Origin of the sequence: Halomonas aquatica, assembly GCF_040196335.1 — a bacterium.
Classification (GTDB): Bacteria; Pseudomonadota; Gammaproteobacteria; order Pseudomonadales; family Halomonadaceae; genus Halomonas; species Halomonas aquatica.
The window spans coordinates 1-57,159 of sequence record NZ_JBEGCJ010000006.1 but is presented as its reverse complement, the minus strand read 5'-3'; the positions used below and the strand labels follow the sequence as shown (position 1 = coordinate 57,159).

General features: G+C 65.7%; 49 protein-coding genes and 3 tRNA genes (1 of these 52 only partly in view). 33 read left to right on the top strand and 19 right to left on the bottom strand.

What is annotated here, in order from left to right; translation table 11 throughout:
* The 7 genes from ubiD to ABE960_RS13545 form a co-directional block, all read left to right on the top strand.
* Window positions 1–146 carry the final stretch of a 4-hydroxy-3-polyprenylbenzoate decarboxylase gene (ubiD, locus tag ABE960_RS13575; protein ID WP_349762834.1) on the top strand. Its footprint begins 1,351 nt before the window's first position, so the window shows 146 of its 1,497 coding nt (coding positions 1,352–1,497); its start codon lies beyond the left edge, outside the window; the stop codon is at window positions 144–146.
* Window positions 143–922 (top strand): NAD(P)H-flavin reductase, encoded by a 780-nt coding sequence (locus tag ABE960_RS13570; protein ID WP_349762833.1) that lies wholly within the window; start codon window positions 143–145, stop codon window positions 920–922. The genes ubiD and ABE960_RS13570 overlap by 4 nt, the downstream gene beginning before the upstream one ends.
* Entirely contained in the window at window positions 919–1,632 is a 714-nt protein-coding gene (gene folM, locus ABE960_RS13565; protein WP_349762832.1) for a dihydromonapterin reductase, read from the top strand. Before ABE960_RS13570 ends, folM begins: the two co-directional genes overlap by 4 nt.
* A gap of 42 nt (window positions 1,633–1,674) precedes the next feature.
* Entirely contained in the window at window positions 1,675–1,803 is a 129-nt protein-coding gene (locus ABE960_RS13560) for a hypothetical protein (RefSeq protein ID WP_349762831.1), read from the top strand.
* A 75-nt stretch (window positions 1,804–1,878) separates the two neighbouring features.
* Complete coding sequence (locus tag ABE960_RS13555) at window positions 1,879–2,025, top strand: hypothetical protein (RefSeq protein WP_349762829.1); 147 nt, start codon at window positions 1,879–1,881, stop codon at window positions 2,023–2,025.
* Window positions 2,026–2,321: 296 nt separating this feature from the next.
* On the top strand, window positions 2,322–3,374 hold the full coding sequence (locus ABE960_RS13550) for a 3-deoxy-7-phosphoheptulonate synthase (protein WP_349762828.1): 1,053 nt from the start codon (window positions 2,322–2,324) through the stop codon (window positions 3,372–3,374).
* Window positions 3,375–3,384: 10 nt separating this feature from the next.
* On the top strand, window positions 3,385–3,897 hold the full coding sequence (locus tag ABE960_RS13545; protein ID WP_349762827.1) for a DUF3087 family protein: 513 nt from the start codon (window positions 3,385–3,387) through the stop codon (window positions 3,895–3,897).
* A gap of 73 nt (window positions 3,898–3,970) precedes the next feature.
* On the opposite strand, the gene ppk1 is transcribed toward ABE960_RS13545, so the two are convergent.
* Window positions 3,971–6,175, bottom strand: a complete 2,205-nt coding sequence (ppk1, locus tag ABE960_RS13540; RefSeq protein WP_349762826.1) for a polyphosphate kinase 1 — start codon at window positions 6,173–6,175, stop codon at window positions 3,971–3,973.
* Window positions 6,176–6,224: 49 nt separating this feature from the next.
* Entirely contained in the window at window positions 6,225–7,229 is a 1,005-nt protein-coding gene (gene hemB, locus ABE960_RS13535; protein WP_349762824.1) for a porphobilinogen synthase, read from the bottom strand.
* Window positions 7,230–7,446: 217 nt separating this feature from the next.
* On the opposite strand from hemB, the gene elbB reads away from it, so the two are divergent.
* The gene (elbB, locus tag ABE960_RS13530) at window positions 7,447–8,109 is read left to right on the top strand and encodes an isoprenoid biosynthesis glyoxalase ElbB (protein WP_349762823.1); all 663 of its coding nucleotides are present in this window, start codon (window positions 7,447–7,449) and stop codon (window positions 8,107–8,109) included.
* A 98-nt stretch (window positions 8,110–8,207) separates the two neighbouring features.
* Here elbB and tatC read toward each other — a convergent pair whose 3' ends face one another.
* From tatC to ABE960_RS13465, 13 genes are all read right to left on the bottom strand, one after another.
* Complete coding sequence (tatC, locus tag ABE960_RS13525) at window positions 8,208–8,975, bottom strand: twin-arginine translocase subunit TatC (protein ID WP_349762822.1); 768 nt, start codon at window positions 8,973–8,975, stop codon at window positions 8,208–8,210.
* A complete protein-coding gene (gene tatB, locus ABE960_RS13520; RefSeq protein ID WP_349762821.1) occupies window positions 8,972–9,409 on the bottom strand; it encodes a Sec-independent protein translocase protein TatB in 438 nt (145 codons plus the stop codon). Before tatB ends, tatC begins: the two co-directional genes overlap by 4 nt.
* Before the next feature lie 6 nt (window positions 9,410–9,415).
* Entirely contained in the window at window positions 9,416–9,679 is a 264-nt protein-coding gene (tatA, locus tag ABE960_RS13515) for a Sec-independent protein translocase subunit TatA (RefSeq protein WP_349762820.1), read from the bottom strand.
* 52 nt (window positions 9,680–9,731) lie between these two features.
* Window positions 9,732–10,070 (bottom strand): phosphoribosyl-ATP diphosphatase, encoded by a 339-nt coding sequence (locus ABE960_RS13510; protein WP_349762819.1) that lies wholly within the window; start codon window positions 10,068–10,070, stop codon window positions 9,732–9,734.
* A gap of 44 nt (window positions 10,071–10,114) precedes the next feature.
* Window positions 10,115–11,737: a ubiquinone biosynthesis regulatory protein kinase UbiB gene (gene ubiB, locus ABE960_RS13505; protein WP_349762818.1), complete on the bottom strand. Its 1,623-nt coding sequence runs from the start codon at window positions 11,735–11,737 to the stop codon at window positions 10,115–10,117.
* Window positions 11,734–12,375 (bottom strand): ubiquinone biosynthesis accessory factor UbiJ, encoded by a 642-nt coding sequence (locus ABE960_RS13500; RefSeq protein ID WP_349762817.1) that lies wholly within the window; start codon window positions 12,373–12,375, stop codon window positions 11,734–11,736. The genes ubiB and ABE960_RS13500 overlap by 4 nt, the downstream gene beginning before the upstream one ends.
* Before the next feature lie 7 nt (window positions 12,376–12,382).
* Complete coding sequence (ubiE, locus tag ABE960_RS13495; RefSeq protein WP_349762816.1) at window positions 12,383–13,138, bottom strand: bifunctional demethylmenaquinone methyltransferase/2-methoxy-6-polyprenyl-1,4-benzoquinol methylase UbiE; 756 nt, start codon at window positions 13,136–13,138, stop codon at window positions 12,383–12,385.
* Between the two features lie 258 nt (window positions 13,139–13,396).
* Window positions 13,397–13,780 (bottom strand): gamma-butyrobetaine hydroxylase family protein, encoded by a 384-nt coding sequence (locus ABE960_RS13490; protein WP_349762815.1) that lies wholly within the window; start codon window positions 13,778–13,780, stop codon window positions 13,397–13,399.
* A gap of 186 nt (window positions 13,781–13,966) precedes the next feature.
* Window positions 13,967–15,289: an ATP-dependent protease ATPase subunit HslU gene (gene hslU / locus ABE960_RS13485; protein WP_349762814.1), complete on the bottom strand. Its 1,323-nt coding sequence runs from the start codon at window positions 15,287–15,289 to the stop codon at window positions 13,967–13,969.
* Between the two features lie 2 nt (window positions 15,290–15,291).
* The gene (gene hslV, locus ABE960_RS13480) at window positions 15,292–15,810 is read right to left on the bottom strand and encodes an ATP-dependent protease subunit HslV (protein WP_349762813.1); all 519 of its coding nucleotides are present in this window, start codon (window positions 15,808–15,810) and stop codon (window positions 15,292–15,294) included.
* Window positions 15,811–15,952: 142 nt separating this feature from the next.
* A complete protein-coding gene (locus ABE960_RS13475; protein ID WP_349762812.1) occupies window positions 15,953–16,681 on the bottom strand; it encodes an SPOR domain-containing protein in 729 nt (242 codons plus the stop codon).
* Between the two features lie 3 nt (window positions 16,682–16,684).
* Window positions 16,685–18,370, bottom strand: a complete 1,686-nt coding sequence (gene argS, locus ABE960_RS13470; protein ID WP_349762811.1) for an arginine--tRNA ligase — start codon at window positions 18,368–18,370, stop codon at window positions 16,685–16,687.
* Window positions 18,371–18,471: 101 nt separating this feature from the next.
* The gene (locus ABE960_RS13465; protein WP_349762810.1) at window positions 18,472–20,715 is read right to left on the bottom strand and encodes a primosomal protein N'; all 2,244 of its coding nucleotides are present in this window, start codon (window positions 20,713–20,715) and stop codon (window positions 18,472–18,474) included.
* A 147-nt stretch (window positions 20,716–20,862) separates the two neighbouring features.
* On the opposite strand from ABE960_RS13465, the gene rpmE reads away from it, so the two are divergent.
* Together rpmE and ABE960_RS13455 are read left to right on the top strand one after the other, a co-directional pair.
* Window positions 20,863–21,075, top strand: a complete 213-nt coding sequence (gene rpmE, locus ABE960_RS13460) for a 50S ribosomal protein L31 (RefSeq protein ID WP_349762809.1) — start codon at window positions 20,863–20,865, stop codon at window positions 21,073–21,075.
* Between the two features lie 265 nt (window positions 21,076–21,340).
* Window positions 21,341–22,612 carry a malic enzyme-like NAD(P)-binding protein gene (locus ABE960_RS13455; protein WP_349762808.1) on the top strand — a complete coding sequence of 424 codons (1,272 nt, stop codon included), beginning with the start codon at window positions 21,341–21,343 and terminating at the stop codon, window positions 22,610–22,612.
* A 156-nt stretch (window positions 22,613–22,768) separates the two neighbouring features.
* Here the strand turns inward: ABE960_RS13455 and ABE960_RS13450 are convergent, their stop codons facing one another.
* The gene (locus ABE960_RS13450) at window positions 22,769–25,297 is read right to left on the bottom strand and encodes a penicillin-binding protein 1A (protein ID WP_349762807.1); all 2,529 of its coding nucleotides are present in this window, start codon (window positions 25,295–25,297) and stop codon (window positions 22,769–22,771) included.
* A 278-nt stretch (window positions 25,298–25,575) separates the two neighbouring features.
* Here ABE960_RS13450 and pilM point away from each other — a divergent pair, with 278 nt between their 5' ends.
* The 12 genes from pilM (at window position 25,576) to eno (ending at window position 42,769) form a co-directional block, all read left to right on the top strand.
* Window positions 25,576–26,643, top strand: a complete 1,068-nt coding sequence (pilM, locus tag ABE960_RS13445) for a type IV pilus assembly protein PilM (RefSeq protein WP_349762806.1) — start codon at window positions 25,576–25,578, stop codon at window positions 26,641–26,643.
* On the top strand, window positions 26,640–27,221 hold the full coding sequence (locus tag ABE960_RS13440; protein WP_349762805.1) for a PilN domain-containing protein: 582 nt from the start codon (window positions 26,640–26,642) through the stop codon (window positions 27,219–27,221). The genes pilM and ABE960_RS13440 overlap by 4 nt, the downstream gene beginning before the upstream one ends.
* Window positions 27,218–27,844 carry a type IV pilus inner membrane component PilO gene (locus tag ABE960_RS13435; RefSeq protein ID WP_349762804.1) on the top strand — a complete coding sequence of 209 codons (627 nt, stop codon included), beginning with the start codon at window positions 27,218–27,220 and terminating at the stop codon, window positions 27,842–27,844. Before ABE960_RS13440 ends, ABE960_RS13435 begins: the two co-directional genes overlap by 4 nt.
* Entirely contained in the window at window positions 27,841–28,374 is a 534-nt protein-coding gene (locus ABE960_RS13430) for a pilus assembly protein PilP (protein WP_349762803.1), read from the top strand. Before ABE960_RS13435 ends, ABE960_RS13430 begins: the two co-directional genes overlap by 4 nt.
* Before the next feature lie 60 nt (window positions 28,375–28,434).
* Window positions 28,435–30,492: a type IV pilus secretin PilQ gene (locus ABE960_RS13425; protein WP_349762802.1), complete on the top strand. Its 2,058-nt coding sequence runs from the start codon at window positions 28,435–28,437 to the stop codon at window positions 30,490–30,492.
* Window positions 30,492–31,034, top strand: coding sequence for a shikimate kinase AroK (gene aroK, locus ABE960_RS13420; protein ID WP_349762801.1), 543 nt, complete (start codon window positions 30,492–30,494; stop codon window positions 31,032–31,034). The genes ABE960_RS13425 and aroK overlap by 1 nt, the downstream gene beginning before the upstream one ends.
* 4 nt (window positions 31,035–31,038) lie before the next feature.
* Window positions 31,039–32,145, top strand: a complete 1,107-nt coding sequence (gene aroB / locus ABE960_RS13415) for a 3-dehydroquinate synthase (RefSeq protein ID WP_349762800.1) — start codon at window positions 31,039–31,041, stop codon at window positions 32,143–32,145.
* 465 nt (window positions 32,146–32,610) lie between these two features.
* Entirely contained in the window at window positions 32,611–37,059 is a 4,449-nt protein-coding gene (gene gltB, locus ABE960_RS13410) for a glutamate synthase large subunit (protein ID WP_349762799.1), read from the top strand.
* A 47-nt stretch (window positions 37,060–37,106) separates the two neighbouring features.
* On the top strand, window positions 37,107–38,528 hold the full coding sequence (locus ABE960_RS13405) for an FAD-dependent oxidoreductase (RefSeq protein ID WP_349762798.1): 1,422 nt from the start codon (window positions 37,107–37,109) through the stop codon (window positions 38,526–38,528).
* A gap of 385 nt (window positions 38,529–38,913) precedes the next feature.
* A complete protein-coding gene (gene pyrG / locus ABE960_RS13400) occupies window positions 38,914–40,569 on the top strand; it encodes a CTP synthase (protein WP_349762797.1) in 1,656 nt (551 codons plus the stop codon).
* Window positions 40,570–40,574: 5 nt separating this feature from the next.
* Window positions 40,575–41,441 carry a 3-deoxy-8-phosphooctulonate synthase gene (gene kdsA / locus ABE960_RS13395; RefSeq protein WP_349762796.1) on the top strand — a complete coding sequence of 289 codons (867 nt, stop codon included), beginning with the start codon at window positions 40,575–40,577 and terminating at the stop codon, window positions 41,439–41,441.
* Between the two features lie 35 nt (window positions 41,442–41,476).
* A complete protein-coding gene (gene eno / locus ABE960_RS13390; protein ID WP_349762795.1) occupies window positions 41,477–42,769 on the top strand; it encodes a phosphopyruvate hydratase in 1,293 nt (430 codons plus the stop codon).
* Between the two features lie 526 nt (window positions 42,770–43,295).
* Here the strand turns inward: eno and fdxA are convergent.
* Together fdxA and mutS are read right to left on the bottom strand one after the other, a co-directional pair.
* The gene (gene fdxA, locus ABE960_RS13385; protein WP_349762794.1) at window positions 43,296–43,619 is read right to left on the bottom strand and encodes a ferredoxin FdxA; all 324 of its coding nucleotides are present in this window, start codon (window positions 43,617–43,619) and stop codon (window positions 43,296–43,298) included.
* A gap of 161 nt (window positions 43,620–43,780) precedes the next feature.
* Window positions 43,781–46,369 carry a DNA mismatch repair protein MutS gene (gene mutS / locus ABE960_RS13380; protein ID WP_349762793.1) on the bottom strand — a complete coding sequence of 863 codons (2,589 nt, stop codon included), beginning with the start codon at window positions 46,367–46,369 and terminating at the stop codon, window positions 43,781–43,783.
* 145 nt (window positions 46,370–46,514) lie between these two features.
* Between mutS and ABE960_RS13375 the strand changes: the two genes are divergently transcribed.
* From ABE960_RS13375 to ABE960_RS13335, 9 genes are all read left to right on the top strand, one after another.
* On the top strand, window positions 46,515–47,027 hold the full coding sequence (locus ABE960_RS13375; protein ID WP_349762791.1) for a CinA family protein: 513 nt from the start codon (window positions 46,515–46,517) through the stop codon (window positions 47,025–47,027).
* Window positions 47,028–47,157: 130 nt separating this feature from the next.
* Complete coding sequence (gene recA / locus ABE960_RS13370; protein WP_349762790.1) at window positions 47,158–48,225, top strand: recombinase RecA; 1,068 nt, start codon at window positions 47,158–47,160, stop codon at window positions 48,223–48,225.
* 3 nt (window positions 48,226–48,228) lie between these two features.
* A complete protein-coding gene (locus tag ABE960_RS13365; protein WP_349762789.1) occupies window positions 48,229–48,723 on the top strand; it encodes a regulatory protein RecX in 495 nt (164 codons plus the stop codon).
* Window positions 48,724–48,998: 275 nt separating this feature from the next.
* On the top strand, window positions 48,999–51,608 hold the full coding sequence (gene alaS / locus ABE960_RS13360; RefSeq protein WP_349762788.1) for an alanine--tRNA ligase: 2,610 nt from the start codon (window positions 48,999–49,001) through the stop codon (window positions 51,606–51,608).
* A gap of 105 nt (window positions 51,609–51,713) precedes the next feature.
* On the top strand, window positions 51,714–52,964 hold the full coding sequence (locus ABE960_RS13355) for an aspartate kinase (protein WP_349762787.1): 1,251 nt from the start codon (window positions 51,714–51,716) through the stop codon (window positions 52,962–52,964).
* Between the two features lie 201 nt (window positions 52,965–53,165).
* A complete protein-coding gene (gene csrA / locus ABE960_RS13350; protein ID WP_349762785.1) occupies window positions 53,166–53,366 on the top strand; it encodes a carbon storage regulator CsrA in 201 nt (66 codons plus the stop codon).
* A gap of 111 nt (window positions 53,367–53,477) precedes the next feature.
* Window positions 53,478–53,570, top strand: a tRNA-Ser gene (locus ABE960_RS13345).
* Window positions 53,571–53,591: 21 nt separating this feature from the next.
* Window positions 53,592–53,668: transfer RNA gene (locus ABE960_RS13340), tRNA-Arg, on the top strand.
* Window positions 53,669–53,736: 68 nt separating this feature from the next.
* A tRNA-Arg gene (locus ABE960_RS13335) sits at window positions 53,737–53,813 on the top strand.
* Between the two features lie 209 nt (window positions 53,814–54,022).
* On the opposite strand, the gene ABE960_RS13330 is transcribed toward ABE960_RS13335, so the two are convergent.
* On the bottom strand, window positions 54,023–54,991 hold the full coding sequence (locus ABE960_RS13330; protein ID WP_349762784.1) for a tRNA dihydrouridine synthase: 969 nt from the start codon (window positions 54,989–54,991) through the stop codon (window positions 54,023–54,025).
* 171 nt (window positions 54,992–55,162) lie between these two features.
* Here ABE960_RS13330 and ABE960_RS13325 point away from each other — a divergent pair, with 171 nt between their 5' ends.
* Window positions 55,163–55,402, top strand: a complete 240-nt coding sequence (locus tag ABE960_RS13325) for an OadG family protein (protein ID WP_349762783.1) — start codon at window positions 55,163–55,165, stop codon at window positions 55,400–55,402.
* Window positions 55,403–55,452: 50 nt separating this feature from the next.
* On the top strand, window positions 55,453–57,159 hold a 1,707-nt coding region (gene oadA / locus ABE960_RS13320), incomplete at its 3' end, for a sodium-extruding oxaloacetate decarboxylase subunit alpha (RefSeq protein ID WP_349762782.1).

Genomic DNA, 57,159 nt, shown 5'->3' with positions numbered 1-57,159 from the left:
ACGCGACCGGCAAGTGGCCCGGCGAGACCGACCGCGAGTGGGGCACGCCCATCGTCATGGACGAGGCCGTCAAGGCCCGCGTCAGCGAACGCTGGAACGAACTGGGCATCACGCTTTCCCCTGACAACGACACGAGGCATTCATGACGCCAAGGACCCTGACCTGCCAGGTCATCGAGGTCGAGGACCTCAACCCGGACGTCTTCCGCGTCCAGCTGGAGGGCCGCCCCGAGGCCGTGGCCCATGACCCCGGCCAGTACCTGGAGCTCAAGCTCGCCGAGGACATCTGGGTACCGTTCTCCATTGCCAACGCCCACGGCGGCGATGGCATGATCGAGCTGCACATCCAGCACTGGCCGGAGCGGGACAACTCCGCGCGGCTGCGCGAACTGATGCAGGTGGCCGAGCGGCTGACCGTGCGTCTGCCCGGAGGCGACTGCATGCTAGATCCTTACAGCAGGCGCCCACTGCTGCTGATTGCCGCCGGTACGGGCTTCTCGCAGATGAAGGCAATCATCGAGGCGGCGTTGCATGACGACCCCGCCCGCGAGATCGACCTCTGGTGGGCGGCACGGGAGCGGCGCGACCTCTATCTGGAGCGCCTGCCTCGGGAGTGGGCCGATGATCATCCTGGAGTCCGTTTCCATGCCGTGACCGAGGTTGTGCCCGAGCAGCCCATCGAGGGTGAGCGTGTCTGCGGCCACCGCGGTCGCATCGACCAGGCCCTCGCGGCGTCCCTCGAGGATGTCTCCGGGCATGATGTCTATGTCTCCGGCTCCCCGGGCATGGTCTATGCCTGCGTGGACGTGCTGGCGTCGCTGGGTCTCGAGGCCACGCGGGTCTTCTCGGACGTCTTCGCCTACGCCCCCCGTGACCCCATCGTGCCCACCGCGGGTAGCCTGGTGAGGGAAGGCCGGTCATGAGCGCCTCGCCGATCCTGATCACCGGTGGTGCCCAGCGCCTGGGGCGTCACTGTGCCGAGCGCCTGCGTGACGATGGTCATCCGGTGATCATCAGCTATCGGCGCGAGCGCGAGGAGCTCGATGCGCTGCGGGCTCGGGGCATCGTCACCTTGCCGGCGGACTTCTCGACCGAGGCGGGCATCCTCGACTTCATCGAGCGGCTTCGGGCCGAGACGTCTTCGCTGCGGGCCATCGTGCACAACGCCAGCGACTGGGCGCCGGACAGCAGCGGCGACGAGGCCGGCGCCAACTTCGAGCGGCTGTTCCGGGTGCACATGCTGGCGCCCTACCTGATCAACCTGCACGCCCGCGAGCTGCTCGAGGCGTGCAGCGAACCCCAGCGCGACATCGTCCACATGACCGACTACGTGGTGCAGAAGGGTTCCAGGAAGCACGCCGCCTACGCCGCCACCAAGGCGGGTCTGGATAACCTGACGCTCTCCTTCGCGGCCATGTTTGCGCCCTCGATCCAGGTCAACGCCATCGCTCCGGCGATGATCATGCTTAACGAGGGCGACGACGCGGCCTATGCCGAGAAGGCCCGCGCCAAGTCGGCCATGGAGATGATCCCGGGGCCCGGGGTGATCTATCAGAGCCTGCGCTACCTGCTCGACAACCGCTTCGTGACGGGCATCACGCTGCCGGTCGATGGTGGGCGGCATCTCCGCTAGAATGAAGGCCACCCTGACGATCACTCCGAAGAGGAACACGAGATGGCGGGACACGACGAGAACTTCAAGGACGACAGCGGCCTGCTGGCCGTCTTCCTGGGCCTGGTGGTCCTGTTGGGCATGAGCGCCCTGCCGGCGACCATCGGCTGGATCCAGCTCGCCACCGGCTGATCGCCGTGGCCCTCGGCGCATCTTGCCGAGGCCGCCTCGATACGGCACGATGGAGTCACTGCTCAGGAGATGACCATGGCACCGACCGCTGACCGCCTCATTCGCACTCTCGACGACGCCCGGCGTCTCGGCGTGCCGTGGGCTGGCGGGCCGGATGCAAGGGGCCATGATGGTTGGCATGGCGGCTGGTTTAGCGACGGCGTGCCGGTGGCCATGTCCTGAGCGGCATAGAGGACAGCGCCAGGAGGCACGCCCCCTTGGTTGCCTCCCTCCCACAACCCCCGGACGGCAACCCCGCCCGGGGGTTGTGCATTTCACGGCACCCGACCACACAGATGACATCGAGGAGAGACCATGACCGCATCCATCGCCATTCGTCTGACCCGGGGTTTCACGGGCCATTACGACTATTGGCGATTTAGCGGGTTGCGGTCGGCTCACTCTGCCACGCCCGGCCGTAGCGAGGTCGGTGGCTCCCGACAGACACGATGCATGATCGCTACCCGGAGTCGATGCCCATGAATGCCCCCGTTTCCCTGGCTCCCGCCACCTATGATGCCGCCTCGTCGCTGCCCACCCCCGGCGAGCTTTGCCGTGACCTGCCCCTCTCGCCGGCCCTCGGCGAGCGAGTGGCGGCCCACCGCCGGGCGATCCGCGCCATTCTCGACGGCCAGGATCACCGCCTGCTCGTGGTGGTCGGGCCCTGTTCCGTCGACGATCCCGAGGCCGCCCTGGACTATGCCCGCCGCCTGGCCGAACTGGCCCCGAAGGTCGCCGATCGCCTGCTGATCGTGATGCGCGTCTACATCGAGAAGCCGCGGACCACCGTGGGGTGGAAGGGGCTCGCCTATGACCCGGATCTGGATGGCAGCGGGGACATGTCCCGAGGCCTTCATGCTTCTCGCTCGCTGATGCGCGAGATCGCCGCACTCGATCTGCCGGTGGCCACCGAGCTGCTGCAGCCGATGCTGGCACCCTATCTGGACGACCTGCTGAGTTGGGTCGCCATCGGTGCCCGGACCACCGAGTCCCAGTTGCACCGTGAGCTCGCCAGCGGCCTGGAGGCCGCTGTCGGCTTCAAGAATGCCACCAGCGGCGAGTGTCAGATCGCGCTGGAGGCCATGCAGTCCGCCGCGCATTCCCATCGCTACTTCGCGATGGCCGAGGACGGCCGACCCATGGCCCAAGAGACCCCCGGCAATCCCCACACTCACCTGGTACTGCGTGGCGGCCACGACGAGCCCAACTATTCGGCCGCCCATGTCCTGGCGGCCCGGCGGGCCCTCCAGGAGGCCGGCCTCGCCCCGCGCATGATGGTGGACTGCAGCCACGCCAATGCCCGCAAGGACCACCGTCGCCAGAGCGAGGTGCTGCTCGATGTCCTGGGCCAGCGCCAGGCCGGGGATGCCTCCCTGGTGGGCCTGATGATCGAGAGCCACCTGCACGAAGGAAAGCAGCCCCTCGTCCCGGGGCGCCTGCGTTACGGCGTCTCGGTGACCGACGCCTGTATCGGCTGGGAGACCACCGAGAACCTGTTGACGACCGCAGCGGAGCGCCTGCGGGCCACCTGAAAGGCTGACCATGACGTTTCACCTCGAACACCACGACCCCGCCACCTACCGTCGTCTCTCACGCCTGGTAGGCCTGGCCATGGCCGGCCAGCTGATCGTCTTCGGCCTGCTGTTCTCTCAGCTGCTCATCGCGGCCTTCGGTGCCAGTTTCTGGCTCAATGCCCTGGGCGTGCTGCTGGGCCTGGTCACGACCAGCCTGGTATTCGCGGCGCTGCGACAACGCCCCTGGATGTCCGGTATCCGCTATGTGTGGCGCCTCAAACATCACCTGGCCCGGGTGAGCGCCTACCTGCCGGCCCTGCGCCGGGGCATGGGGGAGGGCGACGCCGCAGCGCTGGCGGTGCTGGCCTTCTATCACCAGGGCATGGACCAGCTGTCCAAGCTCGAGGGCCGCACCCTCGACGACAATGCCGAGCTGCTCGCCGAGCGTGAGGTGGTGCGGCACGCCCGGCGGGAGAAGGGGCTTCCCGAACGCGTCGAGGGTCTCGACCCGGAGGACCTGGGGGACTTTCGCAAGGGCTGATACGAGACGTCCACGCGGCCGTCACCCTTGACGGCCTCGCCGTGGCCGAGGCGCTGGGGCTGGCCGCCAATGATCAGGCCTTGGCGGCATAGGCAAAGAGCAGGGTCTCCTGGGCGCTGATCGGCGCGGCATTGACGGGCTGCTGCTTCACGTAGAGGCCATCGCTGCCCAGCAACCAGCTCTGGCAGTTATCCACCAGATAGGTCTCGAGGTCCTTGCGGACTCGGGCGGCCAGTTTCCTGTCCAGTAACGGGAAACAGGTCTCCACCCGATGGAACATGTTGCGGGCCATGAAGTCTGCGCTGGATCCCCAGGTCTCGGGCTTGCCGTCGTTGTGGAAATGGAAGACCCGGGTGTGCTCCAGGAAGCGACCGATGACCGAGCGCACCCGGATGGTCTCGGAGATTCCCGGCAGCCCCGGTCGCAGGCAGCACATGCCGCGGATGATCAGGTCGCATTCCACTCCGGCCCGGGAAGCTCGGTAGAGAGCCTGGATCAGCCTGGGTTCGGTGAGCGAGTTGCACTTGATGATCAGGTGAGCGCGCCTGCCCCTGCGGGCATGCTCGGCCTCCCGGTCGATCCTGGCCATCATCTGCTCGTGCAGGGTGAAGGGAGCATGCAGCAGCTTCTCGATATGTCGGGCCCGGCCCATGCCGGTGAGCTGCTGGAAGACCTTGTGTACGTCGGCACACAGTACGGGGTCGGCCGTGAGCAGGCTGTAGTCGGTGTAGAGCCTGGCGGTCTTCGAATGGTAGTTGCCGGTGCCCAGGTGGGCATAATGGCGCAGCCTGCCCCGTTCGCGACGCACGATGTGCATCATCTTGGCATGGGTCTTGTAGGCCATCACCCCGTAGGTGACGATGGCGCCGGCCTCCTGCAGTCGCGAGGCCAGCGCCAGATTGTCGGCCTCGTCGAAGCGAGCCCGCAATTCGATCACCACCGTGACCTCCTTGCCGTTGCCGGCGGCCTCCACCAGGGCGTTGACGATGGGGGAGTCGGCGCCGGTGCGATAGAGGGTCTGCTTGATGGCCAGCACGTCCGGGTCCCGGGCGGCCTCCCCGAGCATCTTTTCCACCGGCGAGAAGGACTGGAAGGGGTGGTGGAGCAGGATATCGTCCTCGGCAATCGCGGCCAGCATGCTGTCGGCCTTGCGCAGTGACTTGGGCAGGCCGGGCGTAAAGGGCCGATAGAGCAGTTCGGGACGGTCCACGTCATTGAGTACCGACATCATGCGCGTCAGGTTGACCGGGCCGTTGACCCGGTAGAGGTCGGCTTCCTCGAGATGGAACTGCCTGAGCAGGAAGTTGGTGAGCTCGTCGGGACAGTTGTCGGCCACCTCCAGTCGGACCCCGCTGCCGTAGCGCCGCGACAGCAGCTCGCCGCGCAGTGCCGAGGCCAGGTCGGAGACTTCCTCGGGGTCCACTGACAGATCGGCGTTGCGGGTCAGGCGGAACTGGTAACAGCAGAGCACCGCCATGCCGGGGAAGACCTCCTCGGCATGGGCATGGATCATCGACGACAGGAAGATGTACTCGCTGAAGCCCTGTTCGCAGAGATCGGGGGGAAGGGAGATCACTCGAGGCAAAGAGCGCGGCGCCGGCAGGATGGCCAGGCCTCCCTCGCGACCGAACGCATCCTTGCCCTCCAGCTGGACGATGAAGTTGAGGCTCTTGTTGACCAGCCGGGGGAAGGGGTGGGACGGGTCCAGGCCTATGGGGCTGATCACCGGCATGATCTCGGAGGCGAAGTAGTCCTGGACCCAGGCACGCTGGGCGTCGCTCCAGTCCCCGCGCCGGCGAAAGCGCAGCCGCTGGGCCTCCAGCGCGGGGATCAGCACCTCGTTGAGGATGCGGTGCTGCCTGGCCACCTGCTCATGGGCGATCCGGGCGATCTCGGCCAGCACCGAGCGGGGGGTGCGTCCATCGGCGCCGGTGGACTCGTCGCCCAGCAGCACCTGGTGCTTCAGGCCGGCTACGCGGATCTCGAAAAACTCGTCCATGTTGGACGAGAAGATCAGCAGGAACATCAGCCGGTTGAGCAGCGGGTGGGCCTCGTCCAGGGCCTGTTCCAGCACCCGGACGTTGAACTGCAGGTGCGAGAGCTCCCGGTTGAAGTAGAGACCGGGGTCGGCGAGATCCGCCTCCGGGTCCGGCAGTGCCTTGGGCTTGATGCCCGTGCGGGTCTGGTTCAGCCGGGGGGCTGGCGGGTCGGGAAGCTCGCTTTGCTGCGCATGGGGGAGCGTGTCGTACCGCGGGGCGTGGTCGCTGGTCTCGTCCATGGGGTGTCCCTGACATCATGCGGAAGGGTGGCGATCCTCCCGGCGGCTATCATGCGAGCAGTCGGGCTGCCCGCTTGGCGAAGTAGGTGAGCACACCGTCGGCACCAGCGCGCTTGAAGCAGAGCAGCGACTCGAGGATGACCTCGTCTGCCTCCAGCCAGCCGTTCTCGAAGGCGGCCATGTGCATAGCGTACTCGCCGCTCACCTGGTAGGCGAAGGTGGGTACCCTCAGTTCATCCTTCACTCGGCGCACCACGTCCAGGTAGGGCATGCCGGGCTTGATCATCACCATGTCGGCGCCCTCGGCCACGTCCATGGCCACCTCATGGAGGGCCTCGTCACCATTGCCCGGGTCCATCTGGTAGGTGGTCTTGTCGGCCTTGCCCAGATTGCCGGCGGAGCCCACGGCGTCGCGGAAGGGACCGTAGTAGCGCGAGGCATACTTGGCGCTATAGGCCATGATCCGAGTGTTGACCAGCTGTTCCTGCTCCAGTACCTGGCGGATCGACCCGATACGCCCGTCCATCATGTCCGAGGGAGCCACCACATCGGCGCCGGCCTCGGCATGGGAGAGGGCCTGCTTGAGCAGGGTCTCTACGGTCCGGTCGTTGTGCACGTAGCCTGCCTCGTCGAGGATCCCATCCTGGCCATGGCTGGTGTAGGGGTCGAGTGCCACATCGGTGATGAGGCCGAGGCCCGGGATGGCCTCCTTGAGGGCACGCACGCTGCGCTGCACCAGGCCATTGGCGTTGAAGGCTTCCTCGGCCAGCTCCGTCTTCAGCTCCTTGCCGACCACGGGAAACAGCGCCATGGCGGGGATGCCGAGTTCGAAGGCCTCACGGGCCTCCTCGATCAGCAGGTCGAGTGACAGCCGCTCCACGCCGGGCATGGAGGGCACCGCCTCACGCTGACCCTCGCCCTCCAGCACGAAGACCGGCCAGATCAGGTCGGCGGCGGTCAGGGTATGCTCGCGCATCATGCGGCGAGAGAAGTCGTCGCGGCGCATGCGGCGTAGACGGGAGGTCGGGAACTGGCGTGTGGTCGTGAAGCTCAAGGCGTCTCTCCGGCAGTGGCAATCGGGGCCGCCATGGCGTAATGATGGCGGTCGGGAATGACGATAGGATGACAACAAGGTCGAATGTCCTGGAGTATATCAGTGTCGACAAGCGTCGAAAGCCGCACCTTGTCGCGCCTCGGCCGACTCTCTAAAGTGAAGGCTTTGCGATTCTAGGGCCTGGCTTCGACAGGCGCCTACCTTCAAGGAGAAAGGCATGAGCAAACAGGTGGCGGTCATCCTCTCGGGATGCGGGGTGCAGGACGGATCCGAGATCTACGAGACCACCCTGACCCTGCTGCGCCTCGACCAGCTGGGCCTGGGCTATCGTTGCTTCGCCCCTGATATCGAACAGCATCATGTCATCGATCATCGCAGCAACGAGGTGGCCGAGGGAGAGACCCGCAACGTGCTGACCGAGTCGGCTCGCCTGGCCCGCGGTGCGATATCGCCCCTTGATGAGCTGGAGGCCGATGACTTCGATGCGGTGATCCTCCCCGGCGGCTTCGGGGTCGCCAAGAACCTCTCGGACTTTGCCTTGGCGGGAGACGCCATGCAGGTGATCGACGAGCTGACCGAGGCGCTGTCCGGCTTCCATGAGGCGCGCAAGCCGATCGGCCTGATATGCATCAGCCCGGTGCTGGTGCCGCGCCTGCTCGGTCCCGGCATCGCCGTGACCGTGGGCAGCGATCCCGGCGTCGCCGGGGCGATCAGCGCCATGGGCGGCCTGCACCGCAGTTGCGGGGTGGAGGACATCGTGCTGGACTTCGAGAACCGGGTGGTGACGACACCGGCCTACATGCTGGCGACCCGCATCAGCGAGGCAGCGACCGGCATCTTCAAGCTGGTCGATCGTATCGACGAGTTGATGGATCTGTAAGTGCCGAGTTAGCAGCGCCGAGCTAAATGTAGACCCCGAGACCATGGCCTCGGGGTCTACTTTTTGGAGGCAGATATCATCCTGCTGGCCGCTTGGCGCTATGCCTCCTCGTCTTCCTCGTCCTTCTCCCGCTTGCGGCGGACCAGGCGGCCGAACAGCAGGCCCACCTCGTAGAGCAGGTACATGGGAACCGCCAGCAGGCTCTGCGATACCACGTCCGGGGGGGTGAGCAGCATGCCGATGACGAAGCAGCCCAGCACCACGTAGGGGCGCTTCTTCGACAGGCTCTCCACCGTGGTGGCGCCCGACAGGACCAGCAGGAAGGTGGCGATGGGGATCTCGAAGGCCACCCCGAAGGCGAAGAACAGCTTGAGGACGAAGTTCAGGTACTGGTTGATGTCGGTCATCACCGCCACGTCTTCTGGCCCGGTCTGGGTGAAGAACTGGAACAGTAGCGGGAAGACCACGTAGTAGGCGAAGGCGGCGCCGCCGTAGAACAGCGCCACGCTGGAGGCGAGTATCGGCAGCGCGAGCGCCTTCTCGTTGTCGTAGAGCCCAGGGGCCACGAATGACCAGGCCTGGTGCAGCACATAGGGGACCGCGGCAAACACCGCGACCACCAGAGTCAGCTTGAAGGGCGCCAGGAAGGGCGAGGCCACCTCGGTGGCGATCATCTGCGAGCCTTCCGGCAACAGCGCCATCAGCGGCTGGGCGACGAACGAGTAGATGTCATTGGCGAAGGAATAGAGCCCGAGGAAGATCACCAGGATCGCGATCACCGCCCGCATCAATCGCGAACGCAGCTCGATGAGGTGCTCGATCAGTGGGGCCTGGTTGTGTTCCTGGGGTTCACCGGTCTTGCTCATCGGGAGGCGGGATCCTTGTCGGCGGAGGAGTCTTCCGTGGGGGCCTGGGGGCTGTCATCGGCGTTCCGGGCGCCCGCGAGGGCGTCATCGAGGCGCTTTTCGGGAGGCTTCTCTGGAGGCGCAGGCCGTGCCTTGGCGGCTCCGTCTGCCACCGAGGTCGATGAGTGCCCCTCGTCGTCGGCGATGCTTTCCACGTCGCGCTTGACCTGCTGGACGCCCTCTTCGAGCTTCTTCTCCTGCTCGTTGAGCTTCTGGCGCAGTTCCTCGGCATCGAGCTGGGCACTGATCTCGCGTTGCATGCCCGAGACGGTGCGCTTGATCTTGCCGATCCATAGCCCCATTGTGCGCGCGGCCTTGGGCAGGCGCTCGGGACCGAGCACCAGCAGGCCCACCACGCCGATGAGCATCAGTTCGAGAAAGCCCATATCGAACATGGCGGGTTACTTGCGCTCTTCCGGGTCCTTGGCGTTCTGCTCGGCCTTGACGTCGTAGGTGTTGACCTCGTCGTCAAGGCTGACCTTGGCCTGGGGGTCATCCTCGGCCTTCTCGTTCTCGCCTTTCTCTTCCTCGTGCATGGCCTTCTTGAAGCCCTTGACGGCCCCACCGAGGTCGCCGCCCACATTGCGCAGCTTCTTGGTGCCGAAGATCAGGATGATGATGCCGAGAACGATCAGCAGCTGCCAGATACTGATACCGCCTAACATAGTTGCTTCCTCAGGTTGGGGTTCCGGGGTGACCCGGAAGGGCCGGTTGAGACTAATTCGTTTCCCTTGCGGCCTTCTCGTCGTGGCCGGAGACGCCGAAGCGGCGGGCCAACTCGTCGAGCACCATCCTATGGTCGAGGCCCAGATGCGAGAGCATTACCAGGCTATGAAACCACAGGTCGGCCGTTTCGGCGATCAAAGCTTGTCGGGCCACCTCATCGCCTTGCTCGGCATCCTTGGCCGCCAGCAGGGTCTCGGTGGCTTCCTCGCCGACCTTCTCGAGTATCTTGTTCAAGCCCCGGTGATGCAAGCTGGCCACATAGGAACTGTCGGGGTCAGCCTCGCGGCGCTGCTCGAGGATGGCGTGAAGGCGGTCGAGGGTATCGCTCATGGACGAAGTTTCCGTTGCAGGGAGTGGAAGACCAGATCGTGCCATCAATGCCAGGCCAGCAGCACAAGGCCCAGGCCTGCAGCGGCCAGGGCCTGCCAGGGTTGGCCCCCGGCCCACTGGGACAGCGGCTGCCAGGCCAGCGCGGCTGCCACCAGCAGCAGGCCCAGGCGCAGCCGCCGCTGGCGGCTGGCCTGACTGGCCAGCTGCCGGGAGATGTCGCCCGTGGCATCGGCCTGGCGCCGGCGCTGGCGGTGCTCCTGCTCGGCGCGAGCCAGCGCCTGGTGGGCGAGCACCGGCAGCTCCGGAAGGTGGCGAGAAAGCTCAGGCGCCTCGCGCTTGAATGACTCCAGCAAGCCGCGCGCGCCGGCTCGTTCCTTCATCCAGCGCTCCAGGTAGGGCTTGGCGGTGCTCCAGAGGTCCAGGTCAGGGTAGAGCTGGCGCCCCAGACCCTCGATGTTGAGCAGGGTCTTCTGCAGCAGGACCAGTTGGGGCTGCACCTCCATGTTGAAGCGCCGTGCGGTCTGGAAGAGGCCCAGTAGCACCTGGCCGAAGGAGATGTCCTTGAGCGGCTTCTCGAGGATCGGCTCGCATACCGTGCGGATCGCCGCGGCGAACTCGTTGGCCCGGGTCGCCTCTCCCACCCAGCCGGACTCGATGTGCAGGGCGGCCACCTCATAGTAGTCCTGATGGAAGAAGGCCAGCAGGTTGCGTGCCAGGTAGTCCTGGTCCTCGCGAGTCAGACTGCCGACGATGCCGCAGTCGATGGCGATGTACTGGGGATCCTCGGGGTGCTCATAGGAGATGAAGATGTTGCCCGGATGCATGTCGGCATGGAAGAAGTTGTCGCGGAACACCTGGGTGAAGAAGATCTCCACGCCGCGCTCGGCGAGCTTCTTGAGGTTGGTGCCCTGGGCGATCAGCGCCGCAGTATCGGCCACCGGCACTCCGTAGATCCGCTCCTGGACCATCACCCGGCGGTGGGTCAGCTCCCAGTGGATGGCCGGCACGTAGAGCAGTGGCGAATTCTTGAAGTTGCGCTTGAGCTGGGAGGTATTGGCGGCCTCCTTGGTCAGGTCGAGCTCGTCGAAGAGGGTACCCTCGTAGTCGCGGACCACCTCCACGGGGCGCAGCCGGCGCGCCTCGGGGATCCGCGCCAGCACTCTGGCGAAGCGGTACATCAGCGCCATGTCTTGGCGCATCACCCGTTCGATTCCCGGGCGTATGACCTTGACTACCACGGCCTCCCCGCCGTGCAGCCGCGCGGCATGCACCTGGGCGACGGAGGCCGAGGCCAGGGGCTCCGGCTCGAAGCTGGCGAAGGCATCCTCCAGGGACATGGCGAGCGCCTCCTCCACCAGGGCCATGGCCTGGTGGCCGGGGAAGGGCGGTACCTGGTCCTGGAGGCGCTGGAGCTCGTCGGCGATGTCCTCGGGCAGCAGGTCGCGCCGGGTCGACAGCATCTGGCCGAACTTGACGAAGATCGGCCCGAGGGACTCCAGGGCGAGGCGCAGGCGCTCGCCCCGGGATCGCTCGCCGATCGGCACCAGGCGAAGCGGCGAGAGCTTGAACAGGCAGCGCAGCCACCAGGGTAGCCGCTCCAGGGGCAGCAGGGTGTCCAGCCGAAAACGGGTCATCACCCAAAAGATACGTACGAGCCGAAGGATCATGAGGCCGTCTCCGCGGCGGCCAGGCGGCGGCGCAGTCGTGCCAGGCGGGCCTCGAGACGGTCGGTGGCGATCTCCACCTCGGTCATGTGGTCGCGCATCGCCTCGAGCTGGTGGCGCCCCGGCAGCAGGCGCGCCTCCTCAAAGACGTACTCGCCCACGTCGGCGCAGAATTCCTGCCGGGTGCGCAACCCCCATCGTGAGAGGCTGCGCACTCCTTCGGCGAGGCTGTGGGCCGGGAGGTCGCCAAGCCAGCGGGCGAGCTCGCCTTCCCAGTCCAGGTCCAGGTCGAGCAACAGGTCGCGGGTCGTTTCCAGGAGGTGGACCCGACCGCGCACGGCTAGCTTGCCCTGGAACATCAGGCGTTCGATGGAGGCTCCCCCGAGCAGCTCGCCGAGGGTCTCTGCATCCAGCTCGACGACCGCGTCGAAGCCTTCCCCGGTGGTGTCATCGGGGCGCAGCAGGTCGAGACCCGCCGGATGAAAGTGGATGGCCAGCGCCAGGGCGGGCCGCTCCAGGCGCAGCAGGATTCGGTGGCCGGCCAGCCGGGCCAGGCGCGACGGGGCCGCCGGGTCCCGGGAAATCAGGGCATTCAGGGTGCGCTCGAGGCCGGCCAGCAGCAGGGTGGGAGATAGCGACATCATGCCCTCACAGCTTGATGCCGCGGTGCAGGGCGACGATGCCCCCGGTGAGGTTGGTGTACTCGACCCGCTCGAGCCCGGCGGCCTCCATCATGGACTTGAGGGTCTCCTGGTCGGGGTGCATGCGGATCGATTCGGCCAGGTAGCGGTAGCTGTCGGCGTCGTTGGCCACCAGTTCGCCGATCTTCGGCAACAGGCGGAAGGAGTACTCATCGTAGGCCCTGGAGAACAGGGGGTTGCCCGGCTTGGAGAACTCCAGCACCAGCAGTCTCCCCCCCGGTTTGAGTACCCGCGCCATGGAGCGCAGGGCGGCATCCTTGTCGGTGACGTTGCGCAGGCCGAAGGCGATGGTGATGCAGTCGAAGCTGTTGTCGGGGAAAGGCAGGCATTCCGCGTTGGCCTGCACGTACTCGACGTTGCCGCCGACGCCGTTGTCGAGCAGCTTGTCGCGACCGACCCGCAGCATGGATTCGTTGATGTCGGCCAGCACCACCCGGCCCCGGGGGCCCACCATGCGCGAGAACTTCAACGTCAGGTCGCCGGTACCGCCGGCGATGTCGAGCACGCTGTGGCCGGGCCGCACGCCGGAGCGCTCGATGGCCAGGCGTTTCCACAGGCGATGGATCCCCATCGACATCAGGTCGTTCATGATGTCGTAGCGGGCCGCCACCGAGTCGAAGACATGAGCCACGCGGGAAGCCTTCTCCTCGACCGGGACGTCCTGATAGCCGAAGTGGGTGGTGTGCTTGTCACTGGCGCTCATGCCGTGGGGCTCCCGAATCGCTGCGGTGGGGGCGGGCCTTGCGGCCTCGCCGATGGGCGCTATTGTAGCCCTCCCCGATGTCGATTGTCTTGACGGGGAGCGTCACATGGCTCGATCCACGAGGGCGCCGGGGACGGACAGGAGAGGGGGTCCTATGCCAGGGATGGCATCGGTAGCGCCCAGGAAGGGGTTCACAGCGCCCCCTCGATGGTCAGGCCCGGCGCATGTCGCCGGAAGAGTCGACGAAGACGCTCGGTGTCAGAGCTGCTTGATTTCGATGCCCAGCGGCTCCCGCGAGGCGCCTGCCTCCTCGAGTCGGCGCAGGTAGTCGGCCCAGTTGGCCTCGCGGCGTCGGATCAGGTCGTGGAGGTAGTCCCAGCTGTAGAGGCCGCTGTCATGGCCATCGTCGAAATGCAGCTTGAGGGCGTACCGGCCGGTCTGGGTGATGTTCTTCAGGCCCACGTCCTTCTTCCCCACCTGCAGGGTGGCGGAATCGGGGCCATGGCCGCGGACCTCTGCGGAGGGCGAGAAGACGCGCAGGTACTCCACCGAGAGCCGGTAGGACTCCCCTTCGGCGTAGGTGAGCTCGAGTTCGCGCTCCTTGCGGTGGTAGTGCACCTTGGTGGGAATCGGGACTGTCATGATGGTGCTCCGCTCAGGCGTTTGAGATGAGGGGCTTTCCCGGTGACGGGCCTTGGCGGCGGCGCTGTGAACCCTTCCCTGGGCGCTGCATTTGCCATACCTGGCAAATGACCTCCGCGACGACCTGTCGTCGGCGCCGCGCAACCTGTTGCCCTTTCAGCACAAGGCGACGGGTTGAGACTAGGGTTAGAGGATATACCGAGACAGGTCCTCGTCCATCGCCAGTTCGCCGAGTTGTGAGTCCACGTAGGCGGCGTCGATGGTCAGCGGGCTGCCGAAGTCGCCGCCCAGGTAGGAAGCCTCCTCCAGCAGTCGCTCCATCACGGTGTGCAGGCGGCGAGCGCCGATGTTCTCCGTCCCCTCGTTGACCTTCCAGGCGATCTCGGCGATGCGCGCGATGCCGTCCTCGGTGAAGTCGACCTCGAGCCCTTCGGTGGCCAGCAAGGCCTGGTACTGCTTGGTCAGGGCCGCGGAGGGCTCGGTAAGGATGCGCTTGAAGTCGTCCGGCGTCAGGGCGTTGAGCTCTACGCGGATCGGAAGGCGGCCCTGCAACTCGGGAATCAGGTCCGAGGGACGCGACAGGTGGAAGGCCCCCGAGGCGATGAACAGGATGTGGTCGGTCTTGACCATGCCGTACTTGGTGGAGACCGTGGAGCCCTCGATCAGCGGCAACAGGTCGCGTTGCACGCCCTCGCGGGAGACCTCGCCGCCGCTGGACTGGCCGCTGCCCTTGCAGACCTTGTCGATCTCGTCGAGGAAGACGATGCCGTTCTGTTCCACCGCCTCGACGGCTCGGCTCTTGATGTCGTCCTCGTTGACCAGCTTGCCTGCTTCCTCGTCGCGCAGCAGGCCGAAGGCGTCCTTCACCGAGACCCGGCGTGTCTCGCTCTTCTGCTTGCCCATTCCGGCGAAGAGGTTCTGCAGCTGGCTGGTCATCTCCTCCATGCCGGGCGGGGTCGTGATGTCGACGCCGGGACCCTGGGGGGTGACCTCGATGTCGATCTCCTTGTCGTCGAGCTGGCCCTCGCGCAGCTTCTTGCGGAAGATCTGGCGGGTCGAGCTGTCCTGGCGCGGTTCGTCCTCCTGGCCGCGAGGGGGCGGCAGCAGGGCGTCGAGGATGCGCTCCTCGGCGGCGTCCTCGGCACGGTGGCCCACCTCGGCCTTGGCCTGCTCGCGCACCAGCTTGATGGCGGCCTCGGTCAGGTCGCGGATGATCGACTCCACGTCGCGGCCCACGTAGCCCACCTCGGTGAACTTGGTGGCCTCCACCTTGATGAAGGGGGCGCCGGCCAGCTTGGCCAGGCGTCGGGCGATCTCGGTCTTGCCCACGCCGGTGGGGCCGATCATCAGGATATTCTTGGGCGTCACTTCATGGCGCAGCTCGCCGTCGAGCTGCATGCGGCGCCAGCGGTTGCGCAGGGCCACGGCCACGGCGCGCTTGGCGTCCTGCTGGCCGACGATGTACTGGTCCAGCGCATGGACGATCTCGCGGGGGGTCATCCGGGTCATGGTCAGAGCTCTTCCAGGGTGACGTTGTGATTGGTGAACACGCAGATGTCGCCGGCAATGGCCAGGGACTTCTCGGTGATCTCGCGGGCGGAGAGGTCGGTATTCTCCAGCAGGGCGCGAGCGGCGGACAGGGCATAGTTCCCGCCGGAGCCGATGGCGATGATGCCCCGTTCGGGCTCCACCACGTCGCCGTTGCCGGTGATGATCAGCGAAGCGTCCTTGTTGGCCACGGCGAGCAGGGCCTCGAGGCGGCGCAGGGCACGGTCGGTGCGCCAGTCCTTGGCCAGCTCCACGGCGGCTTTGACCAGGTTGCCCTGGTACTTCTCGAGCTGGGCCTCGAAGCGCTCGAAGAGCGTGAAGGCGTCGGCGGTGCCGCCGGCGAAGCCGGCCAGCACCTGGCCGTGGTAGAGGCGACGCACCTTGCTGGCGTTGCCCTTCATCACGGTATTGCCCAGCGAGACCTGGCCGTCACCGGCCAACGCCACCTGGTCGCCGCGTCGCACGGAAACGATCGTGGTCATGGAGGGGACTCCTTGCGGAAGGGGAAGACTCCCGATGACTGGCGGCGCCTCGGGAAGGCCCGGGCGCCGGGGTGAACTCAGGGGAGAAGTGCGGGCACCTGGCGCGGAATTCAACCTTGGTCGCGCCCCCGGGAGTGGCGGGTCAGTTCTGCAGCTGGATGAGCAGCGGCTCGATGCCCTGGGTAATCATCAGGTCCTGGGCGCGGTTGAGCTCGCGCCGGTCACTGTAGGGGCCGACCTGGACACGGTGCCAGGTATCGCCGCCGCCGGCCTTGACCTCGCTGATCTTGGCGAGCAGGCCGAAGTCCCGCAGTCGGCCCGCGAGCCGGCTGGCATCGCCGGCCTCGCGGAAGGAAGCGGCCTGCAGCATGAAACGGGTATCGGCCGCCGTCGGCTCCGGTGGCGGGGCTTGCTGAGCCTCGTCCTGTGCCTCGCTGTCGGCATCCAGGTGGGCGGCGATCAACTGGGCGACGGGGTCGTCGTCGACGGTCGGGTCGGCCTGCTGGGGGCGTTCCGGCGGCGTCGCCGTGGAGATCGGCACCTTGCCCCCCGGGGCGATCACCTCGGATTCCGGCAGGAGAGTGTAGAACTCGAAGGTCGGCATCGGCGGCGCCTCGGGCTCATCGTCCGGGTTGTCTTCTCGAGTCGGCTGGCCACTCTCCGGCTTGGTCAGCACAGTGGCCAGCGGAGAGTCACTCCCCTCCTGCCAGGGGGCAATGCCCTGCTGATGCTGGGCCAGCAGGAAGCCGGCCACCAGGCCGGCCAGCCCCCACAGCCACCCCGGGAGGCCCTGGCGCTGGGACGGTGCGGAACGGCGGCGCGGGCTGCTGGTGGCGCCGCGCTTCTTCGCTGGCTGCTTGCGGGTGGCCATGGCTTACATCTCCTCGGGCGCGCCGACACCCATCAGGTCCAGCCCGTTGCGAAGGACCTGGCGCGTGGCCAGGCCCAGAGCCAGGCGGGCGTTGCGCAGCTCGTCGTCGTCGACCATCACTTTCACCGCGTTGTAGCAGGTGTGGAAATCGGCGGCGAGGTCGAGCAGGTACTGGGCGATCTGCTGCGGCTCGTGGGCGGCGGCGGCATGCTGGACCACTTCGGGGTAGCGGGCCAGGCGATTGAGCAGCGCCTTCTCCTGGTCGCTGTCGAGCAGGGCGAGCTGCTCCATGGCCCGGGCATGGTCGAAGGCCCGGTCGTCGGCTTCGGCGCGGCGCTGCATGCTGCAGACTCGGGCGTGGGCATACTGAACGTAGTAGACCGGGTTGTCGTTGGACTGGGAACGGGCCAGGTCGATATCGAAGGTTAGCTGCGAATCGGCGCGCCGGGCGGCCAGGAAGAAGCGCGTGGCGTCGCGGCCCACCTCGTCGATCAGGTCGCGCACGGTGACGTAGCTGCCGGCGCGCTTGGAGAGTTTCACCTCGACCCCGGAGCGGGTGACCATCACCATCTGGTGCAGCACATAGTCGGGCCAGCCCTCTGGAATGCCGGCCTCGAGGGCCTGAAGGCCGGCGCGCACCCGAGTCACGGTGGAGTGGTGGTCGGCTCCCTGCTCGTTGATCACCGTCTCGAAGCCGCGCTCCCACTTGTCGAGGTGGTAGGCAACGTCGGGCAGGAAGTAGGTGAAGTTGCCGTCGCTCTTGCGCATCACCCGGTCCTTGTCGTCACCGAAGTCGGTGGTGCGTAGCCACAGGGCGCCGTCCTGTTCGAAGGTATGGCCCTTCTCGATCAGCCGCCGGACCGTGGCCTCGACCTTGCCCTGCTCGTAGAGCGAGGATTCCAGGAAATAGACATCGAACTCGACGCCGAAGGCCTTGAGGTCCAGATCCTGCTCGCGGCGCAGGTAGGCCACGGCGAAGTCTCGGATGGCCTCGAGGTCGTCCGGGTCGCCGGCGCCGGTGACGTGGCGGTCGTCGGCATGCACGGTCTCGCCGGCCAGGTAGGCATTCGCCACATCGATGATGTAGCCGCCGCGATAGCCGTCCTCGGGCCAGCCGGCGTCGCCCGGATCGATGCCCTGCACCCGGGCCTGGACAGAGCCCGCCAGGTTGGTGATCTGGGCCCCGGCGTCGTTGTAGTAGAACTCGCGGGTCACCTCATGTCCGGTAGCCTCCAGCAGCCGGCAGATGGAGTCGCCGATCGCCGCCCCGCGACCATGGCCGACGTGCAGCGGCCCGGTAGGGTTGGCGGAGACGAACTCCACCTGTACCCGTCGACCCTGGCCGGTCAGGTTGCGGCCGAAGGCATCGCCGGCCTCGAGCACATGGCGCACCACCTGGGCGGCGGCGTCGGTGGCGGCGAAGAAGTTGACGAAGCCTGGGCCTGCGATTTCCACCTTCTGCACGGCGTCGCTCTTCGGAAGCGCTGCGACCAGCGCCTCGGCCAGCTCACGAGGCTTTCTGCCGGCCGGCTTCGCCAGCATCAGAGCTAGGTTGGTGGCGTAGTCGCCATGAACCTTGTCGCGGGTCGGGTCGACCTTGATGGCGGGCGCGATGTCGGCGGGCAGGACGCCTTGCTGGCGAAGGTTGTCCAGAGCGCCCTCGAGCAGCGCGATGATGGTCTCTTTCATGGAAGTGTCCGGTGTCCTGTGGCGTGGGCGGTGCGGGGCGACCGCCGGGCGAGTCTGGGGCGTCATTATCGGCAATCGGCGCCGGGCTTTAAAGGTGTGGCTCAGGCGAGGGTCTGCGGGTCGATGTCCAGCGACCACCTCACCCGTCGAGCCTCAGGGCGGCCCTCGAGCCAGGCGATCAGCCAGGCCCCGGCCTCATGGAGCCGGCTGCGGCGGTCGGCGGCGAGCATCAACTGCAGGTGGTAGCGGTTCTGGCGACGCTCCATGGGAGCCGGGACCGGCCCGAGGCAGTCGACGTCGAGGCTGCGCTCGCCGATCCAGCCTCGCAGGGCCTCGGCTGCCAGGCTGCCCAGGCCGGTCACCGCCTCCTCGCGGGGTGCCTCCAGGCGAAGCAGGGCCAGGAAGCGGAAGGGGGGCAGCCGGGCGGCGCGACGCTCCTCCAGCAACTGCGCGGCCAGGGCATCATAGCCGCTATCGGCCAGCAGGCGCAGATGCGGGTCGTCGGTGTGCATCGTCTGTACCAGCACCCGGCCGGGGTAGGCGGCACGGCCGGCGCGGCCCGCCACCTGCTCGAGCAGCTGGGCGCTGTGCTCCAGCGCCCGGAAATCGCTGGCATAGAGACCGGCATCGGCGTTGATCACCACCACCAGGGTGACATGGGGCAGGTGGTGGCCCTTGGCCAGCATCTGGGTGCCCACCAGCAGGCAGGGCTCGCCGCGGCGGACCTCGGCCAGCACCTGCTCCAGGGCGTCGCGTCGTCGGGTGCTGTCGCGGTCGATTCGGTGGACGGGCGTCTCGGGGAAGAGGGTCGTCAGGGTCTCCTCGGTGCGCTCGGTACCGCTGCCCAGCGGGCGCAGGTCGATGCTCTGGCACTCCGGGCAGGCATCGGGTAGGGCGCGGCGGCGGTCGCAATGGTGGCATGCCAGCAACGGTGGGTGGCGGTGCAGGGTCATACGCGCATCGCAGTGGTCGCACTCGGCCAGCCAGCCGCAGGCGTGGCAGGCGAGAGTGGGGGCGAAGCCACGGCGGTTGATGAAGACCAGCACCTGGTGGCCGGCGGCGAGGGTCTCGCGGATCGTCTCGGTCACCGGCGGAATCAGTCCGCCCTGGCGGTGGCGGCCGCGCAGGTCGACGAGCTCAAGGCGTGCCGGGGCATGGCGGCTGGCGCGGCGGGTCAGGCGCAAGTGGCTGTAGTCATCATGCAGTGCCCGCTGCAGGGTCTCCAGCGACGGTGTGGCACTGCCCAGCAGCAGCGGGATGCGGTGATGGTGGGCGCGGGCCACCGCGAGGTCGCGGGCGTGGTAGCGAAGTCCATCCTGCTGCTTGAAGGAGCCGTCATGCTCCTCGTCGACGATGATCACCCCCGGGCGGGCGAGGGGCGTGAAGATCGCCGAGCGGGTGCCGATGATGATGGGTGCCCGGCCGCTGGCGGCCGCCTCCCAGGCGTCGAGGCGCTCGTGGTCGGTGAGCCCTGAGTGAAGCGCCACCACCGGCACCCGGAAGCGGCTGCGGAAGCGGGCCAGGGTCTGGGGCGTCAGGCCGATCTCGGGGACCAGCACCAGGGCCTGGCGGTGGCGACCGATGACGGCCTCGATGAGTTGCAGGTAGACCTCGGTCTTGCCACTTCCGGTGACCCCGTGCAGCAGGCAGGGGTGGAAGCCGTCCAGCCGCTGATGCAGTGTACCGAGCGCTGTGGCCTGCTCGCGATTGAGGGGCAGGGCGGGCTCGGCCAGGAGCCGGTCGCCATCGCTTGGTGCAGTGGCGGAGAGCGGTTCCTCATGGCGAACGATCAGGCCCTTGTCGACCAGCGCGCGCAACTGCTCACGGGTGAACGACTGGGCGAGGATCGCCTGGCTGACCAGGCCGTGGGGGTGCTGGCGCAGCATGGCCAGCAGCTCGGCCTGGCGGGGGGCCCGGCCGAGGCCAGGAGGTACGTCCTGCTGGCCGGCCTCGGTCACGCACCAGCGCTCGCGGGTGCGTGCCTCCAGGGCGCGGCCCTGGCGCAGCAGCACCGGCATGGCCTGGTGCAGAGTGTCGCCGAGGGCGTGCTGGTAGTAGCGAGCGGTGAAGCGGCACAGCCAGAGCCAGTCTGCCGGCAGTGGCGCATCGTCGAGGCAGGCGTCCACCGGCTTGAGGCCCGAGAGCGGCAGCTCGCTGGTTTCCCGGCACTCCACCACCACGCCGACGACCTGGCGGCGGCCGAAGGGCACCTGCACGCGCAGCCCCGGCTGCCAGCCGCCAGGGGGCACTTCGCGGCAGGGGCGGTAGTCGAACAGTCGGCGCAGCGGCGAGGGTACGGCGACGCCGAGTACGCGTGGTACGGGCTGGTGAGGAGAATCGGGCAATTGGCCTCCGGCGTCGGCTCTGCTAGAATGTTCCGCCGCTGCGGACACCCTGAGTGCGTGGCGGCAACCGGTTCGCATGTACAGACAACCCGTATGCGGTACCTGGCAGAAGATCAGGTGGCGGCATACAGCTTCGTGAGGCTCAAGATGAAACAAGGTATCCACCCGGATTACAAGACGGTCAACGTGACCTGTTCCTGCGGCGCCAACTTCGAGGTCGGCACCACCTCTGGCCATGACTTCTCCCTGGACGTCTGCTCCCAGTGCCACCCCTTCTACACCGGCAAGCAGAAGCAGGCGACCACCGGTGGTCGCGTCGAACGCTTCAACAAGCGCTTCGGTGCCGCCATCAAGCGTTGAGCCGATCGGCCCAACGCATCGTCGAGAAGCCCGCCCACCGAGGCGGGTTTCTTCATGGCTGACTCTCGATGGCGGCTCTTTACGCCCGCCGCCCCGTCAAGGATTGGCGAGACGTCATGGCTGGGGAATTCCGTCATGGGTTTCGGCAAATGGATGCCAACGTCTTCAAAAGAGCGTGTAACGGTGCGGATGTTGGGCAAGTTGAGCGCCTCGGCCTTGTTGTATACACTACTCTGCCCATGATCGGTAACCGGACACTCTCAGCATGACGGACGCGAAGAAGCAGGCGGCACTGGACTACCACGCGAAACCTTTCCCTGGAAAACTGTCGGTTGAGCTCACCAAACCGACCGCCAGCGCTCGGGACCTGTCCCTGGCCTATAGCCCTGGCGTGGCGGAACCGGTTCGCGAGATTGCCAATGACCCGGAAAATGCCTACCTCTATACCGGCAAGGGAAACCTGGTGGCGGTGATTTCCGACGGCAGTGCCATCCTTGGCCTCGGCAACCTCGGCCCCCTGGCGAGCAAGCCGGTGATGGAGGGCAAGGGAGTGCTGTTCAAGTGTTTCGCCGGCATCAACTCGGTGGATATCGAGGTCAATGCCGAGAGTCCGCAGGCCTTCATTGACACCGTGGCGCGCATCGCCGACACCTGGGGTGGCATTAACCTCGAGGACATCAAGGCGCCCGAGTGCTTCGAGATCGAGCAGGCGCTGGTCGAGCAGTGCAGCATCCCGGTGTTCCATGACGACCAGCACGGCACGGCCATCGTCACGGCCGCGGGTATGCTCAATGCCCTGGATATCGCCGGCAAGTCCTTGGACAGCGCCCGTATCGTCTGCCTGGGCGCCGGTGCGGCTGCCATTGCCTGCATGAAACTGCTGGTGTCCTGTGGCGCGCATCCCGAGAACATCGTGATGCTCGACCGCAAGGGGGTGATCCACAGCGGTCGCGAGGACCTGAATCAGTACAAGGCGATGTTCGCCGTGGAGACCGACAAGCGTACCCTGGCGGATGCCATCGAGGGAGCCGACGTGTTCGTCGGGCTCTCGGGTCCCGGGCTGATGAGTGCCGATCATATTCGCAGCATGGCCCCCAACCCCGTGGTCTTCGCCTGCACCAACCCGGACCCCGAGATCCATCCCGACCTGGCTCGTGAGACCCGCCCGGATGTGATCATGGCGACCGGCCGTTCCGATTTTCCCAACCAGGTCAACAACGTGCTGGGCTTTCCCTTCATCTTCCGTGGGGCGCTGGATGTGCGTGCCACCCGCATCAACGAGGAAATGAAGATTGCCGCCGTCCATGCGCTGAAGGACCTGGCCCGCGAGCCGGTTCCCCCAGAGGTGCTGGAGGCCTACGAGATGGATGAGATGACCTTCGGGCCGAATTACATCATTCCCACCCCGGTGGACGTTCGTCTGCTGGACCGGGTCACGGCGGCCGTGGCACAGGCAGCGGTGGATTCCGGGGTGGCGCGCAAGCCCTATCCCTCCCACTACCCCCTGAAGTCCGTGGATGACGTCTACGGCAGCTGAGCCTTCGACGACTTTTGCCTTACATGACGACGCCGGCCCTGGGGCCGGCGTCTTTGTCTTTGTCTTTGTCTTTGGAGCGGTGAAGGGCGGCCTCGGGTGAGGCCTGCCCGCTGTTCTGTTGTTTAGAGGCGGCGGCGGTGCTGTGAGCGGTGTGGGCTAGAAGATGGCCTCGTAGGCGCCGGTACCCTGGGAGCCGCTCTCGCGCTCGACTTCCTGCTCGACCCGGCGGGGCTGGAAGCCGGGCAGGTGTTCCGCCATGAACAGCTCCTCGATGCCGCCGCCCTGGTCGTCGCGCAGTCGGCGACCGGTGTCGGGGTCGACCCTTTCGGTGACCACCCGCTCCGGCCGGTCGGGCCACCGCTCAGGCTGCCCGGCCAGGGCCTGGCCCATGAAATCCATCCAGATCGGCAAGGCGGCCTGTGAGCCGTACTCGGCAGTGCTCTCGTTGTTGTCCTTTCCCACCCAGGTGGTGGTCACCAGGTCGGTGTTGAAGCCGGCAAACCAGGCATCTCGCTGGTCATTCGTGGTGCCGGTCTTGCCCACGATGTCGCTGCGTTCGAGTGCCAGGGCGCGGCGAGCGGTGCCTTGTTCGACGACGTCGCGCAGCATGTCGCGGAGGATATAGACGGCCGCGGGGTCGGCTACCCTGGGCGCAACCTCGTAGGTCTCGCCGTCGATCTCGACCGTCTCCTGGCCATCGCGGCAGTCGCGGCAAGCGACGCGCGGAGCGGCCTCGTCGACGGCGGAGGTGTCGTCGCCACGGGTCACGCGGTCGATGAACCAGGGGGATACCTTGAAGCCGCCATTGGCCAGTACCGCGTAGGCGTTGGTCATCTCCAGCGGGGTCAGGCTGGCGCTCCCCAGCGCCAGGGAGAGTCCCCGCGGCAGCTGGTCGGGATCGAAGCCGAAACCTTCGAGGAAGTCGATGGTGCGCTCCAGCCCCAGGGACTGAAGCACGCGGATGGTGATGAGATTGCGCGATCTCGCCAGGCCAACCCTTAGCCGGGTCGGACCGAGGAAGTCACCGCTGGAGTTGGCGGGGCGCCATAGCTCATTGCTGCCGTCCTGCATCACTACCGGGGCATCGTTGACCACGCTCGCCGGGTTCATCTCGCCACTCTCGATCGCCGCCAGATAGATGAAGGGCTTGAAGATCGAGCCGGCCTGCCGGCGCGCCTGGGTGGCACGATTGAACTTGCTGGCATCGAAGTCGAAGCCGCCCTGCAAGGCCAGGATGGCCCCGGTGTCGGGGGCCATCACCACCAGCGATCCCTCGGCATCGGGGCGCTGGGAGAGACGCCAGCTGCCATCCTCACGCTGCAGGATGCGCACAAGGTCTCCTCGGCTGGCAATCTCGCCCGCCGAACCGGGAGCGGCACCTCGACTCTCTGCACTTCGATAGGGGCGGGCCCACTCCAGGCCTGCCCAGTCGAGGGTGTGTAACTCCCCGCCGCGAGCCAGTACCTGCATCTCACGCCCGTCGCCCTCCACCACGATGCCAGGCTGAAGCGGGCCATACACCGGGGTGCGTTCCAGTACCTGCAGCCAGTTGCTGACGTCGCCATCGATGCCCTCGATCTCGGCCTGGCTGCGCTCGGCGGCGCGGCGTGCGGTCTGCATGATCTCCGGCGACTCGGCGAGTTCCTCTTCGAGTCCCTCTCGGTCGGTTCGCTCCTGGGCTTCTGCAAGGCTGCGCGGTAGGTCGGTCTGCTCCGGGCCGCGCCAGCCATGGCGAGTGTCGTACTCGATCAGCCCGCCGGCCAGGGCCCTGCCGGCCAGCGGCTGAAGCTCGCTGTCCAGGGTGGTGTGGATGCGATAACCGCCGGTATAGGCCCGGTCGCCATAGCGGTCGAGGGCGAACTGTCGTGCCATCTCCGACACGTAGTCGGCTTCCACCTCGACCTGGGCCACGTGGCGACGGGCGGTGACCGGCGCCTGCACGGCATTCTCGTAGTCGGCCTCGTCGATGAAGCCGAGTTCCCGCATGCGGAACAGGATCCAGTTGCGACGGATCAGGGCCCGTTCGGCATTGGCCAGCGGGTTGAACGCAGAGGGCGCCTTGGGCAGGCCGGCAATCATCGCCTTCTCGGCCAGGGTCAGCTCGGCCATCGGTCGGTCATAGTAGACCTCCGAGGCCGCGGCGATGCCGTAGGCACGGTTGCCGAGGTAGATCTTGTTGACGTAGAGCTCGAGGATCTCCTCCTTGGATAGGATCTGCTCCATCTGCAGGGCCAGCAGGATCTCGCGGATCTTGCGGGTGAATGTCTGGTCCAGCGTAAGCAGGTAGTTGCGCGCCACCTGCATGGTGATCGTCGAGCCCCCGGACTGGATGTCGCCGCCGCTGGCCAGCAGTTGCACCGCGGCCCGCGCCAGCCCCTTCGGATCAACGCCGGCATGGTCGAAGTAGGCGGCGTCCTCGGCGGCCAGCAGGGCCTCGATGAGCTCCTCGGGGATCTCTGCATACTCCACCGGGGTGCGGCGTTCCTCGCCGAATTCTCCGATCAACTTGCCGTCGCGGGTGAAGATGCGCAGCGGGGTCTGCAGCTCGAAGTCCTGGAGCTGGCGCACATCAGGCAGGCCGGGGGCGAAATAGAGCGCGGCACCCACCACGCCCAGTACCCCGGCGGTGGATAGCGAGATCAGCAGCCAGAGGAAAGAAATAACCAGGGTTTTGAGTAACTTCATGAAAACGCGATATCCATGCCGGGAACAGGAGCGGGGGACGGAAACGGAGTGGTGGCGATGAAATCGCCTTCCCTCGCGGCGGCCATTATAGGAACCTGAAGAGGTGGTCACCAGCGTTGACTTGTGGAGACACACTCATACATGTGAAATTAGGATATATCATGTAACCTTCGATTACGGACCCGGGTATGATGAGGCTGATGTGCTCCCCCCCGGTTTGCAGTGAATAATCATAATACGCGGTACGCCGCATGGATCAGGCAGGGGCATGACTCAAGATGCGACTTAGAGCATCCGGCAAGGGACTGGTCGGTGTCGATATCACGTCGGCAACCGTCAAGGTCATCGAACTGATACGCGCTGGTGGTCACTACCAGGTTGAAAGCTACGCCGTGCGGCCATTGCGCGAAGGTGCCGTGGTGGAACGACGAATCCGCGACATGCCCGCCGTGGTGGACGCCCTCAAGCGCGCCGTGGATCATGCGCGACCGGCGTCTCGCAATGCCGTCGTGGCCGTACCCGCCAGTGCCGCCATCACCAAGACCCTCAGTCTGCCCGCCTCGCTCGACGATCTTGAGATCGAGGCGCGCATTCAACTGGATTCCGACAGGCATATCCCGTTTCCGTTCAACGAGGTGGCCTTGGACTTCCAGCGGCTCGGCATCAATTCGCGCTTCGGCGACCAGCAGGACGTGCTGCTGGTGGCCTGCCGTATCCAGGATGTCAGCCAACTGACCGAGGCCGTGATGCAGGCGGGTCTCACTCCGTCGGCCGTGGATGTCGAGACCTTCGCCATGGAGCGGGCCTTTCAGGAGCTTCGGCATCAACTGGCGGCAGATAGTGAAGAGAGCGAGCCGGACTGCGTGGCCCTGGTCGATATCGGCGCTACCATGAACGCCTTCCATGTGCTGCGTGAGGGGCGAGTCATCTATAGCCGCGATACCGTGTTCGGCGGCCGCCAGTTGACCGACGAGATCCGAAACCGCTACGGGCTGACCCTCGAGGAGGCGGGCCTGGCCAAGAAGCGTGGCGGCCTGCCCGATGACTACCAGCGCAGCGTGCTCGACCCCTTCCGCGACACCCTGGTCCAGCAGGTGGGGCGCTCGCTACAGCTCTACTATACCTCCGGGCGAAAGCAGGAAGTGCATCGGATGATCCTGGCGGGCGGAACCAGCGTGTTGCCGGGTCTGGCCGAACGCCTGGCAGAGGAGAGCGGCATGGAGGTGGTGATCGCCAACCCCTTCCGGCGCATGACGGTGAATTCCCGCATCGATGTTCCGACCCTGGCCGGTGATGCTCCGGCCATGCTCACGGCTTGCGGCCTGGCGATGAGGGCAGGCAAATGATGACCATCGAGATCAACCTGCTCCCCTGGCGGGAAGAAGAGCGTGCCCGTCGCACCAAGCGGTTCGCCCTGGCCATGGCGCTGAGCGCAGTGATAGGTCTGGGTGCCGGTTATGGAAGCATCTTGTACCTCGATCAGCGTCTGGCCGATCAGCAGCAGCGTCATCAACTGATCACGGCCAGGATGACCGAGCTGGATCGCGATATTCGCGCGGTTAGCCAGTACGAGGAACAGGCCGCCTCCCTGAAGCGCCAGATCGAGGTCTTCGAGCGGCTTCAGGTAGGTCGACCGCAGACGGTGCATGTCTTCAATGCTCTGGTGGATAGCCTGGAGGAGGGTGTCTACTACTCCAAGCTCGATCGCCAGGGCGACCAGCTGAGGCTTTCCGGCCTGGCCGAGGATAATCGTCGGGTCTCGGATCAGCTGCGCCAGTTGGAAGCATCGTCGGTCTTCGACGTGCCGGTGCTCTCCCAGGTGGAATCCGCTGCCAACGAGTTGCGCAGTTTCAACCTCAGCGTCAACCAGCATATGCCCGTCGGAGAAAATGCCGATGGAATAGAAGGCACGGAGGCGCCATGAATCTGTCCACGGAATTTCGTCGGCTGCGCGACCTGGAATGGGGCGAGCTGGACGTCAAGGAATCCGGTACCTGGCCCTTCCTGTTGCAGTTGATCTGCTGCCTGCTGGTGGTGGGCCTGACCGTCGCCGGCATGTACTGGTATCTGGCCGCGCCCAAGGTCGATGAGCTCAAGCAGGCGCAGCAAGAGGAGCAGCGACTGTTGCGCGACTATCGAAGCAAGTCGGCCAAGGCCGCCAACCTTCCGGCGCTGCGCGAGCAGGTCGAGGAGCTGGACGAGCGCCTCGCGGGCTTGGTGGCCATGCTCCCCGGCGGCCCGGAGATACCGTCGCTGATCGATGACATCAGCGAGGCGGCGATCGATAACCAGCTGTCCATCGACTTCATTCGCCTGCGCAGTCCGGCCAACAGCGAGTTCTACGTCGAGCGACCCTTCGATATCCGGGTGCAGGGTGACTATCACCGTATCGCCGCCTTCATTGCCAGTGTCGCGGATCTGCCTCGCATCGTCACCCAACACGATTTCAGCCTGTCGCCCGCCGGTAACCGGCTGCAGCTGTCGATGCTGGCCAAGACCTACAGCTATCGGCCGCCCCAGGAGACTGCCAAGGAGGGAGCGCCATGAACCGCTGGCTGACCAGAGGCCCTCTTCTGGCACTGCTGTTCGCGCTGGGCGCCTGTAGCGATGCGAACCTCTCCGGGCTTGAGCAGGAGTTGGTTTCGATGCGGACGGACCCCGGCGAGGTGACCCTGGAGCCGGTGCCTCCCATGCCGACCTATGCCTCGGTGGACTACTATTTCGCCGATGAGCGCAGCCCCTTCCAGGCGCGCTTGCCCGAACCCGAAGACAGGCCTGGTGGAGGGGGAGTAAACACCGACCTGGCACCCGACGAGACGCGTCCCCGCGAACCCCTCGAGGCCTATGATCTCAGCCAGCTCGAGTTGGTGGGCACCCTCACGGTGGGCGGCGAGCCCTCGGCCCTGATCAAGGCGCCGGAGGGTAAGGTTCATCGCCTGCGTACGGGCAACCACATGGGCTCCGATTTCGGGCGCATCATCGGCATCACCGACGCCTCGGTGCAGCTGGTGGAGATCGTGCCCACGGGGCGGGGCGGCTGGATCGAACGCAGCACCCAGCTTGCGCTCAACAATTAGACAACATGATGCCATGCCGCCAGGCAGGAGGCGGCAGAGGCCCGCAGGGGGAAGGGAACAATGCAACCGATGATTCGTGGTCTCGCAATCTTGTCGCTGCTGGCGGTCTCCACGGCCGCCATGGCGGCCTCCACCCTTACCGACCTGTCGTTCCGGCAGGGCGCTGATGGGGCGTTGGAGGTGGAGCTCGACTTCAGCGGGCCGGTGCCTGAGGTTCGCGGCTATCGCCTCGACGAACCGGCTCGGCTGACCATCGACCTGATGGATACCGCCAGCTCGCTAGAGCGCCGGCGTGAGGAGCTCGGTATGGGGGGGGTCGAACGGGTCACGGCCCTGGAAGCCGGGTCGCGCACGCGGCTGGTATTCGAACTGGAAGGCCCCTTGCCCTACGATACTCGCCAGCAGGGTGATCGCCTGATGCTCTCCATCGGTGGCGGGGCTGGCCAGCCGGCGATGGCGAGTGCCTCGCCGGTGGCCGCCTCGACTACCACCTCCATATCGCAAGCGACGCCGGTTTCGACTCAGGCATTCAGCCAGCCGAGCATCCAGGACATCGACTTTCGCCGTGGAAGCGACGGGGCCGGCCGCCTGGTCGTGACCTTCGACCGCACCGGCGTGGATGCCCGAGTGCGCGAGAGCGGCAAGCGCATCGTCGCCGAGCTGCGCGGGGTCGAACTGCCGGCCTCCCTGGATCAGGTCTACGACGTCAGCGACTTCGGCACACCGTTACGGCGCATCACCCCCCGCGTCGGACGTGACGGTGTGACCCTGGAGATCCAGGCCGATGGCAGGTACGCCATGCTCTCCACACAGAGCGGCCGCCAGCTGACCATCGAGGCCCAACCGGTCACCCAGGCGCAGCAGGAGGAGCGCGTCCGCGAGCAGTTCCCCTATACCGGCGATCGCATTACCCTGAACTTCCAGGACATCGAGGTGCGCTCGGTGCTGGCCATCATCGCCGATTTCACCGGCCTCAACCTGGTGGCCAGCGACAGCGTCACCGGCCGCGTCACCCTCAACCTGCAGGATGTGCCCTGGGACCAGGCTCTGGACCTGGTGCTCAAGAGCCATGGCCTGGCCAGTCGCCAGCAGGGCAACGTCATCGTGGTGGCCCCGGCCGCGGAGCTGGCCAACCTGGAGCGCCAGGAGCTGGAATCCCGCGAGCAGCTCGAGACCCTGGCCCCGCTGGAGACCGAGTACATCCAGGTGAAGTATGCCAAGGCCAGCGATCTGGCCAGTCTGCTGCGAAGCGGCACAGGCTTCGGCCTGCTTACCGATCGCGGTCGGGTCGCCGTCGATCCGCGCACCAATACCCTTTTGTTGCAGGACACCGCCGAGCAGATCGATTCTATCCTGGCCACCCTGGATCGACTGGACGTGGCCGTTCGCCAGGTTCAGATCGAGGCGCGCATCGTCATCGCCAGCGACAATGCCACCCGAAGGCTGGGTGTCAACTGGGGGGCGTCATCTCCCGATCGCATCGTCGACGGCCGGTTCGACGTCGCCGGTGCGGCGGCCGGCAGTGTGGCCAATGGCGGCCTGGCTGTGGACATGGGGAGCGGTTTTAATCCCACCGCCTTCAGCTTCGGCTATCTCTCTGGCGATATCCTGCTCGACCTGGAGCTGCGTGCCCTGGAGACTGAGGGATTGACTCAGACCATCTCCCAGCCCCGGGTGATCACCGCCAACCAGAGCACTGCGACCATCAAGCAGGGCACCGAGATTGCCTACCAGGAGGCGACTTCCAGCGGGGCCACCGACACCCAGTTCAAGGAAGCCGTGCTGGCACTCGAAGTGACGCCGCAGATCACCCCGGACAACCGCATCATCATGGACCTGGTGATCAACAACGATTCGGTGGGCGAGACCATCAGCGGGGTGCCTTCCATCGACACCAATGAGATCAAGACCCAGGTGCTGGTGGGCAACGGCGAGACCGTGGTGCTGGGCGGCATCCTCACCACCGAGGAGGCCCGCGAACTATCCAAAACGCCCTTCCTTGGGGACCTGCCGGTGCTGGGCCACCTCTTCCGCTATACCGAGACCACCAATGATAAGGTAGAGTTGCTGGTATTCATCACGCCCCGAATACTGGATGACAACCTGGCCATTCGCTGATGCAGGCACTACCCAACCTGATACTGATCGGCCCCATGGGGGCAGGAAAGAGCACCATCGGCCGCCTTCTGGCGGCCGAACTGTCACGCGAGTTCTTCGACAGCGACCACGAGATCCAGGCCCGCTGTGGCGCCGACATCCCGTGGATCTTCGACGTCGAGGGAGAGGCGGGCTTCCGCGACCGCGAGACCCAGATGATTCGTGAGTTGACCCGCCACGAGGACGTGGTCATTGCTACCGGTGGCGGGGCAGTGCTGCGGGAGGAGAACCGGCGGGTACTGCGCGAGAGCGGAACCGTCATCTACCTGCTCACCACCGTGGAGCAGCAGTTGCGCCGTACCGCCAAGGACCGCAACCGGCCCCTGCTGCAGCGGCCCGACCGGGAGGCCGTGCTGCGTGACATGTTCGCGTTGCGCGACCCCCTCTACCGTGCCACCGCCGATGTGGTGGTGCGCACCGACCGGCGCGGCCCGCGTGCCGTGGTCAACGAGATCGTGCGACGCGTGACGCGCCTGGTCGACCCCCTGCAATGCAAGGCCTGAATCCATGACCGATGTCCTTCATTCCCCGTCCATCCTGGAGGTGGCGCTGGGCGATCGCAGCTATCCCATCCATATCGGCCCCGGGCTGCTGGGTGACCCCCAATGGCTCGCGCCGCACCTGGCAGGACGCCAGGTCATGGTGGTCACCAACGAGACGGTGGCACCGCTCTACCTGGATCGCCTGACACGGGGGCTGGCCGATGACCTTGAGGTGCGAACGCTGGTGCTGCCCGACGGCGAGGCTACCAAGACGCTGGCCAGCGTGGAGCGTATCTGGGATGCCCTGCTCGCGGCAGGTTTCAATCGGCACTGCACCCTGATTGCCCTCGGGGGCGGGGTGACCGGGGACATGGTCGGCTTCGCCGCCGCCTGCTATCAGCGCGGGGTGGCCTTCGTGCAGGTGCCGACCACGCTGCTCGCCCAGGTCGATTCCTCGGTGGGCGGCAAGACCGGAGTGAACCATCCACGGGGCAAGAACATGATCGGCGCCTTCTGGCAGCCCCGGGCGGTGCTGATCGATACCGACACCCTGGCGACGTTGCCGCCGCGGGAGCTCTCCGCGGGGCTTGCCGAGGTGGTCAAGTACGGTCTGATCCGTGACGCCGATTTCCTGGCCTGGCTCGAAGCCGAGATGCCAGCCTTGCGGGGCCTCGACGTCGCCGCCCTGACCAGAGCCATCGAGCGCAGCTGCTTGCTCAAGGCCGAGATCGTCGCCGAGGACGAGACCGAGCAGGGGGTTCGGGCGCTGCTCAACCTGGGGCATACCTTCGGGCATGCCATCGAGGCCCATCAGGGGTATGGCCAGTGGTTGCATGGCGAGGCAGTCGGCGCCGGCATGCTGATGGCCGCGGAGCTCTCGTGCCGGCTGGGCTGGCTCACGGAGGGTGATGTGGCTCGTGCCCGGGCGATTGTCGAGGCCGCCGGCCTGCCGCTGGCGGCCCCGGCCGAGATGGGTGTGGACGACTTTCTTGCCATCATGCGGCTGGACAAGAAGAACCTCGACAGCCGTCTGCGACTGATCCTGTTGCGCGCGCTGGGGGATGCCTGCATCCATGACGAGACGCCACCCGAGACCCTGGCTGCACTGATCGAGGCCTTTCCTCGTCGATGATCCCCGCGGTTGCCACCCGATGTTCCGACGCCCGCCTTTCGCGGGCGTCGTCGTGAGAGGAGGGCAAGTGAGAGGAGGGCAAGGAGGAGGGCGAGATGGCGTCCTGTCCTTCGCTGAGCGTATGGATCTGTATGCCTTATGCTGCATCGGCATGGGAAGGGTGGGTGTTCGTGGACCAAAGTCTAATGATCGATCCTGTGCGCCGACGGATGCTCCAGGCTTTTTGCAAGCTATTGAGTTTGCGGGGGTTTTTCCTTGTTTGTCGATGCAAGTATCGGATTTTCCGGTAATTTTCAGTCTCGCCTCGGGGTGGGAATATTGCGCGAAGGTGTGCCTCTGGCTATGCTGGTCGGCCTTTTGCCGAGCAGTCTTTCGCCCTTCCTCAGTGGGGTATGAAAAAATGAAAAACCGGCATTTATACCATGAGACGACTGCGAATACAATTTATTAATCCGAGGCACGCCCATGAACAGAGGTCTTCATCAGCCCGGCGAGTTCCGTGACAACTGTGGGTTCGGTCTGATCGCCCATATGGAGGGTCAGGTCAGTCACGACCTGCTCAAGACCGCCATCGAGTCCTTGACCTGCATGACCCACCGGGGCGGTATCGCCGCCGACGGCAAGACCGGTGATGGCTGTGGTCTGTTGCTGCAGATGCCGGATGGCTTCATGCGCGAGGCTGCCCGAGAGGCGCTGGGCGTGGCCTTGGGTGAGCGTTACGCCGTGGGGGTGGTCTTCCTGCCCGATGATGATGCTCGCGAGAGTCGTGTTCTCGATACCCTCGTCGCCGAACTCGAGGCTCGCGGCCTGCGGGTGGCAGGGTGGCGCGAGGTACCTGTGGATGCCAGCGTCTGCGGCCCCATGGCCCTGGACTGCCTGCCGCGCATCCGCCAGGTGTTCGTGGAGCCGGGTGCCGACGGGGCCGACCACTTCGACGTCGATCTCTACATGGCCCGCCGTCGTGCCGAGGAGAAGCTGCGCGACGAGGAGGACTTCTACGTCTGCTCGCTCTCCAGCGAGGTGCTCTCCTACAAGGGCCTGGTGATGCCGGTGGATCTGCCGGCCTTCTACCGGGACCTGGGCGATGAGCGCATGGAAACTGCGATCTGCGTCTTCCACCAGCGCTTTTCCACCAATACCGCACCACGCTGGCCCTTGGCCCAGCCATTCCGCCTGCTGGCCCACAACGGCGAGATCAATACCGTCGAGGCCAACCGCGGCTGGGCGAATTCCCGCAAGGAAAACTTCATCAGTGAGCGGCTGCCCGAGATCGCCGGCCTAGACGAAATCGTCAATACCACCGGCTCCGACTCCTCGAGCATGGACAACATGCTCGAGGTGCTGCTGACCGGTGGCATGGAACTCCACCGTGCCGTGCGCATGATGGTGCCGCCGGCCTGGCAGAACGTGGAGCTCATGGATGCCGACCTGCGCGCCTTCTACGAATACAACTCCATGCACATGGAGCCCTGGGATGGCCCGGCCGGCGTGGTGATGACCGATGGCAGGCAGGCGGTCTGCATGCTCGACCGCAATGGTCTTCGCCCGGCCCGCTGGGTGATCACCAAGAACGGCTATATCACGCTGGCCTCCGAGATCGGTACCTACGCCTACCGGCCTGAGGACGTGGTGGCCAAGGGGCGGGTCGGCCCGGGTCAGATCCTGGCCGTGGACACCGAGACCGGTGAAGTGCTGCACACCGCCGACATCGACGAGCGTCTGAAGTCCGCCTATCCCTACAAGCGCTGGTTGAAGCAGGAGGCCCAGTATCTCGAGTCGGCACTGACCGAACTCGCCAGCTTCCATTCCATGGATGCAGCCGCCCTGCTCTCCCAGCAGAAGATGTTCCAGGTCAGCTTCGAGGAGCGCGACCAGGTGCTGCGTCCGCTGGCCGAGAGTGGCCAGGAAGCCGTGGGTTCCATGGGCGACGATACGCCCATGGCGGTGCTTTCCGGCAAGCAGCGGCTGCTCACCGACTATTTTCGCCAGAAGTTCGCCCAGGTCACCAATCCCGCCATCGACCCGCTGCGCGAGGCGATCGTGATGTCGCTGGAGACCTGCATCGGCGCAGAACTCAACGTCTTCCAGGCGACCCCGGACCATGCCCACCGCATCATCCTGACCACGCCGGTCCTCTCGCCGCGCAAGTTTGCCGCCCTGATGAACCAAGATGACCCGGCCTTCTCGAGCCATGTCCTGCCGCTCGGCTACGACCCCCAGGAGGTCGGCCTCAAGGGCGCGATCCATGAGCTGTGCCGCCAGGCCGAGCAGGCCGTCCTCGATGGCAAGGTGATCCTGGTGCTTTCGGATGCCGAGCTGGACAAGGGGCAGGTCCCCATCCATGCGGCGCTGGCCGTGGGGGCCGTCCACCACCATCTGGGTCGCCTGGCGCTTCGCCCGCGGGCCAACCTGGTGGTCGAGACCGGCTATGCCCGCGATGCCCACCAGATGGCGGTGCTGTTCGGCGTGGGAGCCACCGCGGTATTCCCGTGGCTTGCCTATCAGGTCATGGCCGACATGCATCACAGCGGCGAACTGGTCGGCAATCCGGCCGATGCTCGCGAGAACTACCGCAAGGGGTTACAGAAGGGGCTCTACAAGATCCTCTCCAAGATGGGGATCTCGACGCTGGCTTCCTATCGCGGCTCCCAACTGTTCGAGGCGGTGGGCCTCTCCTCGGAGGTGGTCGATCTCTGCTTCACCGGCATGGCGTCGCGTATCGAGGGGACGGGGTTCAGCGAGCTTCAGCTGCAGCAGGAGCTGCAGGGGCGAGAGGCCTGGACGCCCCGCAAGGGTATCTCCCAGGGCGGTCTGATGAAGTATGTCCATGGCCATGAATACCACGCCTACAACCCCGATGTGGTGACCTCTCTCCAGGAAGCCGTCCAGGAGGGCGACTACGCCAAGTGGAAGAAGTTTGCCCGGCTGGTCAACGAGCGTTCGCCCGCGACCCTCCGTGATCTGTTGACGCTCAAGCCTGCCATCGAGCCGTTGCCGATGGAGGAAGTCGAGGCGATCGAGGACCTGCTGCCGCGCTTCGACAGTGCCGGCATGAGCCTCGGGGCGCTTTCCCCGGAGGCCCACGAGGCGCTGGCCCAGGCCATGAACGAGGCCGGCGGGCGCTCCAACTCCGGCGAGGGGGGCGAGGATCCGGCCCGCTACGGCACCATCAGAAGCTCCAAGATCAAGCAGATCGCCTCCGGGCGCTTCGGCGTGACTCCGGCCTACCTGGTCAATGCCGAGGTGCTGCAGATCAAGGTGGCCCAGGGCGCCAAACCCGGCGAGGGCGGCCAACTGCCCGGCGGCAAGGTCAACGAGTTGATCGCTCGGCTGCGCTATTCGGTGCCGGGCGTGACCCTGATCTCGCCGCCGCCGCACCATGATATCTACTCCATCGAGGACCTGGCGCAGCTGATCTTTGACCTCAAGCAGGTCAACCCGGACGCCCAGGTCTCGGTGAAGCTGGTCTCCGAGCCCGGTATCGGCACCATCGCCACCGGCGTGGCCAAGGCCTATGCCGACCTGATCACCGTGTCCGGCTATGACGGCGGCACCGCGGCCAGCCCCTTGACCTCGATCAAGCATGCCGGCAGCCCCTGGGAGCTCGGCCTGCCCGAGGTGCATCAGGCGCTGCGCATCAACGGCCTGCGCGACAAGATTCGCCTGCAGACCGACGGCGGCCTCAAGACCGGCCTCGACGTGGTGAAGGCGGCGATCCTCGGCGCCGAGAGCTTCGGTTTCGGCACCGCGCCCATGGTGGCGCTGGGCTGCAAGTACCTGCGCATCTGCCATCTCAACAACTGCGCCACCGGTGTCGCCACTCAGATGCAGTACCTGCGCGACGAGCACTTCCGCGGTACCGTGGACATGGTCAAGCACTACTTCCGCTTCATCGCCGAGGAGGTGCGCGAGCTGATGGCCCTGCTGGGGGTGCGCCAGCTGACCGACCTGATCGGCCGCACCGACCTGCTCGAAGTGATCGAGGGCGTCACCGCTTCCCAGCGCAAGCTCGACCTGTCGGGACTGCTGGGCAATGACTTCGTGCCCGAGGATGCTCCCCAGTTCTGCCGGGTCAGCCGCAACGTGCCCCACGACCCGGGTGCCAAGAACCAGGAGGTCCTCGAGGCTCTGAAGGATGTCATCGAGGCGAAGTCCGGTGGTGAGTTCGACTTCACCATCACCAACTGCGATCGCTCCGTGGGGGCGCTGATTTCCGGCGCCATCGCCAAGCGCTATGGCGAGGCGGGACTCGAGGATGCCCCGGTCACGGCCCGCTTCAAGGGCGTGGCCGGCCAGAGCTTCGGGGTGTTCAACGCCCGTGGCCTGCACCTCTACCTGGAAGGCGACGCCAACGACTACGTGGGTAAGGGCATGAATGGCGGCAGGGTCGTGATCGTGCCGCCGGCCGGTAGCACCTTCGAGAGTCATCGGACCGCGATCATCGGCAACACCTGCCTGTACGGCGCCACCGGGGGCAAGCTGTTTGCCGCCGGGACCGCCGGCGAGCGTTTCGCCGTGCGCAACTCCGGTGCCCATGCGGTAATCGAGGGGGCCGGCGACCACTGTGGTGAGTACATGACCGGCGGGATGATCTGTGTGCTGGGCGAGGTCGGCATCAACTTCGGTGCGGGCATGACCGGTGGTTTCGCCTACGTGCTCGATGAGGACCGCACCTTCGTCGACAAATATAACCATGAACTGGTGGAGATCCACCGAGTGAACACCGAGGCCATGGAGGCCTACCGGCGGCACCTGCGGGAGGTCGTCGAGGAATTCGTCGCAGAGACCGGCTCCGAGCGCGGCCGGGCGATCCTCGAGGATTTCAGTGACTTCGTCCGCCATTTCTGGCTGGTGAAGCCCAAGGCGGCCAGCCTCAACGGCCTGCTGGCCGAATCTCGGCGCAGGCCGGAATGAGTGAGGTGTTGGCGTCCCGATCAGGTTCGTTCTAGAGGAAGATTTTCATGGCAAACCGTCTGAGCAACGATTTCCAGTTCATCGATGTGGGTCGCCAGGACCCGCAGAAGAAAGCGGCGCGAACCCGGGCACGGGAGTTCGCCGAGATCTATGAACCCTACAAGCCCCAGGAGGCGGCCGGGCAGGCGCATCGCTGCCTGCATTGCGGCAATCCTTACTGCGAGTGGAAGTGCCCGGTCCACAACTACATTCCCAACTGGCTGCAGCTGGTCAGCGAGGGCAATATCCTGGAGGCGGTGGAAATGTGCCACCGCACCAACTCCCTCCCCGAGGTGTGCGGAAGGGTCTGCCCCCAGGACCGCCTCTGCGAGGGCGCCTGCACCCTCAACGACGGCTTCGGCGCCGTGACCATCGGCTCGGTGGAGAAATACATCACCGACACGGCCTTTGCCATGGGCTGGCGTCCGGACCTCTCCCGGGTCACCCCGACTGGCCGCAAGGTCGCTGTGATCGGTGCCGGCCCGGCGGGCCTGGGCTGCGCCGACATCCTGGTGCGTAACGGCGTCAAGCCGGTGGTGTTCGACAAGTACCCGGAAATCGGCGGCCTGCTCACCTTCGGCATCCCGGAGTTCAAGCTGGACAAGACGGTCATGGAGCGACGTCGTGCGGTCTTCGAGGAGATGGGCATGGAATTCTGCCTGGGCGTCGAGGTGGGCAAGGACATTGCCTTCGATACCCTGCTCGAGGAATACGATGCCGTCTTCCTTGGCATGGGCACCTACAAGTACATGGAGGGTGGCTTTCCCGGCGAGGACCTGCCCGGCGTGCACAAGGCCCTCGATTACCTGATCGCCAACGTCAACCACTGCCTGGGCTTCGAGAAGGACCCTCACGAGTTTACCTCGCTGAAGGGCCAGCAGGTGGTGGTGCTGGGCGGCGGTGACACCGCCATGGACTGCAATCGCACGGCCATTCGGCAGGGGGCGTCCAGCGTGACCTGCGCCTATCGTCGTGACGAGGAGAACATGCCGGGCTCCAAGCGCGAGGTGGCCAACGCTCGTGAGGAGGGCGTGGAGTTCCTGTTCAACCGGCAGCCCGTGGCCGTGGTCGGCGAGGGCAAGGTCGAGGGCGTGAAGGTGGTGCGAACTCGGCTCGGCGAGCCCGACGAGAACGGTCGCCAGCGTCCGGAAGTGGTCCCCGGCTCAGAGGAGGTCATCCCCGCCGACGCCGTGATCGTGGCCTTCGGCTTCCAGCCGAGCCCGGCACCCTGGTTCGATACCGTAGGCATCGAGCTCGACGAGCGCGGACGGGTCAAGGCGCCGGAGGAGGGGGGCACCCATTCCTTCCAGACCACCAACGAGAAGATCTTCGCCGGAGGCGATATGGTGCGCGGCTCCGACCTGGTGGTCACCGCGATCTACGAGGGGCGCCAGGCCGGAGAGGGCATCCTCGACTATCTGGGGGTGTGAGGCCTCGACGACTCGAAGCCGCCGGTTTCGGTGGCTTTTGCCCCCGCGGCTTTCCCGGCGACAGGTCTACGAGGGGGCGCTGTGAACTCCTCCCTGGGCGCTACCGATGCCCTGCTGCGCTCTCGCGTCCCGCTCCGCTTGCAGGTCCGGTGCTGGCCATCCATGGCCAGCCCGTTCGGAGCGGTGCTCCTCACCCTGGCGTAGAACACCCTCTATGACCTGCCCCGGGTGCCGCTAGCCTCGCACCGCTTGCCGGGTACCTGCAGCGGAGGCTCCATCCTGCTCGGCGCTGAAATTGAGCCCTTGGTCGCATTCTGCTAGTCTGTCGTCCCATCCTGGCCCGGCTTCCTGCCGTGCCTACCGATCACGTTTCGACAGGTTCTCCATGACACGATATATCTTCGTGACCGGCGGCGTTGTGTCCTCTCTCGGCAAGGGCATCGCGTCGGCCTCGCTGGCGGCGATTCTCGAGGCACGCGGCCTCAAGGTCACCATGCTCAAGCTCGATCCCTACATCAACGTGGATCCGGGCACCATGAGTCCCTTCCAGCATGGCGAGGTGTTCGTCACCGAGGATGGCGCCGAGACCGATCTCGACCTGGGTCACTATGAGCGCTTCATCCGCACGAAGATGTCCCAGGCCAACAATTTCACCACCGGGCGTGTCTACGAGAACGTGCTGCGCAAGGAGCGCCGTGGCGACTACCTGGGCGGCACCGTGCAGGTGATCCCCCACATCACCGATGAGATAAAGCGTCGAGTCTATGCCGGTGGCGAGGGTTTCGACGTGGCACTGGTCGAGATCGGTGGCACCGTGGGCGACATCGAGTCGCTGCCGTTCCTGGAGTCGATCCGCCAGATCAGAAGCGAGCTGGGCGCGAGCCGGGCGATCTTCATGCACCTGACCCTGGTGCCCTTCATCAAGACGGCCGGCGAGACCAAGACCAAGCCGACCCAGCACAGCGTCAAGGAATTGCGTTCCATCGGTATCCAGCCGGATATCCTGATCTGCCGCAGCGAGGTGGAGCTCGAGGAGACCGAGCGGCGCAAGATCGCGCTCTTCACCAACGTCGAGGAGCGTGCCGTCATTCCGCTTCAGGATGCCGACACCATCTACCGTATCCCGCTGATGCTCCACGAGCACGGCCTCGATGACATCGTCTGTGAAAAGCTGCGACTGGAGCCCGGCGAAGCGGACCTAGGCGAATGGGTGAAGGTGCTCGATGCCAAGCTCAACCCGCTGAAGTCGATCAACATCGCCATGGTCGGCAAGTACATGGAACTGCTCGATGCCTACAAGTCGCTCAACGAGGCGCTGATCCATGCCGGCATCCAGACTCGGATCAAGGTCAATGTCGACTATATCGACTCCGAGGATATCGAACGCGACGGCACCGAGCGCCTGGCCGGCAAGGACGCCATCCTGGTGCCTGGCGGCTTCGGGGAGCGTGGCGTGGAGGGGAAGATTGCCACGGCCCGCTTCGCCCGCGAGAACGGCATCCCCTACCTCGGCATCTGCCTCGGCATGCAGGTGGCGGTGATCGAGTTCGCCCGCCATGTGGCTGGCTGGGAAGACGCCAATTCCACCGAGTTCACCCATGATACCCAGCACCCGGTCGTGGGCCTGATCACCGAGTGGCTGAGCCCCGAGGGCCGGGTCGAGCTGCGCGATGCCGCCTCCGATCTGGGGGGGACCATGCGTCTGGGCGGTCAGGTCTGTCAGCTCAAGGCCGGCAGCAAGACCCGCGAGGCGTATGGCAGGGACGAGATCATCGAACGCCATCGCCACCGCTTCGAGGTCAACAACCAGTTCATCGATGAACTCGAACAGGCGGGCCTGGTGGTCTCGGGCAAGAGCGTCGACAACTCCCTGGTGGAGGTGGTCGAGCTTCCGGATCACCCCTGGTACGTCGCCTGTCAGTTCCATCCGGAGTTCACCTCCACGCCCCGTGATGGCCATCCGCTGTTCACCGGCTTCGTCAATGCGGCGGTGGAGCACAAGGCGGCACGGATCCGTGCCCAGTCCTCCCACCAGGAGTGAGGCCGATGTCGCACCCCCAAGGCCCGAACCAGGAACGTCACGTCAGTATTGCCGGCCTCAAGGCCGGTAATGCCCTCCCGCTCATGCTGCTCGGCGGCATGAACGTGCTGGAGTCCCGCGAGCTCGCCCTCGAGGTGGCCGAGACCTATGTCGAGGTGACAGGTCGTCTCGGCATGCCCTACGTCTTCAAGGCCAGCTTCGACAAGGCCAACCGCAGTTCCATCCACTCCTTCCGGGGCCCCGGCCTCGAGAAGGGGCTGGAGATACTGGCCGAGGTGAAGGAGCGTTTCGGGGTGCCGATCATCACCGACGTGCACGAAGCCTGGCAGGCCGCCCCTGCGGCCGAGGTCGCGGACATCATCCAGCTGCCGGCCTTCCTGGCGCGCCAGACCGATCTGGTGGTGGCCATGGCCGAGACCGGGGCGGTGATCAACATCAAGAAGCCACAGTTCCTGGCCCCCCAGGAGATGCGCCATATCCTGCGCAAGTGCGAGGAGGCCGGCAACGACCGGCTGTTGCTGTGCGAGCGCGGGTCCAGCTTCGGCTACAACAACCTGATCGTCGACATGCTCGGTTTCGGTGACATGAAGCAGACGGGCTACCCCGTCTTCTTCGATGTCACGCACTCCCTGCAGCGCCCGGGTGGGCGGGCCGACAGTGCTGGCGGCCGGCGGCAGCAGGTCGCCGAGCTGGCCCGAGCCGGCGTGGCGGTTGGCCTGGCGGGACTCTTCCTGGAGGCCCATCCCGACCCCGACAACGCCAAGTGCGACGGACCCTGCGCCCTGCCGCTGGATCGACTGGAGCCCTTCCTGGCCCAGCTGAAGGCCATCGATGATCTGGTGAAGGGATTCGCCCCCTTCGAGATCTCCTGATTCTTCTCAACGCTGACACGACAAGGACCCACAAGATGACCAACATCGTCGACATCCGCGCCCTCGAGGTGCTGGACTCACGCGGCAACCCTACCGTACAGGCCGAGGTGCGCCTGGAGAGCGGTGCCATCGGTGTGGCCTGTGCTCCCAGCGGCGCCTCCACCGGCTCCCGTGAGGCCCTGGAGCTGCGTGACGGCGACAAGAGTCGCTACCTTGGGAAAGGCGTGTTGAAGGCAGTGGAGGCCGTCAATAACGCTATCCGAGAACGCCTGGTCGGCATGGATGCCCGCGATCAGCGTGGCCTGGACGATGCCATGCTGGCGCTGGACGACACCGACAACAAGGCCAACCTGGGCGCCAATGCCATCCTTGCGGTCTCCCTGGCTGCCGCCAAGGCTGCCGCCAACGCCAAGGGCGTGCCGCTCTACGCCCATATTGCCGAGCTCTACGGCCAGCCGGGCCACTACCGGATGCCGGTGCCGATGATGAACATCCTCAACGGTGGCGAGCATGCCGACAACAACGTCGACATCCAGGAGTTCATGATCCAGCCCGTGGGGGCACCGAACTTCCGCGAGGGCCTGCGAATGGGCGCCGAGATCTTCCATGCCCTGAAGAAGGTGCTTTCCGGTCGTGGACTTTCCACCTCGGTGGGTGACGAGGGAGGGTTCGCGCCGAATCTCGCTTCCAACGCCGATGCCCTGGCCGTGATCAAGCAGGCCGTCTCCGACGCTGGCTATGTGCTCGACCGTGACGTGACCCTGGCCCTGGACTGCGCCTCCAGCGAGTTCTTCAAGGACGGGAAGTACAACCTGGCGGGAGAAGGCAAGAGCTTCGATGCGGCGGGCTTCGTCGACTACCTGGCCGAGCTCGCCGACCAGTACCCGATCGTCTCCATCGAAGACGGCATGGACGAGTCCGACTGGGATGGCTGGAAGGCACTGACCGACAAGCTCGGCGACAGGGTCCAACTGGTGGGCGACGACCTCTTCGTCACCAACACCAAGATTCTCAAGCGTGGGATCGACGAACAGATCGGCAACTCCATCCTGATCAAGTTTAACCAGATTGGCTCGCTCTCCGAGACCCTGGACGCCGTCCGCATGGCTCAGGATGCCGGCTTCACCGCGGTGATTTCCCATCGCAGCGGCGAGACCGAGGACACCACCATCGCCGACCTGGCGGTGGGCACCTGCGCCGGCCAGATCAAGACCGGCTCGCTGTGCCGCTCGGATCGCGTCGCCAAGTACAACCGCCTGCTGGTGATCGAGCAGGAGCTGGGCGAGCTGGTCGACTACCCGGGACGCTCCGCGATCAAGGGCCAGTGAGCGAATGAAGTAAGCAAACTAGTGTTATCTTTTGTGTGATCTCGTGTAAGAGATTGCCTACAAGGTGCTGAAGACATTCGCTATCAATACGTCGGAAAGGGCCGATCCTTCATGGGGTCGGCCCTTTATAGTTGATTGATTTACAAGTTCATTATCGATCATCGCACTGGGTCGGCCAGGGTGAAGAGGACGACTCGAACATTGATCAGCGTGGTTGTGCGGCCATGTTGCTATGCCAAAATGAGTACGGGACATGGAAGAGCGGGAAGGCTCTTCCGGCAGGATGCAACGGGATGTTTGAAGCAACGGGATGTTTGAGGTGATGCGCTAGGTGCGGCAGGACGCCGCTCCCTGGCAGGGAAGACATCACGGGAGTCGGGCGGAAGGAACCGCCCAAGGATTGGCTGGGAGCGGGCGGCCTGCGGGCCGCCTTGTTGACCGAGTGTTCTCCTTCTTCACTCAGGGCAGAACGACGCCGCCGGATGTCGAGAGACATCCGGCGGAATCGTTTCCGGCGCTCGCCGGCTCAGCGCTCGAGCAGCTCCAGCTTGCCCGGTTTGCCGTCCCACTCCTCTGAATCTTCCGGTGGGTCCTTCTTCTCGCTGATATTGGGCCATACCTCGGCCAGTTCGGCATTGAGCTCGATGAAGGCCTCCTGACCATCCGGCAGCTCGTCCTCCGAGAAGATCGCCTCGGCAGGACACTCCGGCTCGCACAACGCGCAGTCGATGCACTCGTCGGGGTGGATCACCAGGAAATTGGGGCCTTCGTAGAAGCAGTCCACCGGGCAGACCTCGACACAGTCGGTGTACTTGCACTTGATGCAGTTCTCGGTGACGACGAATGTCATGCCAGTCTCCCATTCTCTGGCCGGGGCAGGGCGCGGCCGCTAGTCATAGATGAAAAATTGATATAAGAAAATTATTTCTTATAATTTATGATTTTTTGTCGAGCGATTCTAGTCGTGGCGAGAGGCGCCCGCAAGCGGGTCAGGGCGCCATTGTCGGCCATTCACAGCGTCTCTTTCCAGCGATAGAGCAGCTCCAGGGCCTGACGAGGTGATAATTCGTCGGGGTTCAGGCCACCGAGCTGCTCGACCAGCGGGTGGGGCGTGCTGGCAAAGAGGTCGGCCTGCCGAGGAGCGCTCGTGGCGCCCTCGCCGCCCGTTGCGGCAGCCGGCAGCCGGCTGCCCTGATCGATCTCCTGTTGCTCCAGGGTGGCCAGCTTCTCGCGGGCACGGGCGATCACGCCCTGGGGCACGCCGGCGAGCTGGGCCACCTGCAGGCCGTAGCTCTGGCTGGCCGGGCCGTCCTCCACCCGATGCATGAAGACGATCCCGTCACGGTGTTCCGCGGCTGTCAGGTGCACGTTGGCCACTCCCTCGGCCTGCTCGGCCAGGGCCGTCATCTCGAAATAGTGGGTGGCGAAGAGGGTGAAGGCTCGTGAGCGGGTCAGGTGCTCGGCGCTGGCCCAGGCCAGCGAGAGCCCATCGAAGGTACTGGTGCCGCGGCCGATCTCGTCCATCAGTACCAGGCTGTGGTCGGTGGCGTTGTGCAGGATGTTGGCGGTCTCGGTCATCTCCACCATGAAGGTGGAGCGCCCGCCGGCGAGGTCGTCCGAGGAGCCGATTCGGGTGAAGATGCGGTCCACCGGCCCGATGGCGGCCGCATCTGCCGGCACGAAGCTGCCGGTATGGGCCAGCAGAGTGATCAGCGCCGCCTGGCGCATGTAGGTGGACTTGCCGCCCATGTTGGGACCGGTGATGACCAGCATCCTTCGCGCATCATCCATGACCAGGTCGTTGGGCACGAAGGGCGCCTCGCTGACCTGCTCGACGACAGGGTGGCGCCCGCCGCGGATCTCGATGCCCGGCGACTCGGGCAGGGCCGGGCGCACGAACTCGAGTGCCCTGGCGCGTTCTGCGAAGGCGCACAGCACGTCCAGCCCCGCCAGGGCCCGGCCTGTGTCCTGCAGCGCGGCGAGCTCGGCATTCAGGGTGTCGAGCAGGCCGTCGTAGAGCAGCTTCTCCCGGGCCAGCGCCCGGGACTTCGCCGAGAGTGCCTTGTCCTCGAACTCCTTGAGCTCGGGGATGATGAAGCGTTCGGCGTTCTTCAGGGTCTGGCGGCGCACGTAGTCCACGGGGGCCTCCCGGGCCTGGGCGCGAGGGATCTCGATGTAGTAGCCGTGGACCCGGTTGTAGCCGACCTTGAGCCCCGGCAGCCCGGTGCGCTCACGTTCCCGGGTCTCCAGTCGCACCAGGTAGTCGCCGGCATGCTCCGCGAGCCCGCGGTGCTCGTCGAGCTCGGCGTCGAAACCCGCGGCGATCACCCCGCCGTCGCGGATCACCACCGGTGGATTCTCCACCAGGGCACGGGTCAGGGTATCGGCGAGTTCCGGATAGGGGTGGATATGGCGCCTGAGCTCGTCCAGCGTCGTGCCCTCGACGTAGGGCTCGAGCTCGGCCTCGAGGTGGGGCAGGGCGATCAGGGCGTCTCGCAGGCGGGCCAGGTCGCGTGGTCGTGCGCTGTAGAGGGCCACCCGCGCCAGGATGCGTTCGACGTCGCCGATCGCCTTGAGCGAGTCACGCAGGGTTTCAAAACCATCGTCGTCGAGCAGCAGCGCCACCGCCGCCTGGCGGGCGCCGACCTGATCGCGGTCGCGCAGCGGTCGGTTCAGCCAACGCTTGAGCAGCCGCGACCCCATGGCCGTGGCCGTGGTGTCGAGCACGCTGGCCAGGGTGTTGTCGGCGCTGCCGCCGAGGTTGACGTCGATTTCCAGGTTGCGTCGGCTGGCCGCATCGATCACCACGGTGTCGTCGCGGCTCTCCACGCCGATGGCGGTGACGTGGGGCAGGGCCGTGCGCTGGGTATCGCGGGCATAGTCGATCAGCACCCCGGCGGCGGTGATGGCGGCCTCCAGGTGGGCGCAGCCGAAGCCGCGCAGGTCCTGGACCTGGAACTGATCGCACAGGGTGCGCGTCCCGGTCTCGAGGTCGAACAGCCAGTCGCTCTGGCGTCGCAGGCCGCGGCGGCCCTCCAGGGCAGGCGGCAGGGCCAGGCTCTCGGCGATGAGCAGCTCGGCGGGGTCCAGACGTTGCAGCTCGGCAAGCATCTCGCTCTCGCCTTCCACCTCCAGCAGGCTGAAGCGGCCGCTGGAAAGCTCCAGCCAGGCCAGCCCCCAACGCTCGCTGAGCGGTGCCACGGCGACCAGCAGGTTGTCGCGACGGGCATCCAGCAGGGCCTCGTCGTAGAGGGTGCCGGGGGTGACGATGCGCACCACGCGACGCTCCACCGGCCCCTTGGAGGCTGCCGGGTCGCCGATCTGTTCGCAGATCGCCACTGACTCGCCGGCGGCCACCAGGCGAGCCAGGTAACCTTCGGCGCTGTGGTATGGCACGCCGGCCATGGGGATCGGCTGGCCCGCGGACTGGCCGCGCTGGGTGAGGGTGATGTCCAGCAGGGCGGCGGCCCGTCGCGCATCATCGAAGAACAGCTCGTAGAAGTCGCCCATGCGATAGAAGAGCAGCACGTCGGGGTGCTCGCGCTTGATCTTCAGGTACTGGCTCATCATGGGGGTATGCTGGGCGCTGGCCTGTGACATGGGCTTCCTGTGCTGGCGAGTGGCGAAGGGCAGGCGTCGGGCACGCCATGCATGTCGCTGACAAAGCCGTTATTGTACGGAAAAGTCACCGCTCACGCGCGGCCGGCATCCGACCCGGCCGACCCGAACGCTCAGGAGTTTCCCCATGTCGACCCGTGCCGCCCACCTGGCCAGCCTCGACCTGTTCGCCCTCGCCGAGCGCTTGGGGCGAGCCTGTCGCGAGCGGGGCATCACGGTCACCGCGGCGGAGTCCTGCACTGGCGGCGGCGTGGCCAGTGCCATCACGGCCGTGGCCGGCAGTTCCGAGTGGTTCGAGACCGGCTATGTGACCTATTCCAACGGTGCCAAGAACCGACTGCTCGGGGTGCCGGAAGCGCTGCTGGTCGAGCATGGCGCGGTGAGTCGCGAGGTCGTCGAGGCGATGGTGGCCGGTGCCTGTCGTGATAGCGGTGCCGGGCTCGGGGTGGCGATCAGCGGGGTGGCCGGCCCCGGCGGCGGCAGTGACGACAAGCCCGTGGGGACCGTCTGGCTGGCCTGGGGAGATGCCGAAGGGGCCGAGACGGAGTGCCATCTCTATCCCGGCGACCGCGCCTCGGTGCGTGAGCAGGCCGTGCGCGAGGCACTGATCGGCCTGGTGCGGCGGCTGGAGCGTCCCTGACCTCCCCCCGGCTCGTACCAAGGTGGCGTTGGTGCTGGTCGCGGCGGGAATTTTTCGCCATACTACTGTTCAGTCATACAGTAGTTACCGGCATCGTCATCTTCATTCGCTATCTCTCAGGAGTTCCTTCATGGCTCAGGACGAAAACCGCAACAAGGCACTGAATGCCGCCCTCTCCCAGATCGAGCGCCAGTTCGGCAAGGGCGCCGTGATGCGCCTGGGCGATGCTCCCCGCGTGGTGATGCCATCCGTCTCTACCGGCTCGCTGGGCCTGGACATCGCACTCGGCATCGGCGGGCTGCCGCTGGGTCGGGTGGTCGAGATCTTCGGTCCCGAATCCTCGGGCAAGACCACCCTGACCCTCTCGGTGATCGCCCAGGCCCAGAAGCAGGGCAAGACCTGCGCCTTCATCGATGCCGAGCATGCCCTCGACCCGAGCTACGCCGAGAAGCTCGGCGTCAACCTCGATGACCTGCTGGTCTCTCAGCCGGACACCGGCGAGCAGGCCCTCGAGATCTGCGACATGCTGGTACGTTCCGGAGGCGTCGACGTGATCATCATCGACTCGGTGGCGGCGCTGACGCCGCGAGCCGAGATAGAGGGTGAGATGGGCGACTCCCACGTCGGCCTGCAGGCGCGCCTGATGTCTCAGGCCCTGCGCAAGATCACCGGCAACATCAAGAACGCCAACTGCATGGTGGTGTTCATCAACCAGATCCGCATGAAGATCGGGGTGATGTTCGGCAGCCCCGAGACGACCACCGGCGGCAACGCGCTGAAGTTCTACTCCAGCGTGCGGCTGGATATCCGCCGCACCGGCTCGGTCAAGCAGGGCGACGAGGTGACCGGCAACGAGACCCGGGTCAAGGTGGTCAAGAACAAGGTGGCGCCGCCGTTCCGCCAGGCCGAGTTCCAGATCCTCTATGGCAAGGGCATCTACCATGCCGGTGAGGTGGTCGACCTGGGCGTGCAGTGCAAGCTGGTCGACAAGGCGGGCGCCTGGTACAGCTATCAGGGCAACAAGATCGGCCAGGGCAAGGCCAATGCCGCGCAGTTCCTCGAGGACAATCCGGCGGTGATGGAGGAGATCGAGACCCAGATCCGCGCCCAGTTGCTCGCCCCGGTGGAGCCAAAGCGGGAGGAGGCCGTCGACGACGTGGTGGTCGCCGAGGACGACCGCGGCGACGATCGGCTGTAGACCATGTTCGGCTCATCCCCCCTTGGTGACGAGTCGAGGCCCCGGGACGACGCCATCCGCCTGCTGGCTCGGCGGGAGTACTCGCGCCACGAGCTGGCCGAGCGGCTGGTGGCGAAGGGGCACGAGGCCGAGGCCATCGCCGGCTGCCTCGATGCCCTGGCCGAGGAGGGACTGCAGAGTGATACACGCTTCGCCGAGAGCTTCCTGCGTTCACGCATCCTGCGCGGCCAGGGGCCGCTGAAGATCCGCCTCGAGCTGGAGCGGCGCGGCCTCGATCGGGAGGAGATCCGTCTCGCCTTCGACGAGGCCGCGCAACGTGGCGAAGGCGACTGGTTCGCCCTCGCCTGCGATGCGCTCTCGCGGCGTTTTTCCGGCCCGGGCGACATCCCTCGCGAACGCGCCCGCCGCGAACGCTTCCTGGCAAGCCGCGGTTTCGACTTCGATCAGGTGCGCCATGCCCTGGAACATGCCTGGGATTCGGCGACAGATCACAGCTAGTACTAGGGGCGGGGACAAGCTGAAGAAGAGATCCTGTACCAGGTATGGAGTCGGTAGCGCCCGGGTAAGGGTTCACCGCAGCCCCTCGCAGGCCTGTCGCCGGATCAGGCCTTGCCCCTTCAGTCGATTGACAACTGCGCTATAATGGCTCCCTTTGCGAATGCCCCGGGTGGCACTCCTGTGGCGCAGTGGCGAGCCGATTCCGGCGTCGATACGCCGCCTGCCGACCCACTGCCTGCCCACCGGGTCACCATGCTCATCGCCACGGATACCCCATGAAAAGCGCAGACATCAGACAGGCTTTCCTGAGTTTCTTCGAGGAGCAAGGCCATACCGTCGTGCCCTCCAGCTCCCTGGTGCCGGGCAACGACCCGACCCTGCTGTTCACCAATGCCGGTATGGTGCCGTTCAAGGACGTCTTCCTGGGACGCGACCCGCGCCCTTACGTGCGTGCCACTTCCTCCCAGCGTTGCGTCCGCGCCGGTGGCAAGCACAACGACCTGGACAACGTCGGCTATACCGCTCGCCACCACACCTTCTTCGAGATGCTGGGCAACTTCAGCTTCGGCGACTACTTCAAGCGCGATGCCATCCATTTTGCCTGGAACTTCCTGACCGAGGTACTGGGTCTGCCGAGGGAGAAGCTCTGGGTCACGGTTCACATCAGCGATGACGAGGCCGAGCGCATCTGGAAGGATGAGATGGGCATCGACCCCGAGCGTTTCTCGAAACTCGACGAGGACAACTTCTGGCAGATGGGGGATACCGGTCCCTGCGGGCCGAGCTCCGAAATCTTCTTCGATCACGGTCCCGAGGTGTGGGGTGGCCCTCCCGGCAGCCCCGAAGAGGACGGCGACCGCTACATCGAGATCTGGAACCTGGTGTTCATGCAGTTCGATCGTGATGCGACGGGCAACCTCAATGCACTGCCCAAGCCCTCCATCGATACCGGGATGGGCCTGGAGCGCATCGCCGCGGTGATGCAGGGCGTGCACTCCAACTACGAGATAGACCTCTTCCAGAACCTGCTGGAAGCCGCGGCGCGTGCCACCGGTCACGCCGACACCACCACCCCCTCGCTGCGGGTGATCGCCGACCATATCCGCTCCTGCGCCTTCCTGGTGGCCGACGGGGTGATGCCCTCCAACGAGGGTCGTGGCTACGTGCTGCGCCGGATCATCCGTCGCGCCATCCGCCATGGCCACAAGCTGGGGGCCCGTGGCAACTTCTTCCACAAGCTGGTGGGGGCGCTGGACGCGGAGATGGGCGAGGCCTTTCCCGAGCTGCGCCAGGCGCGCCACCAGATCGAGCGCGTGCTGCTGAAGGAAGAGGAGCAGTTCGCCCGCACCCTGGAGCATGGCATGGGCCTGCTCGAGGAGGCCCTAGCCGGGCTCGAGGGCGATACGTTGCCCGGACATACGGTGTTCAAGCTCTACGACACCTACGGCTTCCCCTATGACCTGACTGCCGACGTCTGCCGCGAGCGTGACGTCAGCCTCGACCAATTGGGCTTCGAACGCGAACTGGAGGCCCAGCGCGAGCGTGCACGGGCGGCCAGTCAGTTCGGTGCTGACTACGCGGCGGGCCTCGACCTCGAGGGCGAGACCACCTTCACCGGCTATGATCATCTGGAGGATCGTGCCACGGTCACCGCGATCGTCGACCGCGAGGGCAATCCCCTGGCGCGGCTTGAGCCCGAGCAGCACGGTGTCGTGGTGCTGGATCGCACCCCCTTCTATGGCGAGTCCGGCGGCCAGGTGGGCGATACCGGCTACCTGGAGCTCGAGGGGGGGCGCTTGCTGGTCACCGACACTCAGAAACAGGCCGGCCATCACCTGCACCACGGTGTTCTGCTCGAGGGAGAGCTGGCCGTGGGAGCAGAGGTACACCCAAGGGTGGACGCGCGCCTGCGCGGTGCCACCGTGCGCAATCACTCGGCGACCCACCTGATGCACAAGGCGTTGCGGATGGTGCTCGGCGACCATGTCCAGCAGAAGGGCTCGCTGGTCACGCCCGAGCGGCTGCGCTTCGACTTCAGCCACTTCGAGCCGATGACGGACGAGCAGCTGGCCGAGGTGGAGCGCCTGGTCAATGAACAGATACTCGCGAACGCTGCGACCCACATCGAGCAGATGACCCTCGACGAGGCAAAGGCCAGGGGTGCGGCGGCGCTGTTCGAGGCCAAGTATGCCGACAGCGTGAGGGTGCTGACGATCGGCGCCGATGACTTCTCCATCGAGCTGTGCGGTGGTACTCACGTAGGGCGCAGCGGTGATATCGGCTGCTTCCATATCGTCGGCGAGGCGGGTATCGCCAGCGGCGTGCGCCGTATCGAGGCGATTACCGGCGAGGGAGCGCTGGCCTGGTTCAGGGAACAGGAGTCTCGCCTGAACCGCATCGGCGAGCGTCTCAAGGCCAAGCCTGAGCAGGCGGAGGAGCGAGTCGACTCGCTCCTCGAGCGAAACCGCACCCTGGAGAAGGAACTCGAGCGGCTCAAGGCCAAGCTGGCTAGCGCCGCAGGCAACGACATGATCAACGAGGCCCATGAGGTCAAGGGCGTCAAGGTGCTGGCCAAGCGCCTCGATGGCGTGGCCGGCAAGGAGCTTCGCGGCATGCTCGATCAGCTCAAGAACAAACTGGGATCCGGCATCGTGGTGCTGGGCGTGGCCGATGCCGAGTCCGGCAAGGTCAGCCTGATCGCCGGCGTGACCGATGACCTCACCGGTCGGGTCAAGGCCGGAGAGCTGGTCAATCACGTGGCGGCTCAGGTCGGCGGCAAGGGCGGCGGCCGGGCGGACATGGCCCAGGCCGGCGGCAGCGACGTCTCTGCGCTGCCGGGGGCGCTGGAAAGCGTGCCCGCTTGGGTCGAGGAGCGACTGCAGTAATGGGCGACAGGGCCGGTGGCAGCGATGCCCCGGCCCTCGTCATGTTCACTCACCCTTCACTCATCCGAGCGCTACCCGCATTCGACAGACGAGGGAAATCGGCATATGGCACTATACGTACAGAAATTCGGCGGCACCTCGGTGGGCTCCGTGGAGCGCATCAAGGCCGTGGCCGAGAAGGTCAAGGGCTTTCGTGACAACGGCCACCAGATCGTGGTCGTGGTCTCCGCCATGAGCGGCGAGACCAACCGCCTGATCGGCATGGCCAACGAGATCAATGACGAGCCGACCCCGCGCGAGATGGACATGCTGGTCTCCACCGGCGAGCAGGTCACCATCTCGCTGCTGGCCATGGCCCTGCACAAGCTGGGCGTGCCGGCGACCTCCTATACCGGTTCCCAGGTGGGCATCCAGACCGACAGCGCGCACACCAAGGCGCGCATCCAGCGCATCGAGACCGACGAGCTCCAGGCCGACTTGGACGATGGCCAGGTGGTCGTGGTCGCCGGCTTTCAGGGCGTCGACGAGGAGGGCAACATCACCACCCTCGGTCGTGGCGGGTCCGACACCACCGGCGTGGCCCTGGCCGCCGCGCTCAAGGCCGACGAGTGCCAGATCTACACCGACGTCGACGGTGTCTACACCACCGACCCGCGGGTCTGCTCCAGGGCCCAGCGTCTCGATACCATCACCGTCGAGGAGATGCTGGAACTGGCGAGCCTCGGCTCCAAGGTCCTGCAGATCCGTGCCGTCGAATTCGCCGGCAAGTACAATGTCGCGCTGCGCGTGCTGTCCAGCTTCGAGGATGGCCCCGGCACCCTGATCGTTGCTGACTCCGACCAAGACGAGGATTCCATGGAAGAACCGCTGATCTCCGGTATCGCCTTCACCGCCAACGAAGCCAAGCTGACCCTGCTCAACACCCCCGATGTGCCGGGCGTGGCTTCGCGCATCCTGGGCCCGATCGCCGATGCCAACATCGAGGTCGACATGATAGTCCAGAACGTGGCGCCGGCCGGTGACTACACCGACTTCACCTTCACGGTGGCCAAGGGCGACTACAAGCAGACCATGAAGATCCTCCAGGATCAGGTGCTTCCTGATCTTGGCGGCGGTGAACTGCGCGGTGACGACAACATCGCCAAGGTCTCGCTGGTGGGCGTGGGCATGCGCTCCCATGCCGGTGTGGCCTCGAAGTTCTTCCGTGTGCTGGCCGACGAGAACATCAACATCCGCATGGTCTCCACCTCCGAGATCAAGATATCCGTGGTGATCGATGAGAAGCACATGGAGCTGGCCGTCAAGGCGCTGCACAAGGCCTTCGGTCTCGACAAGCGCGATATCGAGCAGGAATAACGGCTCCCTCGAGTTGCCGACACCTTCTACGCTTCTGGGGAAGGTCGCCGACACGGGTGCCACAGTGCTATCTTTCAATGTGGCACTGGAGTGTCATGAGTTGGCAGCATTGGTCAGGGACGACGAGTTGGCGCACAATGCAACAACGTCGCCCCTGCCGGCGAGCATCCCGTAGCCAGAAGTCTGAGAAGGAGATCAGTCATGCTCATCCTGACCCGCCGCGTCGGCGAAACCCTGATGATCGGTGATGACGTCACCGTGACCGTCCTTGGCGTCAAGGGCAATCAGGTTCGCATTGGCGTCAATGCTCCCAAGGATGTCGCCGTGCATCGGGAAGAGATCTACCAGCGTATCCAGCGTGAGAAGTCCGAGCCTGACCTCGAGAGCGACATAGGCGCATAGCTCGTGCCGGATGAATCGCGAGAAGTGCCGGCGCGTATGCGCATCGAAAAATCGCCGGGTTCACTGGACAATGGCCTTCTAAAACGGTAGGATACGCACCGTGTCGACGAGGGAGAGGTGGCCGAGTGGCTGAAGGCGCTCCCCTGCTAAGGGAGTAAGGGGTTTATAGCCTCTTCGAGGGTTCGAATCCCTCCCTCTCCGCCATCGTCGATATGCGAAGATAGAGCGCCCGTAGCTCAGCTGGATAGAGTACCTGACTACGAATCAGGTGGTCGGAGGTTCGAATCCTCCCGGGCGCGCCATCTTGACAACGGGTGTGATCGGCCACGTCGCCGTGCCATCCTCGCAATGAGTCTCCTCGTTGCCTCACGCGCCCGTAGCTCAGCTGGATAGAGTACCTGACTACGAATCAGGTGGTCGGAGGTTCGAATCCTCCCGGGCGCGCCAGATTTCGACCCGTCCTCATCATGAGGGCGGGTCTTCTGTTTTTGTGTCGATGTTTTCTCGCTAGCTGGACCGGACCTGCCCAGGGAGGGGCCCGGTTCCGCGATCGTTTGGGGCGCCGTCGCTTTGCGACGTGCGCCCCTTTTTTGTCCGGATCATGGCTGTGTGCAGTGTCGCGCCCTGGGGCTTGGTGCTCGCGGTTGGGGTAGAGGCTATGCGGTCAGGGCCGTCGCGGCAGTCACCCCGGCCGAGGCGCTGGCCAGGCCATCGAGCAAGGTGTCCAGGTCAGTGATGCGTTTCAGGGCCTGGAAGCGCCACGCTGCCTCTTTGTCACGTTGGCGCATATGGTTGAGCCATTGCTTGAGCAGGGAGGTGACGACACGATCGGGAAGTGTGCTACGCTGCATTGCAGCAAATTCGGCGAGGATCTCCGCTCGGACAGCCCAGGGCGTTTCTGGCAGTCGTTCGCCGGTGGCCTGCCAGTGGCGGATGCGGGCGGCCAGTCGGGGGTCGGCCAGTGCGCCGCGACCCAGCATCACGTCGCGGCAGCCGGAGAGCGTACGCGCCTTCCAGTAGTCTTCCAGGGACCAGATGTCGCCGTTGGCCACTACCGGAATGGAGAGGCGCTGGCGGATCCGGCCGATCCACTCCCAGTGGGCGGGTGGGCGATAGCCTTCGTCGCGTGTGCGGCCGTGGACCACCAGTCGCTGGGCGCCCGCGTCCTGTGTCGCCAGGGCGCAGGCCAGCGCCTGGCGGCGGTCGGCGAAGCCCAGGCGGATCTTGGCGGTCACCGGGATCTCGTCGCCCACGGCCAGGTGTACCGCCTCCACGGCGGCATGGACGCGACGCGGGTCCCGGAGCAGCGAGGCGCCGCCATCGTGGCGATTGACCATCTTGGCCGGACAGCCGAAATTGAGATCCAGGCCGGTGGCGCCGAGTCGCAGGGCCTGGAGGGCATTGGCCGCGAGCGCCTCGGGGTCCGATCCCAGCAACTGTAGTGTCACGGGGACGCCGCTTGGGGTGGCGGGTACCCCGGAGGCATGAAGCTCAGGGCAGTGCTTATGGAAGACGCGGGGTGGAAGCCGGGCATCGACGACGCGCACGAACTCGGTCACCACCCAGTCGAATCCCGGGGGGCGAGTCAGCAGGTCGCGGGTCACTGCATCGATGACCCCTTCCATGGGCGCTAGTCCGATTCGCCCATCATGTAGTAAATTAACAACGCTGAGTTCCACCATGGCGCCATTGCAATCTGTCCGGGGTGTGGCAGGTTATATGATCCTAAATAATGCGCAAGTCGGTTTTTCATGCCTGAGCGGGCCAAACTTGGCGCAAGAATCAGGAGAATTCGCATGCAGGACACGCAGCTGATACATGAGGGCATTGCCCTGATGGGCCTGGGCATGGGGTTTGTCTTTGTTTTTCTTACCGTCCTGGTGGGAGTGACCACGCTGATGTCGAAGACGATCGGTCGCTTCTTCCCCGAGCCGGCCGCTCCCGCCGGTCCCCGAGCAGGCTCTCGCCAGGACGATGATATCACCGTGGTCATCAGCGCGGCGGTGCATCGCTATCGCCACCGGCACCGGCGCTGAGTCGACCGTACCCCCTTTCTCCTTCCATTCATATCGACAAGGTCACCACCATGAATGACAAGACACGCCCACTTGGCATCACCGATGTCGTCCTGCGAGATGCCCACCAGTCGTTGTTCGCTACCCGCATGCGCCTGGACGACATGCTGCCGATCGCCGAGAAACTCGACCGTGTCGGCTTCTGGTCCCTGGAATCCTGGGGCGGTGCCACCTTCGACGCCTGTATCCGCTACCTCGGCGAGGATCCGTGGGAGCGGATACGGGCGTTGAAGGAGGCGATGCCCAACACCCCTCAGCAGATGCTGCTGAGGGGTCAGAACCTGCTCGGCTACCGCCACTACGGCGATGATCTCGTGGACAAGTTCGTCGAGCGGGCGAAGACCAACGGGGTCGACGTGTTCCGTGTCTTCGATGCCATGAATGACCCGCGCAACCTCGAGCGTGCCATCCAGGCCGTGCGCAACGTGGAAGGCCACGCCCAGGGCACCCTCTCCTACACGGTGAGCCCGGTGCATACCCTGGACGGCTGGGTCGAGCTCGGCAAGTCCATCGCCGCCATGGGAGCCGACTCACTGGCGATCAAGGACATGGCCGGCCTGCTCAAGCCCTACGATGCCTATGAGCTGGTCACCAAGCTCAAGAAGGCCGTGGATATCCCGATCAACATGCACTGTCATGCCACTACAGGACTCTCCACCGCCACGGCCCTCAAGGCCGCCGAGGCGGGCATCGACAACGTCGACACGGCGATCTCCTCCATGTCGATGACCTACGGCCACAGCCCGACCGAATCCATGGTCGCCATCCTTCAGGGCACCGAGCGCGATACCGGCCTGGACCTGGAGCTGCTCGAGGAGATCGCCGCCTACTTCCGAGAAGTCCGCAAGAAATATTCCGCCTTCGAGGGATCGCTCAAGGGCATCGACTCGCGGATCCTGATCGCCCAGGTGCCGGGCGGCATGCTCACCAACATGGAAGGCCAGCTCAAGGAACAGGGTGCCGGCGACAAGCTCGACGACGTGCTCCAGGAGATTCCGCGCGTGCGCGAGGATCTGGGCTTCATTCCCCTGGTCACCCCGACCTCTCAGATCGTGGGCACCCAGGCGGTGATGAACGTGATGATGGGCGAGCGCTACAAGTCGATCTCCAAGGAGGTCCAGGCGCTGCTCAAGGGGGAGTATGGCGCCGCCCCGGCCTCGTTCAACAAGGAACTGCAGGCGAGAGTTCTGGAAGGAGGTGAACCGATCACCTGTCGTCCGGCCGACCGGCTCGATCCCGAGATGGACAAGATGACCGCCGAGCTCAAGGAGAAGGCCAAGGCCAAGGGCATCCGCCTGGCCGAGGGGGAGCGCGAGATCGATGACGTCCTCACCTATGCGCTCTTCCCGCAGATCGGTCTGAAGTTTCTCCAGAATCGCGACAACCCCGATGCCTTCGAACCCGCGCCCCAGGCTCCCGACGCCGGCGCCAGCCAGCCGGTGTCTGCTCAGAGGGCCGAGGCCAAGGCGCCGGCGGGTCCGGAGACCTACACCGTCACTGTCAACGGCAAGCAGTACGTGGTCGAAGTCGCCGAAGGCGGCGAGATCGGTCGGGTAAGCGAGCAGGGCGGTAGCCAATTGGCCGCGAGTGCGCCTCCGGCCCCTGCCGCCTCATCGGGCGAGACCATCACCGCGCCGCTGGCCGGCAACATCTTCAAGGTCAATGTTCGCGAGGGCGACAGCGTCGAGGATGGTGATGTGGTGATCATCCTCGAGGCC

Excerpts from the sequence above, each read along its gene's own strand:
- ubiB (WP_349762818.1), bottom strand. The coding sequence starts at position 11,737 with ATGATCCTTCGGCTCGTACGTATCTTTTGGGTGATGACCCGTTTTCGG.
- pyrG (WP_349762797.1), top strand. The coding sequence starts at position 38,914 with ATGACACGATATATCTTCGTGACCGGCGGCGTTGTGTCCTCTCTCGGC.
- ABE960_RS13325 (WP_349762783.1), top strand. The coding sequence starts at position 55,163 with ATGCAGGACACGCAGCTGATACATGAGGGCATTGCCCTGATGGGCCTG.
- tatA (WP_349762820.1), bottom strand. The coding sequence starts at position 9,679 with ATGTTAGGCGGTATCAGTATCTGGCAGCTGCTGATCGTTCTCGGCATC.
- alaS (WP_349762788.1), top strand. The coding sequence starts at position 48,999 with ATGAAAAGCGCAGACATCAGACAGGCTTTCCTGAGTTTCTTCGAGGAG.
- ABE960_RS13555 (WP_349762829.1), top strand. The coding sequence starts at position 1,879 with ATGGCACCGACCGCTGACCGCCTCATTCGCACTCTCGACGACGCCCGG.
- ABE960_RS13425 (WP_349762802.1), top strand. The coding sequence starts at position 28,435 with ATGCAACCGATGATTCGTGGTCTCGCAATCTTGTCGCTGCTGGCGGTC.
- ABE960_RS13490 (WP_349762815.1), bottom strand. The coding sequence starts at position 13,780 with ATGACAGTCCCGATTCCCACCAAGGTGCACTACCACCGCAAGGAGCGC.
- ABE960_RS13545 (WP_349762827.1), top strand. The coding sequence starts at position 3,385 with ATGACGTTTCACCTCGAACACCACGACCCCGCCACCTACCGTCGTCTC.
- mutS (WP_349762793.1), bottom strand. The coding sequence starts at position 46,369 with ATGTCACAGGCCAGCGCCCAGCATACCCCCATGATGAGCCAGTACCTG.
- ABE960_RS13500 (WP_349762817.1), bottom strand. The coding sequence starts at position 12,375 with ATGTCGCTATCTCCCACCCTGCTGCTGGCCGGCCTCGAGCGCACCCTG.
- ubiE (WP_349762816.1), bottom strand. The coding sequence starts at position 13,138 with ATGAGCGCCAGTGACAAGCACACCACCCACTTCGGCTATCAGGACGTC.
- ppk1 (WP_349762826.1), bottom strand. The coding sequence starts at position 6,175 with ATGGACGAGACCAGCGACCACGCCCCGCGGTACGACACGCTCCCCCAT.
- ABE960_RS13510 (WP_349762819.1), bottom strand. The coding sequence starts at position 10,070 with ATGAGCGATACCCTCGACCGCCTTCACGCCATCCTCGAGCAGCGCCGC.
- tatB (WP_349762821.1), bottom strand. The coding sequence starts at position 9,409 with ATGTTCGATATGGGCTTTCTCGAACTGATGCTCATCGGCGTGGTGGGC.
- kdsA (WP_349762796.1), top strand. The coding sequence starts at position 40,575 with ATGTCGCACCCCCAAGGCCCGAACCAGGAACGTCACGTCAGTATTGCC.
- aroK (WP_349762801.1), top strand. The coding sequence starts at position 30,492 with ATGCAGGCACTACCCAACCTGATACTGATCGGCCCCATGGGGGCAGGA.
- rpmE (WP_349762809.1), top strand. The coding sequence starts at position 20,863 with ATGAAACAAGGTATCCACCCGGATTACAAGACGGTCAACGTGACCTGT.
- ABE960_RS13375 (WP_349762791.1), top strand. The coding sequence starts at position 46,515 with ATGTCGACCCGTGCCGCCCACCTGGCCAGCCTCGACCTGTTCGCCCTC.
- ABE960_RS13405 (WP_349762798.1), top strand. The coding sequence starts at position 37,107 with ATGGCAAACCGTCTGAGCAACGATTTCCAGTTCATCGATGTGGGTCGC.
- hslU (WP_349762814.1), bottom strand. The coding sequence starts at position 15,289 with ATGACCCGGATGACCCCCCGCGAGATCGTCCATGCGCTGGACCAGTAC.
- aroB (WP_349762800.1), top strand. The coding sequence starts at position 31,039 with ATGACCGATGTCCTTCATTCCCCGTCCATCCTGGAGGTGGCGCTGGGC.
- pilM (WP_349762806.1), top strand. The coding sequence starts at position 25,576 with ATGCGACTTAGAGCATCCGGCAAGGGACTGGTCGGTGTCGATATCACG.
- ABE960_RS13330 (WP_349762784.1), bottom strand. The coding sequence starts at position 54,991 with ATGGAAGGGGTCATCGATGCAGTGACCCGCGACCTGCTGACTCGCCCC.
- eno (WP_349762795.1), top strand. The coding sequence starts at position 41,477 with ATGACCAACATCGTCGACATCCGCGCCCTCGAGGTGCTGGACTCACGC.
- ABE960_RS13355 (WP_349762787.1), top strand. The coding sequence starts at position 51,714 with ATGGCACTATACGTACAGAAATTCGGCGGCACCTCGGTGGGCTCCGTG.
- ABE960_RS13435 (WP_349762804.1), top strand. The coding sequence starts at position 27,218 with ATGAATCTGTCCACGGAATTTCGTCGGCTGCGCGACCTGGAATGGGGC.
- folM (WP_349762832.1), top strand. The coding sequence starts at position 919 with ATGAGCGCCTCGCCGATCCTGATCACCGGTGGTGCCCAGCGCCTGGGG.
- ABE960_RS13455 (WP_349762808.1), top strand. The coding sequence starts at position 21,341 with ATGACGGACGCGAAGAAGCAGGCGGCACTGGACTACCACGCGAAACCT.
- ABE960_RS13570 (WP_349762833.1), top strand. The coding sequence starts at position 143 with ATGACGCCAAGGACCCTGACCTGCCAGGTCATCGAGGTCGAGGACCTC.
- ABE960_RS13440 (WP_349762805.1), top strand. The coding sequence starts at position 26,640 with ATGATGACCATCGAGATCAACCTGCTCCCCTGGCGGGAAGAAGAGCGT.
- argS (WP_349762811.1), bottom strand. The coding sequence starts at position 18,370 with ATGAAAGAGACCATCATCGCGCTGCTCGAGGGCGCTCTGGACAACCTT.
- ABE960_RS13365 (WP_349762789.1), top strand. The coding sequence starts at position 48,229 with ATGTTCGGCTCATCCCCCCTTGGTGACGAGTCGAGGCCCCGGGACGAC.
- ABE960_RS13430 (WP_349762803.1), top strand. The coding sequence starts at position 27,841 with ATGAACCGCTGGCTGACCAGAGGCCCTCTTCTGGCACTGCTGTTCGCG.
- ABE960_RS13560 (WP_349762831.1), top strand. The coding sequence starts at position 1,675 with ATGGCGGGACACGACGAGAACTTCAAGGACGACAGCGGCCTGCTGGCC.
- ABE960_RS13550 (WP_349762828.1), top strand. The coding sequence starts at position 2,322 with ATGAATGCCCCCGTTTCCCTGGCTCCCGCCACCTATGATGCCGCCTCG.
- ABE960_RS13450 (WP_349762807.1), bottom strand. The coding sequence starts at position 25,297 with ATGAAGTTACTCAAAACCCTGGTTATTTCTTTCCTCTGGCTGCTGATC.
- ABE960_RS13475 (WP_349762812.1), bottom strand. The coding sequence starts at position 16,681 with ATGGCCACCCGCAAGCAGCCAGCGAAGAAGCGCGGCGCCACCAGCAGC.
- elbB (WP_349762823.1), top strand. The coding sequence starts at position 7,447 with ATGAGCAAACAGGTGGCGGTCATCCTCTCGGGATGCGGGGTGCAGGAC.
- fdxA (WP_349762794.1), bottom strand. The coding sequence starts at position 43,619 with ATGACATTCGTCGTCACCGAGAACTGCATCAAGTGCAAGTACACCGAC.
- csrA (WP_349762785.1), top strand. The coding sequence starts at position 53,166 with ATGCTCATCCTGACCCGCCGCGTCGGCGAAACCCTGATGATCGGTGAT.
- tatC (WP_349762822.1), bottom strand. The coding sequence starts at position 8,975 with ATGAGCAAGACCGGTGAACCCCAGGAACACAACCAGGCCCCACTGATC.
- gltB (WP_349762799.1), top strand. The coding sequence starts at position 32,611 with ATGAACAGAGGTCTTCATCAGCCCGGCGAGTTCCGTGACAACTGTGGG.
- hslV (WP_349762813.1), bottom strand. The coding sequence starts at position 15,810 with ATGACCACGATCGTTTCCGTGCGACGCGGCGACCAGGTGGCGTTGGCC.
- recA (WP_349762790.1), top strand. The coding sequence starts at position 47,158 with ATGGCTCAGGACGAAAACCGCAACAAGGCACTGAATGCCGCCCTCTCC.